51 protein-coding genes and 2 tRNA genes (1 of these 53 only partly in view) are annotated in these 57671 nt (G+C 44.8%); 25 read left to right on the top strand and 28 right to left on the bottom strand.

What is annotated here, in order from left to right:
• Window positions 1-209: 209 nt before the first annotated feature.
• The 5 genes from EZ315_RS10445 (at window position 210) to der (ending at window position 5471) form a co-directional block, all read left to right on the top strand.
• Window positions 210-1286 (top strand): thioredoxin family protein, encoded by a 1077-nt coding sequence (locus EZ315_RS10445; RefSeq protein WP_242452578.1) that lies wholly within the window; start codon window positions 210-212, stop codon window positions 1284-1286.
• 136 nt (window positions 1287-1422) lie between these two features.
• Window positions 1423-2136 carry a thioredoxin family protein gene (locus tag EZ315_RS10440; RefSeq protein WP_170957528.1) on the top strand — a complete coding sequence of 238 codons (714 nt, stop codon included), beginning with the start codon at window positions 1423-1425 and terminating at the stop codon, window positions 2134-2136.
• A complete protein-coding gene (locus EZ315_RS10435; RefSeq protein WP_135472021.1) occupies window positions 2133-3062 on the top strand; it encodes a S1 family peptidase in 930 nt (309 codons plus the stop codon). Before EZ315_RS10440 ends, EZ315_RS10435 begins: the two co-directional genes overlap by 4 nt.
• A 9-nt stretch (window positions 3063-3071) precedes the next feature.
• On the top strand, window positions 3072-3977 hold the full coding sequence (locus tag EZ315_RS10430) for a GLPGLI family protein (RefSeq protein WP_170957527.1): 906 nt from the start codon (window positions 3072-3074) through the stop codon (window positions 3975-3977).
• 174 nt (window positions 3978-4151) lie between these two features.
• Complete coding sequence (gene der / locus EZ315_RS10425; protein ID WP_135472019.1) at window positions 4152-5471, top strand: ribosome biogenesis GTPase Der; 1320 nt, start codon at window positions 4152-4154, stop codon at window positions 5469-5471.
• Window positions 5472-5647: 176 nt separating this feature from the next.
• On the opposite strand, the gene EZ315_RS10420 is transcribed toward der, so the two are convergent.
• Window positions 5648-6874 (bottom strand): transposase, encoded by a 1227-nt coding sequence (locus EZ315_RS10420; RefSeq protein ID WP_135470567.1) that lies wholly within the window; start codon window positions 6872-6874, stop codon window positions 5648-5650.
• Between the two features lie 138 nt (window positions 6875-7012).
• Here EZ315_RS10420 and EZ315_RS10415 point away from each other — a divergent pair, with 138 nt between their 5' ends.
• The 6 genes from EZ315_RS10415 (at window position 7013) to imm40 (ending at window position 12999) form a co-directional block, all read left to right on the top strand.
• Window positions 7013-7936, top strand: coding sequence for a hypothetical protein (locus EZ315_RS10415; RefSeq protein ID WP_135472018.1), 924 nt, complete (start codon window positions 7013-7015; stop codon window positions 7934-7936).
• Window positions 7937-8254: 318 nt separating this feature from the next.
• Window positions 8255-9028: an IS5 family transposase gene (locus tag EZ315_RS10410; protein WP_135471221.1), complete on the top strand. Its 774-nt coding sequence runs from the start codon at window positions 8255-8257 to the stop codon at window positions 9026-9028.
• A 155-nt stretch (window positions 9029-9183) separates the two neighbouring features.
• On the top strand, window positions 9184-9765 hold the full coding sequence (locus tag EZ315_RS10405) for a hypothetical protein (protein WP_135472017.1): 582 nt from the start codon (window positions 9184-9186) through the stop codon (window positions 9763-9765).
• A 411-nt stretch (window positions 9766-10176) separates the two neighbouring features.
• The gene (locus EZ315_RS10400; RefSeq protein WP_135472016.1) at window positions 10177-11250 is read left to right on the top strand and encodes a hypothetical protein; all 1074 of its coding nucleotides are present in this window, start codon (window positions 10177-10179) and stop codon (window positions 11248-11250) included.
• 4 nt (window positions 11251-11254) lie between these two features.
• Window positions 11255-12124 carry a hypothetical protein gene (locus EZ315_RS10395; protein WP_135472015.1) on the top strand — a complete coding sequence of 290 codons (870 nt, stop codon included), beginning with the start codon at window positions 11255-11257 and terminating at the stop codon, window positions 12122-12124.
• The gene (gene imm40, locus EZ315_RS10390) at window positions 12121-12999 is read left to right on the top strand and encodes an Imm40 family immunity protein (RefSeq protein ID WP_135472014.1); all 879 of its coding nucleotides are present in this window, start codon (window positions 12121-12123) and stop codon (window positions 12997-12999) included. The genes EZ315_RS10395 and imm40 overlap by 4 nt, the downstream gene beginning before the upstream one ends.
• A gap of 337 nt (window positions 13000-13336) precedes the next feature.
• On the opposite strand, the gene EZ315_RS10385 is transcribed toward imm40, so the two are convergent.
• Together EZ315_RS10385 and EZ315_RS10380 are read right to left on the bottom strand one after the other, a co-directional pair.
• Window positions 13337-14161 (bottom strand): class I SAM-dependent methyltransferase, encoded by an 825-nt coding sequence (locus EZ315_RS10385; protein WP_135472013.1) that lies wholly within the window; start codon window positions 14159-14161, stop codon window positions 13337-13339.
• 111 nt (window positions 14162-14272) lie between these two features.
• A complete protein-coding gene (locus tag EZ315_RS10380; protein ID WP_135472012.1) occupies window positions 14273-15847 on the bottom strand; it encodes a sigma-70 family RNA polymerase sigma factor in 1575 nt (524 codons plus the stop codon).
• A gap of 241 nt (window positions 15848-16088) precedes the next feature.
• Between EZ315_RS10380 and EZ315_RS10375 the strand changes: the two genes are divergently transcribed.
• Window positions 16089-16583, top strand: coding sequence for a hypothetical protein (locus tag EZ315_RS10375; protein ID WP_135472011.1), 495 nt, complete (start codon window positions 16089-16091; stop codon window positions 16581-16583).
• 352 nt (window positions 16584-16935) lie between these two features.
• Window positions 16936-17008, top strand: a tRNA-Phe gene (locus tag EZ315_RS10370).
• Between the two features lie 240 nt (window positions 17009-17248).
• Here the strand turns inward: EZ315_RS10370 and EZ315_RS10365 are convergent.
• From EZ315_RS10365 to EZ315_RS10255, 22 genes are all read right to left on the bottom strand, one after another.
• Window positions 17249-19006: a relaxase/mobilization nuclease domain-containing protein gene (locus EZ315_RS10365; RefSeq protein WP_135472010.1), complete on the bottom strand. Its 1758-nt coding sequence runs from the start codon at window positions 19004-19006 to the stop codon at window positions 17249-17251.
• Window positions 19003-19383: a hypothetical protein gene (locus EZ315_RS10360; RefSeq protein ID WP_135472009.1), complete on the bottom strand. Its 381-nt coding sequence runs from the start codon at window positions 19381-19383 to the stop codon at window positions 19003-19005. The genes EZ315_RS10365 and EZ315_RS10360 overlap by 4 nt, the downstream gene beginning before the upstream one ends.
• 560 nt (window positions 19384-19943) lie before the next feature.
• Entirely contained in the window at window positions 19944-21353 is a 1410-nt protein-coding gene (locus EZ315_RS10355; protein WP_135472008.1) for a DUF3987 domain-containing protein, read from the bottom strand.
• A gap of 5 nt (window positions 21354-21358) precedes the next feature.
• Complete coding sequence (locus tag EZ315_RS10350) at window positions 21359-21673, bottom strand: helix-turn-helix domain-containing protein (protein ID WP_024988675.1); 315 nt, start codon at window positions 21671-21673, stop codon at window positions 21359-21361.
• Between the two features lie 181 nt (window positions 21674-21854).
• A complete protein-coding gene (locus EZ315_RS10345) occupies window positions 21855-22802 on the bottom strand; it encodes a DUF6043 family protein (RefSeq protein ID WP_135472007.1) in 948 nt (315 codons plus the stop codon).
• Window positions 22799-23002, bottom strand: a complete 204-nt coding sequence (locus EZ315_RS10340) for a hypothetical protein (RefSeq protein ID WP_135472006.1) — start codon at window positions 23000-23002, stop codon at window positions 22799-22801. The genes EZ315_RS10345 and EZ315_RS10340 overlap by 4 nt, the downstream gene beginning before the upstream one ends.
• Window positions 22986-23639, bottom strand: coding sequence for a hypothetical protein (locus tag EZ315_RS10335; protein WP_135472005.1), 654 nt, complete (start codon window positions 23637-23639; stop codon window positions 22986-22988). Before EZ315_RS10335 ends, EZ315_RS10340 begins: the two co-directional genes overlap by 17 nt.
• Window positions 23640-23680: 41 nt before the next feature.
• Window positions 23681-23932, bottom strand: coding sequence for an Imm32 family immunity protein (locus EZ315_RS10330; protein ID WP_135472004.1), 252 nt, complete (start codon window positions 23930-23932; stop codon window positions 23681-23683).
• An 11-nt stretch (window positions 23933-23943) separates the two neighbouring features.
• Window positions 23944-24597, bottom strand: coding sequence for a hypothetical protein (locus EZ315_RS10325; protein ID WP_135472003.1), 654 nt, complete (start codon window positions 24595-24597; stop codon window positions 23944-23946).
• A complete protein-coding gene (locus EZ315_RS10320) occupies window positions 24594-25463 on the bottom strand; it encodes a hypothetical protein (RefSeq protein ID WP_135472002.1) in 870 nt (289 codons plus the stop codon). Before EZ315_RS10320 ends, EZ315_RS10325 begins: the two co-directional genes overlap by 4 nt.
• 6 nt (window positions 25464-25469) lie before the next feature.
• A complete protein-coding gene (locus EZ315_RS10315) occupies window positions 25470-25943 on the bottom strand; it encodes a hypothetical protein (RefSeq protein WP_135472001.1) in 474 nt (157 codons plus the stop codon).
• A gap of 431 nt (window positions 25944-26374) precedes the next feature.
• The gene (locus EZ315_RS10310; protein ID WP_135472000.1) at window positions 26375-27025 is read right to left on the bottom strand and encodes a hypothetical protein; all 651 of its coding nucleotides are present in this window, start codon (window positions 27023-27025) and stop codon (window positions 26375-26377) included.
• Between the two features lie 183 nt (window positions 27026-27208).
• Window positions 27209-28183, bottom strand: coding sequence for a virulence protein RhuM/Fic/DOC family protein (gene rhuM, locus EZ315_RS10305; RefSeq protein WP_135471999.1), 975 nt, complete (start codon window positions 28181-28183; stop codon window positions 27209-27211).
• Between the two features lie 53 nt (window positions 28184-28236).
• On the bottom strand, window positions 28237-29673 hold the full coding sequence (locus EZ315_RS10300) for a tyrosine-type recombinase/integrase (protein WP_025077241.1): 1437 nt from the start codon (window positions 29671-29673) through the stop codon (window positions 28237-28239).
• A gap of 624 nt (window positions 29674-30297) precedes the next feature.
• Window positions 30298-31254, bottom strand: coding sequence for a sensor histidine kinase (locus tag EZ315_RS10295; protein WP_135471998.1), 957 nt, complete (start codon window positions 31252-31254; stop codon window positions 30298-30300).
• Between the two features lie 4 nt (window positions 31255-31258).
• Window positions 31259-32014 (bottom strand): LytR/AlgR family response regulator transcription factor, encoded by a 756-nt coding sequence (locus EZ315_RS10290; RefSeq protein WP_135471997.1) that lies wholly within the window; start codon window positions 32012-32014, stop codon window positions 31259-31261.
• 47 nt (window positions 32015-32061) lie between these two features.
• Window positions 32062-32958 carry a DUF6268 family outer membrane beta-barrel protein gene (locus tag EZ315_RS10285; protein ID WP_135471996.1) on the bottom strand — a complete coding sequence of 299 codons (897 nt, stop codon included), beginning with the start codon at window positions 32956-32958 and terminating at the stop codon, window positions 32062-32064.
• A gap of 182 nt (window positions 32959-33140) precedes the next feature.
• Window positions 33141-34583: a relaxase/mobilization nuclease domain-containing protein gene (locus tag EZ315_RS10280; protein ID WP_135471995.1), complete on the bottom strand. Its 1443-nt coding sequence runs from the start codon at window positions 34581-34583 to the stop codon at window positions 33141-33143.
• Window positions 34584-34596: 13 nt separating this feature from the next.
• Window positions 34597-34980: a plasmid mobilization protein gene (locus EZ315_RS10275; RefSeq protein ID WP_135471994.1), complete on the bottom strand. Its 384-nt coding sequence runs from the start codon at window positions 34978-34980 to the stop codon at window positions 34597-34599.
• A gap of 203 nt (window positions 34981-35183) precedes the next feature.
• Window positions 35184-36038 (bottom strand): hypothetical protein, encoded by an 855-nt coding sequence (locus EZ315_RS10265; RefSeq protein WP_135471992.1) that lies wholly within the window; start codon window positions 36036-36038, stop codon window positions 35184-35186.
• A 324-nt stretch (window positions 36039-36362) separates the two neighbouring features.
• Window positions 36363-37589, bottom strand: a complete 1227-nt coding sequence (locus EZ315_RS10260) for a primase-helicase family protein (RefSeq protein WP_242452577.1) — start codon at window positions 37587-37589, stop codon at window positions 36363-36365.
• Window positions 37590-37593: 4 nt separating this feature from the next.
• Window positions 37594-37914 carry a helix-turn-helix transcriptional regulator gene (locus EZ315_RS10255; RefSeq protein ID WP_135471990.1) on the bottom strand — a complete coding sequence of 107 codons (321 nt, stop codon included), beginning with the start codon at window positions 37912-37914 and terminating at the stop codon, window positions 37594-37596.
• Between the two features lie 1406 nt (window positions 37915-39320).
• Between EZ315_RS10255 and EZ315_RS10250 the strand changes: the two genes are divergently transcribed.
• The 3 genes from EZ315_RS10250 to EZ315_RS10240 are packed head-to-tail and all read left to right on the top strand — an operon-like array spanning window position 39321 to window position 42280.
• The gene (locus EZ315_RS10250) at window positions 39321-40748 is read left to right on the top strand and encodes an AAA family ATPase (RefSeq protein ID WP_135471989.1); all 1428 of its coding nucleotides are present in this window, start codon (window positions 39321-39323) and stop codon (window positions 40746-40748) included.
• A 3-nt stretch (window positions 40749-40751) separates the two neighbouring features.
• Window positions 40752-41417, top strand: coding sequence for a hypothetical protein (locus tag EZ315_RS10245; RefSeq protein WP_135471988.1), 666 nt, complete (start codon window positions 40752-40754; stop codon window positions 41415-41417).
• An 11-nt stretch (window positions 41418-41428) separates the two neighbouring features.
• Window positions 41429-42280, top strand: a complete 852-nt coding sequence (locus tag EZ315_RS10240; protein WP_135471987.1) for a sensor histidine kinase — start codon at window positions 41429-41431, stop codon at window positions 42278-42280.
• Window positions 42281-42297: 17 nt separating this feature from the next.
• Here the strand turns inward: EZ315_RS10240 and EZ315_RS10235 are convergent, their stop codons facing one another.
• Window positions 42298-43761 (bottom strand): phage integrase SAM-like domain-containing protein, encoded by a 1464-nt coding sequence (locus tag EZ315_RS10235; protein ID WP_170957526.1) that lies wholly within the window; start codon window positions 43759-43761, stop codon window positions 42298-42300.
• A 547-nt stretch (window positions 43762-44308) separates the two neighbouring features.
• Here EZ315_RS10235 and EZ315_RS10230 point away from each other — a divergent pair.
• Window positions 44309-45490: an IS4 family transposase gene (locus EZ315_RS10230; RefSeq protein ID WP_135470498.1), complete on the top strand. Its 1182-nt coding sequence runs from the start codon at window positions 44309-44311 to the stop codon at window positions 45488-45490.
• 126 nt (window positions 45491-45616) lie between these two features.
• Here EZ315_RS10230 and EZ315_RS10225 read toward each other — a convergent pair whose 3' ends face one another.
• Entirely contained in the window at window positions 45617-46612 is a 996-nt protein-coding gene (locus tag EZ315_RS10225; protein ID WP_135471985.1) for a transposase, read from the bottom strand.
• A 485-nt stretch (window positions 46613-47097) separates the two neighbouring features.
• On the opposite strand from EZ315_RS10225, the gene EZ315_RS10220 reads away from it, so the two are divergent.
• The 7 genes from EZ315_RS10220 (at window position 47098) to EZ315_RS10190 (ending at window position 56402) form a co-directional block, all read left to right on the top strand.
• Window positions 47098-49932 carry a M16 family metallopeptidase gene (locus EZ315_RS10220; RefSeq protein ID WP_135471984.1) on the top strand — a complete coding sequence of 945 codons (2835 nt, stop codon included), beginning with the start codon at window positions 47098-47100 and terminating at the stop codon, window positions 49930-49932.
• 151 nt (window positions 49933-50083) lie between these two features.
• A tRNA-Met gene (locus EZ315_RS10215) sits at window positions 50084-50158 on the top strand.
• A gap of 190 nt (window positions 50159-50348) precedes the next feature.
• Window positions 50349-51113 carry a rhomboid family intramembrane serine protease gene (locus EZ315_RS10210; RefSeq protein ID WP_135471983.1) on the top strand — a complete coding sequence of 255 codons (765 nt, stop codon included), beginning with the start codon at window positions 50349-50351 and terminating at the stop codon, window positions 51111-51113.
• Entirely contained in the window at window positions 51100-52029 is a 930-nt protein-coding gene (locus tag EZ315_RS10205; RefSeq protein ID WP_135471982.1) for a rhomboid family intramembrane serine protease, read from the top strand. Before EZ315_RS10210 ends, EZ315_RS10205 begins: the two co-directional genes overlap by 14 nt.
• A 58-nt stretch (window positions 52030-52087) precedes the next feature.
• On the top strand, window positions 52088-53260 hold the full coding sequence (locus EZ315_RS10200; protein WP_135471981.1) for an endonuclease/exonuclease/phosphatase family protein: 1173 nt from the start codon (window positions 52088-52090) through the stop codon (window positions 53258-53260).
• A gap of 57 nt (window positions 53261-53317) precedes the next feature.
• The gene (locus tag EZ315_RS10195; protein ID WP_135471980.1) at window positions 53318-55456 is read left to right on the top strand and encodes a M3 family metallopeptidase; all 2139 of its coding nucleotides are present in this window, start codon (window positions 53318-53320) and stop codon (window positions 55454-55456) included.
• A 58-nt stretch (window positions 55457-55514) separates the two neighbouring features.
• A complete protein-coding gene (locus EZ315_RS10190) occupies window positions 55515-56402 on the top strand; it encodes a cation diffusion facilitator family transporter (RefSeq protein WP_135471979.1) in 888 nt (295 codons plus the stop codon).
• A 184-nt stretch (window positions 56403-56586) separates the two neighbouring features.
• Here EZ315_RS10190 and EZ315_RS10185 read toward each other — a convergent pair whose 3' ends face one another.
• Window positions 56587-57363, bottom strand: a complete 777-nt coding sequence (locus EZ315_RS10185) for a hypothetical protein (protein ID WP_135471978.1) — start codon at window positions 57361-57363, stop codon at window positions 56587-56589.
• A gap of 133 nt (window positions 57364-57496) precedes the next feature.
• On the opposite strand from EZ315_RS10185, the gene EZ315_RS10180 reads away from it, so the two are divergent.
• Window positions 57497-57671: the start of a hypothetical protein gene (locus tag EZ315_RS10180; RefSeq protein ID WP_135471977.1), read on the top strand. Its footprint extends 284 nt past the window's final position; the window shows 175 of its 459 coding nt (coding positions 1-175); it begins with the start codon at window positions 57497-57499; its stop codon lies beyond the right edge, outside the window.

Genomic DNA, 57671 nt, shown 5'->3' with positions numbered 1-57671 from the left:
GCCTGGGAAAACATCCGATTAATAATCTGTTTCCCGGGCAGTTTTTTCTGTTAAAGGCTAAACTTTCAGAAATTATTTAAGTCTTATATTTATAAGACAATATTTTTCGGACTTATTATTTGCAGTTCAATGAATAATTGCTAATTTTGAGTCGCCTTAATGACAAATAATACCCGATCATCACATATCATTTACTACCAATATCAAGTATGAAAAAATTTTTAGCATCTATGCTCATGGGAGCAGCCGTATTGTCTGCATCTGCGCAGACCGACTTCCGTCACATCTCTTTTGACGAGGCACTCACTGCTGCCAAGCAAGAGAACAAGCTCATCTTCATCGACTTCTACACCACCTGGTGCGGTCCATGCAAAATGATGTCCAACAAGGTGTTCCCCCAAAAGAACGTCGGTGACTTCATGAACGCAAAGTTCATTCCTCTAAAGATGGATGCCGAGAAAGAGGGTCTGGAACTTGCAAAAAAATATGCCGTAAAGGCCTACCCCACTTATATTATCCTCAATGCACAGGGTAAGGAAGAAGCTCGTTTCACAGGTGCCATGGAAGGCGATGTGTTCATAAACAAGGTGAATGCAAGCCTTGACCCCGAACAGAAGCCCGAACGCCTCAAAGCCCGCTACGAAGCTGGCGATCGAACTCCTGAGCTCGTAAACACATATGCCATGCAACACTTTGAGAAACGCGACGAAAAAGGCGGTTTCAAAGTCATCGACGACTATTACAACTCACTCTCCGACGCTGACCGCATAAAGGATGAAAACATCTTCATCTTCACAAGATACACATTCGATTTCGACAGCGAACGCACACGCTTCATGGTTGATCACATCAAAGACTTCAGCAAAGCTTCTGCATCATCTGTCGGCGAACGCTTAGCGGATATATACAAAACCGAGCTTGGCTCTTACTTCTCAGGCTACAAGCGTCAACAAGGGCTCTATGACGAGAACGCTTACAATAAACTGAAGAAAGAGATGAACGACCTCGGCTTCAATAATGATGGCAAGTTCACCCCTGCATTCGAGTTCATCGAACAGAGAGGCAAAATGAACGACACCGAATTCCTCGCATACTGTGAAAACAAGTATGACAATTTCTCGCAGAACTATAAAGAGCTCCTGGTGATGAATCTCCCTCGTCTTTTTGACATCGAGAACCCGACCACAGCAGCCAACATCTGCAAATTCATACGTAACCGTATCGCAAAAATGAGCCCGGTATGCATCCAGATGGCAGGTCGCACACTTGGCTCCATCGAGAAATAAATAATTCATAATGACATAGGGAACAGGAGGACATGAAGCATCTGCCCATAAACACAAAACGTATATGGTCAGGCAACAAAAACATCGTCCCCCTGTTCTCCTGTCTCAACCCAGAGACATCAGAACAAATTATTATATGCGACGTTTATTAGCCTCCATCCTTTTCTCATTCACAATCATTGGAGCCGTATGCCAGACTGACTTCCGCGACATAAGCTTCGACGAAGCCCGCAAAGCTGCAAGCCGGGAAGGCAAGCTCGTGTTTATGGATTTCTACACATCATGGTGCGGTCCATGCAAAAGAATGACTGACCAAGTATTCCCTCAAAAAAGTGTTGGCGACTATATGAACGCCACATTCATACCCCTCAAGCTCGATGCAGAGAAAGGGGGCAGTGAACTGGCAGCACGTTACAAGGTCAAAAGCTATCCCACATACATAGTCACCGATACCGCCGGGCATGAAATAGCAAGGCTGTCATGCGCTATGCCGGCAGAGGAATTCCTGGAAAAAGTACGACATGCGATCGACTACGGAATGACACCCGAACGCATAAAGGAACGTTTTGAAAGCGGCGAACGCACACCTCAGCTCGTTGAAGCTTACGCCATGCAGCTTGTCGACAAAGGCGAATACCGCAATATCAACAAAATCATAGACGAATACTACCATTCACTCACAGACTCCCAGAAACTCGACCCTGCGAACACGTTTGTGTTCACTACATTCACCATGGGCTTCGACAATGAGCGTACGCGCTACATGATAGAACATGAGGAGGAATTCAAGAAAAACAATATCAAAGCCATAAACGACCGCATAACCCAATATCACAGATTTCATAAATGAAAATAACAACATCTCTGCCACGTATCATTATTCCGTCTTGCATCGGCGTGATGATGTGCGCATCGGCATTAGCATCGGGGACGGCACCTGAATATTACACCGACTACCCCTCAAAAATAGAAAATGTCACAGCCCAGCTGCGCGGCTATATCAACGAGCATCCCGAAAGGACCACCGACTCGATGATGAACCATGTGCTCGACGACATAAATAATGGCAAAATAGCCAGTGTTAAGACTCTTGCATCCTTACGTAAAAAGAAACTCTCCACAGAAGATCTCTACGACCTGTGCCGCAAAAGCACACTCGTGTTCGGCAAAATGGAGCACGTAGGATATCTCGGCAAAGACTCGGCATATTCCAACGCCTCAGCTGTAGCTCTCACTCCCGACGGCATATGCGCCACCAATTTCCATGTGATAAGCGACATAGTGATATGCGGAGCCTTCGACTACAAAAAACAGGGTGACCGCTCCAGGTTCGTAATGGATTGTGACGGCTACGCATATCCCATGCTATCGGTCATAGCCATCGACCCTCTCAACGATCTTGCCTTGATCAAGGTCGACACCCGGGACAAAAAGCTCACCCCTGCCCCACTCAACACTGCAGCCAAGCAGGGCACCAAGGTATATTGCCTCTCCAATCCAAGCGGAGCATACTTCCATTTCACCGACGGCATGGTGAGCAACTGCACACGCACTACCGACAAGCGCAGCGGACACACCAAATACATCATGGAAGTCACCTCCGACTACGGTGTCGGGGCAAGCGGCGGTCCGATCTTTGACGAACACGGCAATCTCGTAGCCCTCGTCAGCTCCACCCTGTCACTGTATGCCAACCCTCAGCAATTCCGCAATTTCCAGATGTCATACAAGCAGACTGTACCTGCATTCCTCATCCGCGAACGTTTTTCCGATTAAACCATGATTATGAAAAAAACAATAATTTCCACTATACTGCTGCTATCACTCGGACTCTCGGCATCAGCTCAGAACCCCGGACATAACCGTCGTGGCGAAGGTGACCGCGAAGCTGCGGCAAAAGAGATGCAGGCAAAAATGAAAGAGGAGGCAAACGCCTACTACGCAAATGCCGACACAGCCGAATACGGCATAAGATACCGCCTGAAATACCTGTTCAACAAGGAAAAAAATCTCACATTCGAAGAGGACCGCATAGTACTCATCACCCCCAAAGTAACCCTCTACCAGAGCTATGAAGGCATAGGTGAGACTCGCTGGCGTCTCGCCAATCCTAACGGTCAGGGAGGCGACCTCGGGCTTGCCTATCATCTCACCCCCGACTACTACTTCTACTATCCGGCAACAGGACGCAAAGTCAACACCTATCGCATCATCTCAGAGGAATTCAAGCTCAAGGATTTCACCTGCGACAACAAATGGAATATCACCGATGAGGAAAAGACCATCGGAGAATACAAATGCAGGAAAGCCACAATCTCGAAAGGCGGACGCGACTGGTCCGCATGGTTCACCAACGATCTGCCACACGTAGGAGCACCCCGCGATTTCAACGGACTCCCAGGAGTAGTGCTCGAAGTCGCCGACAAGGACAACGAGGTAAGATGGATGTTCAACGGAATTGTCAACCATGTGGAAGGAGACACCCTGTTCATAAAATATCCCGACAAGTTCTCCGATATCCCGGTAGAACGTTTCCCGAAAATACTTCACATCTTCGCGACATGCGACCAAAGCAACTACCTGCAAAACTCAGGGATCTACGACAAGCATAAAGGCTCATACCCCTTGAAATACCGTCCATCCACCGGAATTGATGCTTGTATCATAGATAACCCCATCGAGAAAGAATAATCACACTAAAAAATTACAGGGCCATAGGTCAAAGAACGATAATTCATATCAGCTCTTTGACCTATGGTCTTAATTATTCACGGAAATTTTGTACCTTTGCACTCGAAACGCATTGAACCCTCACGCGTTATCACTTGTTTTTTCGCTAAACCGCAATAATCATCAACCCGAAATATGTCACAGTTAATCGCTATAGTAGGTCGGCCCAATGTCGGCAAATCAACCCTTTTTAACCGCCTCACACAGACCCGCACAGCCATCACCAACGATGAAGCTGGCACCACGCGTGACCGTCAGTACGGAAAAGTGGAATGGGTAGGCAAAGAATTCTCCATCGTCGACACCGGAGGCTGGGTAATCGGAAGCGAAGACGTGTTTGAAAGCGAAATCAACAAACAGGTACAGGTAGCCATCGAACAGGCCGATGAAATCCTTTTCGTTGTCGACGCCACCAACGGTGTCACCGATCTTGACGACCAGGTGGCAGAAATACTGCGACGGTCATCCAAACCGGTCATTCTTGTAGCCAACAAAGTAGACGCCGGAGAATCACTCTACAACATAGCTGAATTCTACTCGCTCGGACTCGGAGACCCCTACGGAGTATCTGCCGTCAGCGGATACGGCACCGGCGACCTGCTGGATGAAGTCGTAGCCAAAATGCCCGAAAAAGACAATGACGAATCCGACATACTCGACGACATCCCCAAGATATGCATCGTCGGCAGGCCCAACGCCGGAAAGTCATCGCTTGTCAACTCATTTATGGAACAAGAGCGTCACATAGTCACCGACATAGCCGGAACCACACGTGACTCCATATACACAAGATACAACAAATTCGGATTCGATTTCTACCTCGTCGACACCGCCGGCATACGCAAGAAAAACAAAGTCAACGAGGACATCGAATACTACTCCGTGATCCGCTCCATCAGGGCTATCGAAGCCTCCGATGTATGCCTGCTCATGATCGATGCCACACGCGGCATCGAAGCACAGGACGTCTCGATATTCTCACTCATACAACGTAACAAAAAAGGTTTCGTTGTAGTGGTCAACAAATGGGATCTCGTAGAGGACAAGAGCAAGGAAGCAATAAAGCACTACGAAGAAGCCATACGCGCACGCTTCGCGCCATTCATCGACTTCCCGATAATCTTCGCATCCGCACTGACAAAACAACGCATATTCAAAGTCCTTGAGACAGCTCTTGACGTATGCAAGAACCGTCAGCGCATCATCCCCACATCACAGCTCAACACTGTGATGCTCGAAGTAATCTCGGCATATCCCCCGCCAGCCAACAAAGGCAAATTTGTACGCATCAAATACGTGACCATGCTCAAAGGCTCGCCGATCCCCACATTCATATTCTTCTGTAACCTCCCGCAATGGGTCAAAGAACCATATCGGAGATACCTGGAGAACAAAATACGCGAAAACTGGGATTTCCACGGAACCCCGATCAACATATTCATGCGCGAAAAATAAAATATCCGCCACAACATATCACCTTATCTATCACGCAATGCCTCCTGAACCATCCACAGGGCATTGCGTGATATTTATATACCACCCAATAATCCCAAACTCCCCCACCCCACCCATTTTATTGCCCGATTATCATAAACAATGATTCGGTAAAATTTGAGGTTGTTCAGCCTTGGCTAAGCCGCTAACTGAGCCAACCGATGATTTATCTTCTTAATTATTTTGAGATGCGGAGATTTTCCGCAAGTCGAAATAATTGTTGAGGCGAGATAAGATTCAAACATAAGCCGTTTGAACTGCGCTACCGAAAGATCCGGATAATCCTTCCTTATGACCTCTTTGCAGACATTGAGGGCTGTGAAGGAAAGATTGAACGCAAAGTCAAGCCGCTCCCTGTCGCGGGTCTGCTGTGACTGAAGTCCGGTAAACTGCTTGGCATCGCGTATACCGAACTCAATCTGAAAGCGGGTGCGGTAGAAACCGATGATCTTTTCAGGCCTCATGTCGGTGTCGGTAGAGAAGTAAAGAAGAGTCTCTGCGTTTTCAACCGGACAGACCACGATACGGATGTCGCGTTTCAATGCCCTCGAATGTACGACCGCCGTGTGACATCGGGTTTTGTTTCCTTTGGAATCCTCATATATGAATGAAGTGAACACGGACATGTCAAGGTTGGAGAAATCCACTTTCTCTCCATACTTTTTCTTTCTGCCGCGTCTTCGCGGGGCGGAGGAATCCGGTATGGCCAGATACCTCAGATATGAGTTGGCACGTAATCTTCCGACAAATCGAAATCCCATGCCAATCACTTCATTTACAAACTCATATTTAGAGAAAAAGGCATCGGCAACCAGAATATCCGTCAGTGAGAGCAGCTCTGTCGCCTTTGACCTTACAAGTGCCACATACCAGTCAAGCATTGACATTTGTTTCTCAGATTCAAGAGTCCTGAAGTTCGGTGACTGGACAGCACCGAGCATCACGCATGTATGTTTACTCAGACTTATTGCCCCGATCGCCATTATCTCCAGACCGCGTTTGACACGTTGTGCCACCCCTGACCAGAAACGGCCTATGCCATACGTCAGTCTGCCTGCTTTTGAGATGAACGACGGATCGATTGCCACTGCCATGTCATCGGCCGGCCCAAAACAATCCTGCGCCATACCTATGTTGACTTTCATCCAGTCTACGGATGTCTTGAAATTGGAAGCAAAGGTCTTGGCTGTACGACCGCCATAGCGCGACAGCCGGGTAAAATTGACTTTGCCCGGAATCAACGCTACAGTGCGTATTGTTAAAATCAGCCAGTTGAGGAACCTTTTGCTCATCTTGGTTGTAGTATTTTCAAATACCGACTTACACCGAAAGGTGAAGTCTTTGAGAATCGCCAATACGTTCATACGCTAAGATTTTTATAATGAACGCTTTGGCGATTCATTTGTATTTGACAATTCGATATATTAACTTAAGTTTCAACTACTTCGGTAATTTTTACCGAATCATTGATAAAGTTACATGGATTTATTGTATCTTTGCGTATGGCAACACTCTATAAGATATTGATTCTGTGTGTTGGCTTTGCTCTCTCCTGCAACCTTTGGGCGCAAAGTCATCGGAATCCTATGCAAACAGACATAAGTCCGCTTAAAATTGAGCGCGATGCTCTTGGAGCAGTGTACTATTGGATAGACAATAATGCGCTTGACCTTGACCGAGTGGATTACAGTGACTTGTATGAAACTTATCTAACGCCTATTGATGGACAGTTGTTTGAGGACTGTACTCGGCTATTCATTGAGGGGAAACTTCGTTTGGAGCCTACCTTCCTAAAAACATATAGTTATTGGGGTAGTCACACTTATGATGCTCCTGTCAATGGGGTACTTGGCAATGATTTCAAGCGGATAGAGGTCTATTTCTATACTGATGCGTTAAAAACTGATTCCGTGACATACTCCGTAAGGGGGCGAACAAAGGTGAAGAAGAATATCTGCGATTTTTCGGGAGAAGTCAAAATCAAGAAAATCTACCATGTTTTTGAGCGCGACACCGATTCTCCTGACTACTATAAAATTATCGCTGATTATTCTCTTAGGGAAGATTCTGTGCAGAAAGGAAGCGGAGTATTTCGCGGTATATTAGGCGCATACGGATATGTCACGGATGATGCTCCAGAAGTTATTAAGGTAGACAACACAGATCAGGACGGCGACGGCTATATGAATCGCTCCTATGTCGGTACATGGCAGAGTTATAAGACCCCGGCGATAGTAAAACGCTGTATGTGGGGAGATAACCGTCTGCCATTCCGCTTTGATTTCGATATAGGTGCCGGAGAAATTCGCGTGAATTCAAAATATGCCTCACCCGAATGGGATAGATTCATGGAGGGTAAAGACCTTGATGTTGTAGAACCCGAAAGTGGCGATAGCCGTGCCACCTATAAAGATCCGTGGTGGTGATGAATCTGAACGATAAACGATTTTGGATAGCGTGGGCTATAGCCGAACTACTGCTGTTGGCATCCTGCATAGATTTCGTTGTCAGGTGTCAATCGCTTGGCATGATATATGTATTTGCTATAACCCAGCCGTTAATGATAGCTGTGGCATTATTCAAAACGACTAATCCAAATGCCGCATTGGTAAATTTGATAATCATCAGTTTATATACGGTTTATTCGATTTATCTTAGAAACTGTTTAAAATTAGAATTGAAAAAATGTTATAGGGCATAACAAACCCTCAGCCAAAGTGTTGAAGGAGAAAAACATTGTTCACATGCATAGAATCAATCTCTATCAGACACTTTTGACCGAGGGTCAATGGTCTTATATAAACAAAGTATTCTTCGAAAATGATTGTCGCAAACGTAAAAATTCACTACGGAGCCTATTCGAAGCGGTATTATACCTACTGGTCACAGGATGTCAGTGGAGGATGCTTCCGCACGATTATCCCAAGTGGCAACTGGTGTACTATTACTTCCGAAAGTGGTCCAAAGAAGGTAGAATCGAACATTTGCTCAACAAACTTGTACGAAAGGTGAGGAAGAAACGAAATCAATCAGAAAGTCCCTCTGTAGGAGCATTGGACGCACAAAGCGTTAAATGGGGCAACCGTAAGAGTGACAATGGATTTGACGCAAACAAGAAAGTCAAGGGCATCAAACGTAACATAGTGGTTGACCGCAATGGCTTTATTCTTGCCCGGACAGTATGCAGTGCATCGGTTCATGATTCCCATCAGGCTCACCCATTGTGTAATGCAGCAGACAGAGAGTGGGAACGGCTTGAAAAGGTTCTTGTTGACCGGGGTTACCGAGGGGAGATTGCTAAAGATATTGAAAAAGATTTTGCAATCAGCCTTGAGGTTTCCAATACTCCAAACGGGACTAAGGGATTCATACCGAAACCTCTCAGATGGGTGGTCGAGAGAACTTTCTCATGGCTTGACTGGTTCCGTCGCCTTTCACGCAATTATGAAGAATCAACCGAGGTCGCTGAAGAAATGATTGATTTGGCTGCCATAAAAATTTTATTGAATCAAATTTAAACAGTTTCTTAGATTGACGCATGAGGATACTGATGGCTGGGGCTGGTTTGCTTTCGCGGTTGTTCTTCCAACTGCACAGCTAATACTGCTATTACTATATTGGGGGCTTGAAAAACTCGCAGGAATTACCGAACATAATCAATGACGATATTACCATGGAAGATGCTTTAAGATACATAATTATCGCTGTTATCCTTTATGCCGTTTGCATGGGGATATATAAGGCTGTTCGCACTCGAAAAATTAATTATTGCTTTTGGGCGATTATTGGATTGTTTGGAATAGAGATATGGCTGTCGAGAGGTTTTCTCATTACTCTCCAGATTTATGATTGGGCTACATGGATTGTATGCTTTTTGACAATAAGCAGTTTCCTTGGTACTAAAAAATCGAAGTTAAGTCGATGTATAAGCGGCATTACTTTAACGAGCCTCACATTGTCATTGATAGGTTTTGTTATTCTAAATATTATTGCGGACCGAAAAGATAAAATTGTGATTGAAACACCATTAAGCGGATATTCAACAGCCCGAATTGACGAGATATATTTCAAATACAATGGTAAATCTTTTGAGCGTGCTTTCAATCTAAAGGATTATTCCAATATTGATGATTTGCGAAATGGCTATAATGTGGAACTGACCATTATCCCCGTTGCTAAAAACATAGCTAAGATTGAGTCTGTAGATCTTGTGCCAAAACTTGAATTGATGAAATTGAAAGGATGTAGGCAATGAAGTTCTTAAAGAAAATATTTGTCTGCTGTTGCCGTTTCCAAGAACGTATAGGAAATGGAGATATGCCTGTGGCTATGTCTATGGGCATGATATTGTTTACAATTTACATATACTTAACTGCCATCTCAATAGGCGTTTCATTCTATTGGGGAAACATAATTGGTAAGCACTTAATATTAGACTTCAAAAACTGATGCTTTACAATATCCTTATATGTTGTTTAATAGGAGGAATGTTTTATCTAAAACACCTTAAAGACAATCGACTAAATCAAATTCTGTCTATCGAGATTTCCAAATCTGATAAAATAAGTGCTGTTGTATTCATTATTGGAAGTATAGTCAGTCTATGTGGAGTATTTATGTTTATGTGGGCTGTAAATAATGGGTTTATATTGGAAGGAGGCAAGGAATGAAAAAATTACTTTTGATCATAATAGCATTATCGACTTTGTGTATATCGTGCAAGGGCAAAGGCACGACATCGGCATCAAATGACAATAAGCATGATTCTATTACAGAGATATACGATAGCAAATCATTTGAATTCCTAAGGAAACTCGGCATTGAAGAAGAATCACTAATTGCGAAAGATGATTCTTTGCCGGCTCCATCTGACAATGATTATCTCCTTACCACAAAAGAGCAAGGGGGGTTGCTCAAAGGTGTAATCACGTCAGACTTTAACCTGTCCGATACCGCATCGGTATATCTTGTATCAGTCAGGCAAATAAATGATAATGTAGTATTATGCCAATATAAATATCTGTTCAGCGATATTGAAGATGTGTATATTGCGACATACAATTTCGATGGAACTTTTATTGACGCAATGTATGCAGGAAACTGTTGGGATAAGTCGGATTTATTAGATAATCCGTCAGACTCAACAGAGTTAATATGTGCCGAGCATACTTTGATATATTTTATCACAGACCATGAATTTACATACAACTATGAATACAAAGAAATAGAACATAACATCAATAACGACGAGGACACAACCACATACTCAGAAACGGTTTCAATGTGTTGTAACATAGAGAGGAACGGCAAAATAGTAATAACTTCGCCTGAGGCTGAAACGTATGAGGAAGGCGTATTCAGACTATGGAGCGGCTCAGACAGCAAAGAGGAATGGGATCAGGTTAGAAAGATACAGACACTTACCCGCTATCCTTGTTCTGATGAAACCGTGCTTGAACAATGGGATAGTCTGGGAAATAGTGTTGATGCAGCTACGGCAGAATCATTCGTATTCAACTTTTTTAATTACGTATTCATGCCACAGCCGGAAAAGGTTTTGAGATATATTTACGAAAATCGTGACTATAAATCTCTGTCCCTGACGATGCCTCTTGGATTCTACTACACATATACCCCACAATCCCGCAAAAACATTGATGCAGCTATCGCCAAACTCGACAATCCGGCAATGCGGGCATACTATAAGAGAATGACGGAATTATGGTTGTCAAAAGATTGATGTTATGAAAAATTTGATTGGTATTACGTTCCTAACGATTATTGCATCTTCTTTAATTATTGCATGCAACGGAGGAAATAGATCCGGTGACATCACACAGCTGCAAACTATAGAAGATTCTGTAACTGAAAATATCGCTGATGTTATCAGAGGCCGGATAATCGAAGATACCGTTATCGGGCACTGGACTATCAAAGCGACTAAAGATTCCAATGATATTGTAGTTGGGCGACATGACTGGGAAGTGAAAGATTCCTCCGTCTTTCTGACCATATCCTATGACCGAAATATAGTGTACTCCGACAAGGAAATACGGACGAAAGATGTGGTCGGCACCGAAGGTGAATATATCATGCAGTGGGGAGGTGAAGTTTTTTGGGTATCGGATTCGGCCATCTACTTATCATTTGGCTGCTTCCTTCCCGACACGGACGACGGTTGGAACATGTTGTATCAGATTCTTAATGATGGCACATCAAATATTATAGTTCTTGAGTATGAGATGGGTGTTGATGGGAATTCATATATTGCCGACTTTATGGCTCTATATCTGAACGAAAGAGCGGCCGGCACATCATCATCAGACTTGAAAAGACTGTATGAACAGTATTGCTCCAAAGAGCTTGCAGAAGAGTTATACGCCGCACTACTCCCGATTGTTCCGGATGATGCCGACTTTCGGCACGCCTATAAAACAATTCAAATAGAACCTCAAGACGGTTTTACAGGACTTCCGTTGGAAAAGTATTCATTCGAGGTTAAATTCAAGCCTTACCACAACGATGATAACGTGACAGACATCCTGTATATGGAAGTTGACGGGACGACAAACAAGATTATAAAAATAGATAGCGGTGAAAGAAAAGTGATATGAAACTGACCGATAAACGATATAGAAATCAGATTTTTAAGAACACCTCATTCTGCAATGGTGGCATTGCCGTTTGGTGGACTAAAAAGATATTTGAACGATGCCAATTCCTGAGTTGTGACTTTTCCGATGTCCTTGCAAGAGGCTGTCGGTTTACTGATTGTGTTTTCAAACGCGGTAAGCTGCAACACTTTTCTATGGGTGGAAGGACTTTGATTTTGTTGCGAAAATCTATATATAAAGGTTGTACCTTTGAACGTATTAAATTAAGGAGTTTGGGAATTGCAGACTTCATCAGCTGCACTTTCATTGATTGTGACTTCAATACAGCATTTATTACATCTTCGTTTTCAGAGTGTAAATTCATAGGAAATGTGCGAGGATGTGTATTTTGTGGTCCTAAATATAATAGTTACTATTATAATGACAGACTGTCTTATTGGATTTCTAATAAAGGGCGTCTGAACAATGTCGATTTTTCAGAGGCTAACATTATTGATGTCGATTTTCGAGGAGGAATTGACTTGTCTACAACCCGATTACAACAATCAGATCTTTCAAATAGACTAAATGATAAATATTCCCTTGAATCCATTGGCATAGATGGATTTGCCTATTCAAAAAATGAGGCATTAAGAATAGTAGAAGAATATTATCACTCAAATGAGGCCATTCTTGGCGGTGATGTGTACAAGGTGAAAAATGGGAAGATTAAACTGACATATGACAGTTGGTATTGTGAACGGAATAGTGCGGAAACTATATCCGAGTATGTCAACCGAAGTTATAAGATTGCTCGTGATTATATCAGCAGATACCATAGCACAACAAACATCCTTTTCGGATTCGTTATAGAAGAAAAGCATGATGAAATCTGACAGCAAAATACATAGGTTCTTCTTAGGGCGGCGAGGTGAGACACGTATGCCTTTTGGTATTATGCTACTGATTCTCGTGCCGTTTCTTATTGCCGGCCTGTATTTCCAAAATCGCAAATACAACGCACTGTCGGCAAATCCGGAATTCACATCATCTACAATTTCAAATATCGACACTGAAAGCCACTACTGACCAGGACTCGACTGGGATTATAACCACATCCTGTCTTTTGACCTTGATGGCGCGTCATGGAAGGACATCATAAACTCAATCCGAAAACTACTTGATAAACGGCCACGAAGCTGACTAAGAAACGATTTTAATATTTGTTGTGGTTTATTGCACAGATCTGCCAGTGTGCGATGATGCAGAATCCATTGCAGATGATTTTTTAAGTATGTAAAAACAGCTTGTTGAGAAGAAATTACGTATATATGGCATTTCGGAGAGTGGTTTTAGCAGGCGTCGAGGTTTAAGGCCAAACTTTACTTCATAATGGGGATTTACAAAATAAAGCCTTCGATCTACTATATCAAATGATGTCTGAGCAACTATTTTTTCAAAAAGTTCTATTGTAATTTTTGTGCTCTTTATTGAAAGAAGCTCATTGATGCATTCTACGTTTTCCCCTCCCAATGACAATATATATTTGTAGAGACACTGAGGGAGCATATGAAAGAAGGGTGTGATCGAAAGAAGCTTGCTGTGGCAAATCTGCTGATGACCGCCGAAAGGCATTTGCCATGCTGGAAATCCAATAAACAGAAGCCCTTTGGGCTTTAAGAAGCATTCTATCCTTGAAAGCATCTCCTGTTTATTGCCTATATGTTCAATAACATCATGGCAAATAACCAAATCAAAATAGCTTTTGTATCCGTTGAGTTTTAATATATCGGAACAAATGAATTTTGCATTTGCATTCTCTTGTTCAAAGAATGATTTTGCGTCATTTATCCTGTTTGCAGAGATGTCAACTCCGACAACCTCATAGCCTCTTTTTGCGAAATGAAGCAGATTTCCGCCATCGCCACATCCGACCTCAAGTATGGATATGGGGCCCGCCATATCCAGGAAATCCTTGATATAGGGCATGAAGTACCGTTCACTCGTCTGCGCAAGTTCCCGGAAATATTGAAGTCTGTCGATATGTCTCTTCTGCATTATATTGGAGTTTAGTCATCTTATAGATGAATAAACTTACCCGATATTGCACGAAGAGGAAACAGAATTGTTATGACTTAATATAGAGCCTCTCTGATTATCAGATTTGTTTTACCACGTCATTCTGATACCGATCGGGAGTGTGAACTCAAACGGCTTGTCTTGTCGTATGGTGTTTATCTCTGGCTCTGTTCTGAAATAATAATTTATAGAGGGCTCTGCGTATATGCTTATTGACGGTGTGAACTGGCACTCGATACCTATTCCTCCTTCTACTGACCATTGCAGAGGCACCGAGAGGCGGGAGGTGTCAAAGATGGGTGAGTCAGCATTGTAGTTGTAATGACTGGTGTATGACTTTCCGTTGACAGGGATATCCAGAACAATGCCTGATTGACCATAGATCGACAGTCTATTAGCCTGGAATATATTGTAGTTGAATTTCAAAGGGACACCTAAATAATGGATTTTATTGGTTGATTCAGAATGGTGATATTTATTCTCCGTAAATATATCTGTCCTAAGATATGTGTATCTTAAACCGCTTTCAATACTCCATTTAGGAGAAAGCCGTCGGCCTACAGAGATACCGACACTAACCGGGACATAGTGCTTTACTTTCCGATTCTCCTCGATATCTTGATCAGTAACATCAGATGAGATGTCAGGGACTTTGTTTTTTGACCGGTTATTCTGTCCGGTAGTTCCTGAATATGCCAATGAGAATGTCCAACCATCATTGTCAGCCGGCTGGATCAACTGGCTTTGCCTGATTTTAGCTATAAGACGGTCATTATCCGGAATTACAATTGTCTTGGCAGTGGAGTCGGATGGTGTGTTGTTACCAAAATCAACAACATTTGTATCCACCTTCAACTCGATTGTGTCTTTTTCTTCAACAAGTTTATTATGCGTATGATTATGCAAGGATGAAACCGTGGAAGCAACAATCCTGTTGTCGTTCATAATCGCATTAGAATCGCTCTTTATAGATTCAGTGACAGAAGTATGCCCCAGCAATGTGTTGCCGGCAGATGATATGGCATCTTCTTGAATGTTGCGTCGGAACAACGAATTATATATGACAAGTGTTGTGAGGATCAGTATAGAAGTAACACCCATCTCCGCCCTGTACTGGGAAATCATCTTACGGAGCATCACTTTCGCATGATACAATTGTGAGGCGGATGTCAAATGAGATATGCCGAGCAATTCGGCAATCTCTTTATGGGACAATCCTTGTAGAACATTCAGCCTGAATACCGTTCTATATCCATCGGGCAATCTTTGTATTATAGATTCAAGCTGCGGCCATGATAAATCCGTTTCATAATTTTGTTCAGATAATCGCTCCGGTATGTCCGTATCTGATATTTGGATGGAGGCATGTTCTGATTCTTTTCTGAGATATTGGAGAGATAAATTCTTCATTATGGTTGTTAGCCATGATTCTATTTTGGTTGCGTCTTTAAGTGTCACAATCGAAGTGAATGCAACAATAAACCCATCATGAAGAATATCCTGTGCAATGTCTTTATTATGGACATAATAGCCTATCACCCCCATCATTGGAAGTGAGAAAATCTGATAAAGGGTTCCAAATGCGTCCCTGTTGCCATTCTGGCAATCCTTTACAATAGCCTCTATATCCATTTTATGCAATATATTATATATAGATATATCCATGCCTTAAATATTGCATCAATAAATATAAAAATTTCTGCCGACACATACTCAATGGTCTGATAAGCGATATTGACATATTTTTGTTATCAGCATACTTAAGGTACATTTATCAGCGTTATATATATATATTGACAGTCAAAAATTTATTTGACTACGATATTGTTCGATGATGAGATCTTGGCAGAAAATATTATTGACAGTTTTCCATGTAATAGGTTTGTTGCTGATTGTCTATATCACGATGAATGGATTACAGTTACGTTGGCGATTGGGCTATATCCTATTTGAGGGTGTTGCTTTATCTGGCATTTCTCTCTATTTCATGCATTTTCACGCATACATCCTTAATGTAATTACTAAACTATACGCTTTTTGTTGGGGATTATTCTCTGTGATTGGAGTGTTAGTTGCATGCCTGACTTTCGACTCTGTATATTGTGAGACCGACAGATATATAATGAAGAAGCCTGCATCGATAATCGGCTTTGACTCCGCTATCTTATATGAAAAGAACGGCTTACTGGAAACAGAGAAGCGACGATATAAGTTTGTGTCGCCTAAATCAATTGTACCCTTGGATTCTATCGGAGCGATCATTATATATGGTGATTATGACAATGGAGAGGGGAAAAGTGAATATGATGTAGCAATTCTGCCGTTGGACGATTCATATTTCGCCAATAAAGATAAAATCAGAGAGTATGCAAAGCTATATAATATGAAATTTGAGCCATAATCAGTATGTGTCTAAAATGGTTTTGAAACAACAAGATCTTCAGAAGTCTTTATATGTATGGCGGAGATAATGAAAACAACTCCATTTTTCATTGCGGATTATAACCCAATATTACAGACAGGATCAAGATTTCTTGAATGTGATATAATGCGAATCAGTTGTAGGCAAAACACTGCAATACCAATTCAGCCGAAAATATAGTCGAAAACGGCTAAGAACAAATATACCTGTATATCAATATATTAATGGTAGTACGAGAATAATTACACAAAATTTATCAAAAATAATCATCAAAAAATTTGCACAATCCAAAAAAACGCCCTACCTTTGCAGTGCAAAAAGAAAAAAACAAGGTGCCATAGCTCAGTTGGTAGAGCAAAGGACTGAAAATCCTTGTGTCCCCGGTTCGATTCCTGGTGGCACCACCCAAGCAAAGATTAAATCGCTAATTCTCACAGAGTTGGCGATTTTTCTTTTAGTCACTACAGGGCGTAGTCACTATAATAGTCACTATCTAAATCGCTATAAACCACGATAAATCGGCTTGATTAAACTGTATTAAAAAGTAGCGTTTAATTCTAAACCCAATTAAATTCTACATTAAATTCTCTGCAAAATAATAGTGACTATCGGCGTGGTGCGCTGAGATAGTCACTACTTCATTCTTACATTGTAAGTCGGGTGCCGGACTGACGGTCGTCGATGTCATCGTAGCGGGAACGGTTGCCGACTTCGTGCTCGCGCTTGTAGCCGGATGAGCCGGAACTGACATTGAGGGAAGATAGTGCGTTGGCAAGATTGAATGTGAACACTTGCGAGATTTCCGGGGAGTAGTCCTGTGGACGGGAAGGGAAAATACGGACTCCGGCTTTGGATTGGGTATTCTGTTTTATCCTGTCTTTAACCGCCTCGGCATCCCTTCGAGTAAGATGCAGCATGGCTATTGACATCAGGAAGTCTTGTCTTGCTTGTTCATCGGCATGTAGAGAGCGGAACTTGGCTTCCTCCTCCGAAGTTAATTCGATCAAAGGTATATAGCCGTCAGTCAAGGCAGCGCGGAGGCAATAGTTGCCGTTTCTATGTTTGACAACTGCCATGCCCTTTATCCTCTCTTGATGGTTGTGTATAGGATAGCGTATGAGATATTCGGTCAGTATCTCCTCGGAGAACATCGTGGCCGCTATTGTCAGGCCTACATCTTCGCGCTCGTCGTCTTTCACGCCGTTATACCATGCGTACTGCCTCGGTGAGATTGGTTTGCGGTACGTCGAGCCGTCTTTGACATTGATGAGCATATAGTTCCCTCTGCTGTCTTTGCCCACCTCGACAGTGAACAGGTCGCGGTACACGTCAAGCGGCGATGGTTTCCTTTGTGGTTTGATGGCGAAATCAATAAGCTCCGACAGTTTCATCACCTTGCTGCCGTCGAAGGCAATCTTTTCGGCATGGTCGATTATACTGTAGCCTCTCACCCTGCCGTCCTTGTCCTTCTGAAAACTGATGTCTATACCAAACTTTGTCTTGAGAACATCGATAAGAGTCTGTATGCGCTGGCAGTTCTCCTTGCTCAACGGTTTGCCGTGGTTGTCAAGTATTTTGCGGATGTCGGTATTCAGTTTTGCTTTTACTGGCTTTCGCTTCTTACCTTTTGACACTTTGACATTATCGACATTTTGACATTTTCCCTCGGCTATCTCGCCCTTGTATTTCCGGATTATAGCGCGAAGCTGCGTAGCGCGGTCTTTGCGCTTCGGGCTGTTTTTGGTGATTCGATTGAGAATGTCGCCGATGGCGATATTTCCGGCATTGCCGCCACACTTGAACAGACGGTATCCGTCGAGCGATTTCTCTATCTTGTAACCGTGAGTCTTTACAATATTGGCAAACTGCCCCTCCGTTTCGTAGTCGTAGCCGAGAATTCGGTCAATATCTTTCTTGATGTCAGGAGAAAGTATGCGGTTTGCGCACTCGTTAAGCCTGCGCCTGTCCTGATGGTCAGAAATGGCATAACCGTTAGGCTTTATTCTCGTCGAGAGAATATGCACATGATTATTGCCGGTATCATGGTGGGCGTAAACAAAATACGGCTGACGGGCATATCCCATACCCACCATTAGCTCACGCGCAAAGTCGGTAAGTTCTTCCGGCGACATGGCGCGTCCTTTCACGGAGGCCGACACGTGGAACTGGAAACGTGTTGTCTTTGTATTGCCGTAGGTCTTAGAGTTTTCTTTCATATACCTCTCGACTTCAGCCGAGGCATCAAGGCCGAAGCGGTGCAGCGTCTCTACATTGTGGCGCAACGCTTCGCTGACGTTCTCCATCGCCATAAGGGTTGCCACGCCATCAGCAATCTTTTTCTCGTTATATCGAGCGCCGGGGAAACCGCCGCCGGACACATCGTTGAGTTTCTTGACTATCATTTTCCTGATATTATCATGTTATAGAGGTATGTCAGCATCTGTCGGATTTTATCTGTACCCTCACAAAACTGACCGAAGGGAAGAAGATCTGCCGCCCGCAACGAGTAAGGATTCATTTTCTGCTGCTCGTTGATGTGCTTGGCGACCTGATTGGTGTTGGTGCCGGTTCTTTCGATGAGCTTGATAGCGGACTTGATCAAAGCAATCATACGGGGATTGTCGCGGTCAGTGACTGGCTCCTCGTTGTATTTGAGAGTAGCGCATCGGACAAACGCGCTGAGATTACCGTCGGTATATCTGTCGGCTCCTGACTGCATTTTTGTGTGGGTCTGCGAATCGACACGTATTTTTATAGTAATGGATTTTTTATCGGGCATAGAGATTAACTTTTTAAGATATTATGGTTTGATAGATTGGTTGATTGAATATCTGATACAATGAAGACTATATGACTTGGTATAATGATTGCTTGATGATTTGATGAACTGATACCTTGATGATATAATATCTTAGTGACTCGATTGTCTGATTATCCAATGCTCCATTACCCGATAACTTATTGTCCGATGACTCATTATCACATTATCAAATGTACCGATTATCCAATGTACCGATGACCGATAAACCGAAGTATCACGGTTCATGATAAATGCGATATTGAATAATCTATCAACCGAATATTTTTAGTTTATCATCATCCATTTTTCAGTTTATCATCGTTCACGGACAATGTATCATAAGACAAAAGACTGCGAGTTTCGAGCGGGATTGACCCTCACCTCGGGGGAGGCGGGATTGCCGTTGTGGACACAATCGGCATATCTTGCAAAGCAAGGTTTATACTCCAAATCAGGCGTGAGCAACCGGGGTATCTCAGTCAGTTCGACCTCGGTCGAAAATGTCATAATGTCAAAAGTTCATAGTGTCAGCTCAAGCGTCATATTTTGCGATAGCAACCGTGTGACTTTTTCTTCACGAATCCTCGGCCTCCGTCTCTCAGGAATCTTTTGACCGAGGATTCCGAGATTCCGAGTTGCAGGGCTTCCCTGACTGCCTCGGCTGTGGTGAACGAATCCCTGAGGTTTCCGAGTAACTCGGTGAACCGGTTGTCAAGGATACCGGTTTCAATCTCCGGTGCAATCCGGCTCTCCATGTTTCTGAAATATTCGGTGAGCCTGATGGCGAGTTCGGCAGTTCCCGGTTCAATTTTATCCATGCCCGATTCTCCACAGATACAGTGCATAATCTGTATGACCAGGCAGAAGCGGACGAGATAAGTTTCCAGTTTGCCGCACAACGCCCTGACAGCATCCGAATCCGTTTCAGCATAGACCTTGTTATTGACCTCGTCTTTCCACTGAATTATGCGGAGCTTCGACTCTTGGGAAAACAGTAGCTCTATTGAGGTTGCTTTTCCCTCTTGGTCTGTTGAAGGAGTAGCGGCTACCACCTTTCGGATAATTCGCTCCCATTCTTCAAGAACTCTGTCAGGCATGGCGGTGTCGTTCCACGACGGCATCTTGTCAATTTCGGGATAGACTTTCAGGAATCGAGATGAAAAGCCGTTCATCATTCGCTTGCCGCCGAACTGTTCGCCCAGACGACCGGGCTGTGTAGTGCCAATAATAGAACAATAGGGATTGGCGAGGAAGATATGCTCGTTGTTTGACTTTCGGCTGTACTTGAAAGGCGTACCGCTGAACAGACTGAGAAAGTAGCCCTCGTCCGAACCGTTGTAGCGGTTGAAATTGGAAAGAAGGCTGTCTATCTCATCCTTGTAAATCAGCACTCCGCGCGGATTGTCGCGCAAAGCTCCGATAAGAGCCTCTACGGTGGAATCAACCACTACAAGGCATTTTCGCTTAGGCATCTTCATTTCTTCAGGAAGAGAATGTCTCTCACGCTGCTTTGCCGACATGCGTTCCCATCGGCGGTAGGTTTCCATCTCCTTGCAGTAGATCATGTCATACTCTCCGTCGAGTTTAAGAAGCGGTGCGACCGCCTGTTGCAATGGCGGAGTCTTGCCGCAGCTCGGCGAGCCGACAAGCACCATGTAGATTATCGGTCGGCTTACCCATCCTGTCATGAAGCGGACTGACCAAGTGTTGCCCATAGCAGCCGCGAATACTGTAAGGAATGAAGCCGAAGTGAAATCGACATTATAGTTCTCATACTCCTCAAGAGCCTCTATTATGTCGCGGATTGCTTTCGGAAATATCTCCAGAGGGAAAGAAATTACGGCAGTTTTACCGGAATCGCTAGTAAAGGCAATGCTATCCTCCTCAATCAATCCGCATCCGGCTTCCATCGGAAAGCGTGGATGGTTGTAATAGCCATTCGCTTTCATGATGCTCAGATATTGATGTTACGTTGTCCGAGGGCTTTGCGTACCTCATATTCCGGGTACATAATCTTGTTGCCGGTCTTGACAGGTTTGAGGATACCTTTATTTGCCCAGTGCCAGAGTGTGGCATCGCATACGCCAAAGAGTTCCTTTACCTCGGCTTTGGTGAGCATACGTTCTTTCTTGGCTGCCTCGACCATCGAGCCGAGTTCATCTTTTGCGCGGCGGATCAAGTCCTCCGAAAATGCTTTGAGGTCTTCGGCGTTCATCTCTACCTTGACATGGGCCCGACCCTCATTGAGCATATCTAATAAATCTTGCATTTTTGTTTTGATTGCCGACATTGTTCGACGCTTCTACCGGCGGCATAAGACAGAAACGCCACCGCTCCGAAATGGAACGATGACGCAAAAGTATAGCGTAATTTCTTGGATTAAAAAGAATTGATGGTTCGTTAAGTTCGCGAACTATAAAACGAATCAAACGAATCGAAAAGAGGCTATTTCAGTCTACTCCATCTGGGTCAATTCGTAAAACATCGGTCTTTATAGAGTCAATAGCGAAGCGATGTTCTGGCTCGTCTTTGATAAATCGCTTACGATTGGGAGATAAATCTTGTAGCGTGTTTACGCTCTTCTGCACCTGACGCTCGCCGACGATTTTGCATTCAGGGAATGTGGCGGATAATATCTCGACAAATCGTTTGACAGGTGTTGACGGATCCAGCTCGCCAGACTCGACAAGTGCGACATATAAGTGCGCTATGTCAACGCCACGGATATGTGTTTCTATCCATTTGCCAATGCGCTTAACAATCTCACTGCCGTGAGATGCCAAAAGGGAAAGAAGGTCATGAGATAATTCTGCGTTTTCTGTAATTTTAGCAGTCGGTTTAGACTCATCAATACCCTCCAACGCCCAATCAGCCAAATTGCCGTTATCTACACTCATGCGATAATCAAGATACTCCTTCAAATCCTTGCGCGAGCGTCGTTTATCCTCTACCTCCCTCGCAAGAAATGTCTTCATGAACTTTGCAAGCTGCCACTGGTACTGTTTGTTGTCAATCGACTCTGCCGCTTCCTCAATATTATCTATCATCATTTCAGAAGAGCGTCCATATTTGAGCCATGCGGCAAAGGGCAACCGGTATTTAGCCCATTCGCTCCCTTCTGCCTGTTCGCCAAATATCTTCTCAGCAAAATCCGACTCTTGAAGAATCTTCAAAAGCTCATCCAAGTCCAGATTGTCAAGGTCAATCATATTCTCCAATAGCTTCTGAAACTCCGGCGACGAAAGAAATGCTGCTGCACCCAACAAAAACACCTCCAGCGAGTCCGCTTCGCCCATCGCCGCAGCAAACTCGCCATATTCCTGCGGATGCTCCTCCATCCACATCTTCAAATCAATCTTTCCATCCTGACTGCCTAAGTTATCTTGCTGATTTTTCATAGTGAAATTTCTAATTCATAAAGTAATAACGCGCAAAGGTCAAAAAAAGATAATAGTACTTTGAACGATAACAGCGACAGCGTATAAGCCGCACCAAGCAACGCTGTATCCTCGCTCCAGCCTCCTGCCATACAACTCACAATCGCCAAGATGAGAAGCACAAGCCATGCTATCCAAAATTGTTTATCGGTCAGTTTCATTATTCAATGTGCAAGTGATTATATTAGTCGGTTCTATTGACAAACCGGTATAATTAGACCTTATTAGTTCATCTGTCAACCTTTCAGAAATAAAGATTGTACTGTCGAATGGAAATGGGAAAAACAGATCCAAAATCGTGTTTTTATCGCGTAGCGCAAGTGAATCAAATGTTACACCAAAAGCCCCGGTCTTATCCTTTAATTTTAATTGCTGATATTGACTGAATGATTCCAATGATATAGGCTCTTGCGGGATAGTCCATTCTGTCCGAACAAAAGATGATTTATCATAATCTATCGAATCGACAAATGACGGCCCATATAAATGCACCCACAAATATTCCCTAACATCTTTATTGGTTTCTACTGTCACCGAAAAAATCTGATGTGGCATGACATTGAAATGCCTGATGCTTTCATATAATTCAGGAGATATAAGCATATCACAACCCGGTCCGGCTGTTGTTGAGAGAAAGTCAGATATTACTGCACCTCTCCTTAATTTGAACCTCAAATCAGGATTACATGGTAAATTATTCCACGGACTTATTTGAGACGCAGCGAAAGACCTTAGGCATTCCACCTGTGGATATTTCTTGCCTGTTTCTAAATCGTGTGATAGCTTATAGAATTTCATTGAAGTACTATAAAATAAAAAAGGCTTTTATATGGGGCGCTTCATACTTTCTCAATGATCATACTTTGTGAACCGTCTTCCAATGAATTGTATTCATCCAAATGTATATGTGTGCCGGGAAGCACATCTGCCTGCGCTAAATTGAGGAGATGACTTGCCATTGATAACAATCCTTCCCGATTAGCGGATATAGTTACTTCGCTATTATCGCTTGAAACCTTTATCGAAAACCCCGGATGCCAACAGAGTTGCAACCCAATGTTTCTATCATATTTCGGCACATCTATTTCCATGACGTCTGCAATTATTTTGTTGGAAAAGTCTGCTCCATAACGCTGATTATTTCGTACAGTCGAGGGAAATAGTCCATTATATTTGGCTCATGCCGTTCAGCCATTTTGTGGACTTGCGCCAAGACCAATTCTTTGACTGCCGGATAATCTTCAGGCGATTCAATACGTGTTAGTGTAAGATACTTGAACGCCCAGTCTGCACCGACATCGGGTAATGCTCGCTTACCCTCCAATCTGGGTATAATCTCGTGTTCAAACATATCATGCAATGACGTGTATGATTGAAATACTATGCCGGAACAGTCGGCAAGTGTGCCACAGAGCTTTGAGTATTCACACTCCAGATTGGCTTCTGAAATCGTAAACTTATCCTGTCTGCCAAGCATATTTCCAGTAAATCCGACAGAAGGATTATCCTGTTGGTCTTGCGGTGATTTTACATTATACGGCTCAAACCATTTCAATAGAACATCAAAACGAACCATATAGATAGGATAGATGATAAGCACTCCCTCCTTACTCCAATGGTCTAATTCGATATGCCGTCGCAAACCACCTTCTTGTTTGATGAAAGAGGAATCACGTTTACGGAACTTAAAGCCTTTGAGAAAAGGCTCTGTCTTTAGCCGCTCAACTATGGTTAAAAATAATTCTTTGTTTGTCATATCACTTTCCTTTCACCGCTGTCAATCTTTATAATCTTATTTGTGGAGCCGTCTACTTCCATATACAGGATGTCGGTCACGTTATCATCGTTAGGGTTAGGTTTGAACTTTACCTCGAATGAATACTTTTCCAGCGGAAGTCCTGTAAAGCCGTCTTTAGGTTCTATATGAATTGTCTTATAAGCGTGCCGAAAATCGGTGTCATCCGAAACAATCGGGAAAGTCGCCGCAGATAGTTCTTCGGCAAGCTCTTTGGTGCAATACTGTCCATACAGTCTTTTCAAGTCTGCCGGTGACGCGCCTACTGCTCTTTCGTTCAGATACAGAGCCATGAAGTCAGCCACTACATAAAAGCCATCAACGCCCATATATACATCAATGACAATGATATTTGATGTACCGTCGGGTAGAATCTGATATAGCATATTCCAGCCATCGTCCGTGTCGGGAAGAACGCAACCAAACGACAAGTAAACAGCAGAGTCAGAGTCCCAAAATACTTCGCCACCCCACTGCATCATATATTCACCCTCGTTGCCGACCAAATCTTTCGTGCGAATTTCCTTGTCGGAGTACACGATATTTCTGTCATACGACAGGGTAAGAAATACGGATGAATCTCTTACAGCCCAGTCATGTCTTCCAACGATTACATCATTGGAGTCTTTTAATGCTTTTATTGTCCAGTGGCCTATAACGGTATCTTCTACAACCTTGCCTCTGACAATCTGAGGGACGGTTGCAATTACGGTGTCCTCTGCCGTTTGCCGTGGCGCGACACTTTCGGATTTACGACCTCCGCCACATCCAACGACCACGACAGACAGAATGGATGCAAGAAAAGTTACACGAATTAGATTTTCCATAGCCGGTTATTGTTGTTCGTCAGTTATTAAATAAAAAGGAACATCATCAATAACAAGAGTCTTGGGCTCTATCTTTATTGGCAAAACAAACAGCTGTGGAGCAGGCAAAGTGTCTGTTACTAATGTGCCCTCGTCAAGTATTGACCATTGGTTGCTTGCCGGCAAAAACTGATCCCGGCAGATAGCGGTATATGAAACCCGTTTTATATACTGTATCCGTATACTAATTGAATCTCGGTTTATCGTATATGTTCCACCAAAAGACCTTATGGGATTTAATCCGTCGTATTCATTCACTGAATACCAGATTGAATCTGCATTTATGGTGTATCTTGCCAAAAATGCTGAATTAACTATATCTGTTTTTTCTTGCCAGACTCCATCAACATTACGACACCCGAATTCGCGGCTTTGCGCCCATAGGTTACAGGAAAGAGCAAAGCCAACACACAGAATCAATATCCTATAGAGTGCTGCCATACGCAAAGTTACAAAGAATAATTGACATTGGATGTGACAAATGTCCCATACAGCCATAAAAATCAGGCATAAAAGGCGATTATCTTATAATCTTTTTAGATTTCGGGGGTGTCGGCTGCACTTTCAGCCTCGCGGATGCGGTGCAACTGACGGCGGGAAACGCCTAAATATGATGCAATCTCCTGTATGGGAAGATTGTGCGTAACGTCCGGTTACACGCAAAGAGGAGCATTCATAAAATCAATAATTAACCAAACATATAAAGCTATTAAGAGTACTAACAGGCTTCCGCAAATTGCAATTGGCAACCACCACATCCGGCGGTTATTATGCTTTAGTTTTGCGCTTACAAGTCCGCTAATGGCAACCAATGTGAGACCAAGTATCAGTACTATTTCAAATTTCGACATAGCAATGAAGTGTAAATTGAACTACCAAATTATGGTTCCATCCCACTCATGAACATCGCTTGAATATGTAAAATCGTAATTCATGTCACTACCTTGTGGACTACGAAATCGCAAATCAAAAGCCTTATCGTTGGCATCCAATAGAAACCACATACCTTTATATTCGTAATAATTATCGCCAACAGGCTTCAAACCCAACTCTGACAGGGACTGACACGGCCTTTTGTGGGATTTATTGTATTTATATATAAGCCTTACCACATCATTGCCTGCCTGCAATTTATCATCGTCCAATTTTCCTACTCCACTACATTTTGAAAGGCAGACAATTCCGATTATCAACATCGCGGCATAGATAACTCCCTCATATTTCACTATCTGCTTTTTATTATGATATTTCACAAACAACAGAGACAACTGGGATATTGCGAAAATTACTGCAACGCAAACTACGGCAGCAACGACACGATAGAGCAGATAATTCCTCCACGGATGGAGATTGATGTTGAGCGCGGAAATATCTGCATTACCTCCCAGATAAAAAAAGAGGGCTACGAATAATACGATTAGCATAATAATGAAAATCGCTCCCTTATATACCCATACACCATATTTCGGACTTTTGACCATAAGCCCGAAAGAAAGAATTATAGCAACAGCTAATATTGACATTATCAATGAAACCATATCGCAAATTTACAAAGAATAATCGACATCGTATGTGATAAATGTCCCAAACGAGTATGAAAATCAGCGCAGAGATTAGCCGTTAAATAATCATTCAGCACCGACAGGTCAATCCTCGGCATGAAGTCGTTAAGCCGTGCATATTTTGGGTGTTGTTTCGTCTTATCCTCAGTTGTTCTTGTTGATTAGGTTGACGATGACTTTTACCATTGTGTCCTTTTCCTCAGTGCGGCTTTCTGCTATCATAAGGGTAATGGCGACGAGGGTGTTGTCGGCAATGCGTTTGGTGCCATCCTCATTGTAGAGAATGCCGTTACCGTTGAGGAACCACAGGAACAGTGTGGCGGCAATGCGTTTGTTACCGTCGCTGAACGAGTGATTCTTTGTAACTAGATACAGGAGCATGGCTGCTTTTTCCTCGACTGAGGGATATAGGTCAACGCCACCGAAGGTCTGGTAAATCTGACCGATGGAGCTTTTGAAGGAATCGTCCTTTTCGTTGCCGAACAATGTGCTGCCACCGAATTTCTCATGTAACTCGCGGATGACTTCCATGGCGTTTTCGTAAGTGGCATGAAACGACTCTTTACCGGTGGTGTCCTCGATCTTCAGTTCCTGATAGTCGTAGCGGTCAAGAGTGTCGAGGGCGTATGTGTAATCGACAACAACATCGAGCAATGAACGGCTGTCCTCCGTAAGCCTTTCCTGATTTTGGATTGTGCGGCCGAGCACTTTTATCAACTGACTAAGCTCGTCATATTTCTGTGCAGCTATCCGCTCGTTTATGACATAGCCTTGAAGAAGATACTGCTTCAATATCTTATTTGCCCAGATGCGGAATTGAGTACCACGTTTGGATTTAACGCGATAGCCAACAGAGATAATAACATCAAGGCTGTAAACCTGAGTCGGTTTGTACTTCGACAGAGTATTATGCAAAATTTGCATATTACTCTCTTTCTCCAGCTCGCCTTCCTTGAAAACATTAGAGATGTGGCGGGCAATAACTGACTGATCTTTGTCAAAGAGTTCGGCCATCTGCCCTTGACTCAGCCATACGGTATCATTCTGAACTGTCACATCAATCGACATATTTCCGTCCGGCGCCTGATAGATTACGAGCTGTGAATTATTTGTTTCCATATTCAAAATTACAATTTATATTTTGATTTGTAGCTGTTTCCGAGTAATAATAGTCAAAATACTTCGGATTTTGCGCCATTAGCGATAGCGTCTATCTCGTCGGCGATTTCGTCCGAGGAGAGTTTGATATAGTCCATAAAGGTCTTTTGTGTCTTGTGGCCGCTGACGTGCATCATCTGTACGATGGAGTATTTGTGGGTTAGGTACATGTTGGTGATTCCGCTACGGCGGGCTGTGTGGGTTGTCACGCACTTGTAGCGAGGCATTATCACCTCTCCCTTTTCGTTGTGCTCGACAACGAGCTTGCCGTCCTCCACCAGTTTCTTCTGCTTTTGAGTAAGTTTGGTTACTACCATCTTGGCTAAGTCGGGCACTTTATCGGACAACTCCTTCAGAATCTCCTTTATGTAGCGGTTGAGTATCACGTCAACAACATAAGGGAGATTGTAGTTGTATTTTTCGCATATAGCCTTTAGGTTGGGATTCATTATAGGAATCTTTACCTCGTTGCGGGTTTTCTTCTGAATGAGGCGTATTACCGGTGTTCCTTTGGCAGTAGTGGTGAAACAATCCTTGTCAATGTCGTTGTAATCGCTCACGCGCTGACAGGTGTAGCACCCGACAAGAAATATATCGCGCACCTCTTCCTGCTTGCCTGACAGTGGCATTTCATACAATGCCTGAAGCTCTGCTTCGGTAAGGTATATTTCAATAGCCTTGTCTTTCTCTTCAATTTTCTTTTTTGCGAAATATTGCAGGGCGCGGTCATTGTTGTGTATTCCGTCGGCATAGGCATAGCTGATGATTGCTCGTAGATCGACCAGGTATTTATTCTGCGCAGTCACCATATAATCTTTCTTCTCCATAAAATTCAGGAATTTGGTGACGAATGCACGGTCTACATCATGCCATGTGTAGCGATGCTTTCTGTCAAACAAGTCATACAGCTTCCTAAAGCTATTCCATGCCTTCACAGTGCCGGGCGCATATCTATCATGACCATTAAGCCTGGCACCGCTCTTGATTTCATTGCAAAATCGGTCTATGAAGTTCCATATTTTGGCGCGTTCAGCATCGATGCCCTCCTTTATCAGACGCTCCTGCTCTTCCTTTATGCGTTCTTCCTCGCGTTGCCGTTCCTCCTCTTCACGCTTAGCTTTCATTATGGCTTCTGCTTTCTTCGGATTGGCGATAGAGAGGATTTCGGCCTCAACATGTGACTTATCGAAAGACATGCCCTCGACTTCCGACTTCACTACCAGTTCAATCCTATTGAGTGAGTCGTGTAGATTGAAGTTCGCCCTTTGATGTCGCATCCATTTTTCAGGACACGACAAAGCCTCTTTCCACTCCGCAACATTCACACGTATCTGAGAGGAAAAGAGCGTATCGACTTTGTGTTTCTTGTTCTGCACCCTAAAGAAAAGAGTTGCGATTTCGTTCTTCTCGTCCTGCTTGCGGATGAAGAACCGGGAAAGAGATTTTGCCATAGAATCCAAGGTTCGATTCCCTTATGAATCGGACATTGCAAAGTTAGTGACTTCTCCTGAATAGTCACTACAATAGTCACTATAATTTCTAAAACAGCCGCTATCCGCCTAAATTGAAAATTATTTAATTCGGCTCAATATCAGTATATTAGTATATAATTAAATTTAATCCGATTGATAATAATTTAACATTTATATTACTGGTGGCACCACAGAAGACCGCTAATTCTCAATGAGTTAGCGGTCTTTCTTTCACCCATCCCCCTCCGAGTCACCACAAAAGTCACCACGCCCATCGTAAATTGCTGAAATATTGTTGGTTATGTGTGTCGTGGCGTGTGTATATCTATTTCAGTAGATATGTAAGACATTGATTATCAATGCAAATTAGTGTATAATTCGTAGTCGTTCACCATCATTCAACCCCACGTCACAGCCTCGCAACCCCAAACTTTAACAGAGTTTAACTATAATCGCACGATAAAAATGTGGTGACCTCAACCGAAAATCAGCCGGGTCACCACGATAAAGGCTCTAAATTTGCCAAATCTTGTTCCGACCCCAATAAGATAAAATCAATCGCAGCCTCCATTCACTACTGTCCAAAAGTGCGATAGATATATCTTAATGGATTATGGGCAGGGAAACTGTGAATGTAGTATCGGATACACTTACCGTAATATGGTGATTATGCAGAGCATATTGTCGTCTTATATTATCCAGGCCTACGCCCGTACCATATGATGTTTTGCGTAATTGCACATTGTTGACTACCTTAATATCAATATCATCGATCAATACCTCTATTTTTAATGGAAACTCTTTTGAGCAGATGTTATGTTTGATTGCGTTTTCCACAAGTTGCTGTACACTTACGGGGATTATATGTCCTTTTTTTGTCGTTCTGACATCTTCAATTATTACTGATAGGTAGTCGCCAAATCTAACCTGTTCAAGGTAAATATACTTGTTGACATAAGCAATTTCATCTTCAATGTCAACAATTTGACTTTCATTAGTGGACAAAATATAGCGATATACGGAAGCGAGCCTTTTGGCAAAAGTATTGGCTTTTTCAGCATCTGAATACGCAAGAGACGAAAGTACGTTGAGGCAATTGAAAAGGAAGTGTGGATTTATCTGATTACGGAGTGCGATAAACTGATAATGTGATTTTTCTCGCTCTATTTTCTGCTGTCGCTCATTGTAGAAAAAAAGTTCGATAATCAGAGTTACTATCCAGTTCCATGGTATAGCCGGCACTGCGGATTTTAAGAGAACTTGTGATGTTGCATCCATCAGCATGAGATTTAGGCCGCATATAATCACTATAGTTATTATTGTTGTAACCATTAGATCTGTGATTACTCGGATAACATTGCGTTTTACCATCTGTTGCGTTTTCTTGACTAAAAGAAAATCACAAATACCTAACAGCAGACACGCGGGAATGTTGACAAGTATAGTCCACCAGAGATTCTCGGGCCTGCCAGTCATGATGCTATATATTCCTATAAACGGTATGAATGATATGGAAATCACGAATATAAATAGGAATACGTATCTTGTTTGTGTATCCATTTTCTTATATTATACCATCGAACCACTCCAAAAATGTCTTAACTCTACCTCGGCTTACTAGATTCTCTATGGGCAACTGTGGTGTGCAATGTAGTTTTAATCTTCCGCCAAAGTATCGGCAGCACTTCTCAATAGCACGGATATTTACAATGCATCCGCGAGAGATGCGATAGAATAGTTTTCTGTCAAGCATTCCTTCTATGGTGTCAAGAGAATAATCCATGACAAATCTTTTACTTGAAAACAGGTGGAGATAAGTGTATTTATCTTCGCTGTAAAAGAATGCAATATCGAAGGCTTCGACATGAAAAAAAGAGTCTCCAGTTTTTACCATGAAACGTGTTCTTGGACAATTGCTGTATTGAATATCCATTGCTGAAAGGACTTCCGCTGCAGCTGTTTTAACATTATTACGCTCAAATCGCAGTATAGCATGCTCCAGTTCTTCCTGCTCAATTGGCTTCAGAAGATAATCAATTCCATTGACTTTGAAAGCCTTTATAGCGTATTCATCGTAGGCTGTGGTGAATATTACAGGGACATTCACGGGTATTTCGTTGAAAATATCAAAGCACAAACCGTCAGCCAATGAGATGTCTGCAAATATTAAGTCGAATGACTGAGATTTCAGCAAGGATATACTTTGAGCCACACTTTGCGACCATCCCGACATCTGAAATTCCGGGCGCAATTTCTCAACCATCCTTTTTAGTTCCTCAAAGGCTAATGGCTCATCCTCTATTATCAGATATTTTATCATTGGGGGTTGTTATTTTGGTTTTATAATTCAAATTTACTAATTTTTTTTTAGAAACTGAATCTGATGCCTGCTGACAATCTAAGGGAAACATTAAAATAGGGGGCTTCATTATTATTGCTCCTGAAACCATCAAAGAATGATTTCAGACTCCGCTCTTTTGCACTTATACCTCGTATCCAATTCCCTCCGATTTTAGCAAATAAGCTGAATTTCTTGCTGAATAGGAATGATGGAGAAAAATAGGACTGTAACATAACCATAGAGTAAATCTGATCTCCGTCGTCGGTATGTCTGACAGCCATCAGTCCATCTACTTCCATCGGAGCTAATTCGAGTTTGAGTTTATCCCATAGAATGGTTGAGGTGGAAATTTTGATGGTATTAGACATATCTATGCTAAACATAAATTTTCCATTGCGCTGCCAACTTAGATATATCATAGGCATCGCCATGGGTACACCGTATGAATTGGAAACGCCACCTCCAATACCAAGACTTAGATTGTTGTTTAGACGGAAAATGAAAATTACCCCTCCGTTTCCCAAAACAGAGTTCATTTTGATTTCATCCGCAGGAGCATAAATTCCGGCTCCTCCAGCTACCAGTATGCTCCATTTCTTAGAGATGGGATGAATATAAGAAAGGCTAAGGCCGGTATTGATGATTTTATCCGGATTGAAAGAGGACGCTTCTCCCGTGTTTGACAAATCAGCATATGTGGCATACGTACTGATTGACAGGGCGGTCAATTGATTTCGCTCGTTTGTTTTAGTATAAAGAGGAATATTGTATCCTCCCGAAATCATCTGCATACTTCCCGAACCGAAATATTCTCCGGCATCATTACGTAACCGGCTCGTAGAGAAGTTGTCAAATGTGATGTAACCTTGAGCTGATATTAGCAGCGTTTGAAAAAATATAATCAATAAAATAATTTGTCTCATATGTTTTTAGTGCAAAAATAGCATTTGCACGACCATGTATCAAGATAATTCCGATGAAGCGGTTATGTTTGTGGATGAGTTGTTTAATAAGCCTGCTGAATTGCAATGTGGTGCGTTTTCATATCAAAAGAGTCGGCTCCCGGCGTGAAGTCGGGGGCCGGCTCAGTCTGTTGCAAAGGCGATTATGACGGGCTGAGCTTTGTACCTTGACGGGATTTTTGCTTGGCTTTTTGCTCTTCCTTGAACTTACGCTTGGCATCGTAGAAGTCCATGTCGGGGTGGTTTTCAAGGAATTGCTTGAAATCACCCGAGACTGGTTCGCCATGGGCGATGCAAACTTCATCATTGGGAGCATTGCTCAGTGATACATGCGACATTCGGAAGTCAGATGATTCAGACTGATGAGAAGATGTCTTGCCGGATGATACCACTTGTTGCAGGAATACAGGAGGGATGTCTCGGCTCTTGGGCGGGTCGAAGCTGCATTGTGGCTTTCCGGTCTTGAAGTCATACCATATCCAGTAGTATGCCTTATACCTATCAGCCGGTTTGCGTGCAAATGTGTAAACCGTCTCGCCTCTACGGTATGCCGCCTCATCACTCTTAGGTACATTCCACAAGAATTCAAAAGGCAATGGTGGTATGACAATCGGCTTGTGCGATTGAATGGGGCTCTGCGATTGGGCAGATACTCTCGGCTGCGAAGTTGCTTTTTTCTCGAGCTTTGGTTCTTCGACCGCATGGCGTTCTGCTCGCTTAATAACGGATTCAGACTCCTTGAGTCGCCGTTCAATTCTCTCCCTAAAAACTCTTTCAAGATTCTCCCGAGTGAGAAATGGGTCAAGTTTCATAGACCAAAACGACTGCTTGCCCACGCAGTAATAAAGATTCGTCCTACCGCTTTTACCGACTTTCTCTTTTGTAGTAATGCCGTTCCGCAAAAGGACAATGAGAAAAGAATTCCAATCTTTTACATCGGGCGAGACAAACAGTCGGGCAAGATCATGGGTCAGTTTGTATCTTACCTTCTCCTTTCCGCGCAGTTTGCTGACATCGGTATCAAGTTTGCTTCTGCCTTGCATGAGCCGGTGTTTGAGGTTGAGGGCTTTGCAGACGCGCTCGTTCTTTTTGAAGTTGGTGGTCTGCGTGAGAATCTTGCCGTCGTAATCAACGCGGCTGAACACAAGGTGGCAATGCGGATGAGCCTTGTCGAAGTGCCGGACGATGATATAGGGAGTGTTGTCCAAACCCATTCGCTTCATATAATCGCAAGCAATGTCGGCCATTCTTTCGTTGGTCATTTTGGGTGCGTCCTTCGGGTGGAAGTCGAGTGAGATATGACCCACCGGATCTTTAATAGGCTTCCTTGTCCTCGTAGGGCGTGCTATGTCATCAGCGATAGCCTTGCGGCCTTCATAGAGCCGAATATCGGAAGATGCGCCTATCAGTTCCCAGTCTTTGGAAAGGTGGTAAACTATGCCTTCACCGTTGTTGGACTCATACTTTTTCTCATCGGCTCTCTGCTTCTGAGCGGCTTCCGCGCTCAGTTTCTCTTCAAGTGTCCGGCGCGTCACATAGTCAACGCAGTTGCCGAAACTCTTGCCGTTAATGATGTATGCAATCATAAAAATTAAGGGCTTAATCGTTATTGAATTTTCCAAAGAGGCATCGGAACTTGCCGAGGTAAAACTCAGCCTCTGCTGCCATCGCTTCGAGTCCGTGGATATGGCAGAGCCTCACGAACTGGTTGAAGTTGTTGCTGAAGCCGGATAGAGTACGGGCTATCCGCAGTTCTTCCTCGGTCAGCCGTGGAACAATCTTGGGATTGAGTGACACGGCCCGGATATATTCGCTTACGCAGGAGAGTCCGCTGCTATGAAAGTTCTCCATCAGCACGGCATCCTGCTCCTGGTTGAATTTGGTGGGTCTGATTATCGACTGCTTCTCATTTTCGGGAAGAGCCGGGCGACCGTTGCGGTTGCCGTTCTTCAGATTTGACTTGGCGGTTGTCTTGGGCTTCATAGGACGTATAGGATTAAAGGGTGGATAATTGGAGGGGGTAAATCGCGGTTGGTACACTGGTGTACCGTTGCACCGGGTGCAATGGTGGGGTGCGAGGTCGGAGCGTTTACGCGACCGTTTTCGGTATCACCGAAAACTAACCTCGCTAACCCCCTCCATTTACATTCTGGGGTGCAGTACCGCTTGGACTGCTGACTTCTCATTTAGATGCTTAATTTCTGACTTGACAGCATACGGTTGAGCAAATCGCGGTTCTCATCGAGCCATGCCCTGATGATATGGATTGCGATATGCGAGGGGGACACCTTGCCGCCGGGTATGAGTCGGGCAACCAATTTTAGTGACTCACGTATGTCCGTCGGGAAAAACAGTGGCTTTTTCTCTGCGAGGTCTGTCGGGTAGATGAACTGGCTCGCCAAGATGTCGAAGTCTGCCTCGTCCATCCGTGCGCTTCGTCGCGTCTTCTTCGATTGTTCCACGGCTTCGGGCTGTGGCTCAACTGTCGGCTTTGACACTTCAATGGGAACAATCGGCTCCGGAATGGATATGGGTTCAACAGGAGGGGCAATATCAACAATTCTCGACCTTGATGTTGTACGGGCGGACTTGGGAATGGCCGTGGCTTTCTCTTCCTTTATCGACACATGGTTTGATGCAATAGGTGTACCAGTGTCGCAGTGTACCTGCTGTACCTCTCTCGCCGGATTTTCGTCAATATTTTTTCTGGCATTCATCCGTTCAGTGACTACAGACACGTAGGGGACAAGTTTCTTGCCGTTGACAGAGTATCCTTCCCTTTCTTCATCAGGAGTCGTGTCTATGATACGCTGTGTGTCCTCCTCGATAATTTCCATTTTCTCCAATTTGAACGATTCCGGACACCACATATTGATGTCGGTGTCGTAGTACATTCCGGGAGCTGGTGCATCATCCCAAAAGTTGCCTTTTACAGCTCCAATCGGGATATATTGACGGATATTACATCTTGCCTTTTCTTTGGCGTTCATTTGAGCCGTAAAAAGTCGGGCATCTATTTTGGGTGTGATTGTTCTTGCCATACATTTATTGGGTTTATGGTCACTGAGAAAATTGCAGCAACCGGGGTGAGTGTTGAATTTGATGGATTGATGAAAGATGAGAATATAGCTCTGATTTGTAGATATTTATTCTTTCATCGGTGTTTCATCATAAGTTTTAGCAACGAAAAGAAACGTATCGGGCGATGAGAGAAGATGTTTTTCTCTCGTTGCGTTATTCTTTTGTTGCCTTTTCTTTTTGTTGAATATCTGATGAAAGGGCGATGAAAAGAAAAGTCGCTGATTACTACTCTATTGTCGCTTCATTCATCAAATCATCAATCTATCAAATCCAACAAGAAAAAATTAAAGGTTCTCTAACATCTGCCGTGTTACGGTATAGAAGCGTCCGACCTTCTTGCTCTCGACGTATGCTGGTTCGTTGAGGAACACTCCCATCTGATAGGTGGTGTAGCATAGCGAGTTCTGGGCTGGTCGCAACTTCCAACAATCCTGCACCACTTTTCTCAGTGCCGAGCGGTCGGCCTTTACCCGCTGATAGTCGAAAAGGTTGAGAATGTCGTTGAGGCAGAAGTCAACGGCATCAATCTTCCGGCTGTCCATTATATCGGTAAGCAGTTCCGCGAGTTCTACCTCGACACGGTTGCGGTTGGCGCGTATTATCTTCTGCAACGCCTCGGTGTCAATCAGCTTAGGGTCAAACCACATCCGACTTTCCTCGGTTGTGGACAGCTGACGGTTGCTCATGGCATGGAGAAATGCCGGGATTTCATCGCGGATCTTCTCCAAGAAACAGGTGTCGTCAGATGCCAACTGCGGTATCTTCCTCACCCAATAACGGGTTTCACCTGGGTCTATGACTACGGGCAGATACTCGTTGTTGGAGCATAGCACGAACTTGGCGAAGAAACTCACCTCCTCGCGGTCGCGTCCTTTGGCTTCCATCTTGTAGTTGTAGGTGGTGCTGAGATTCTTCAGACGCTCCGAATCCTCGCGCTTGTTGAGCAGCACCTCGTCAACCACGATTATCAGCTTGCCGTTCCAATCATCGTTGAACTGACTGCGGAAATTCTCGTTGGTGTTGAACGTGAGATTTGCCTCAAATACAAGTTTGAGGAAATTGAGGAATGTGGATTTACCTGTGTTGCGTTCCTCGGATACCAGCAGGAGTATCGGTAGTTTCTGCAACGGCATGGTGTAGAGGATTTGCAGGTAGTCAAGACCGAGTTCGTATTGGTCGCCGAATATATGGCGCACGAGTGCCTCGATGTGAGGCCACACGCCTTCTTCCGGCAGATGTGTCAGCGGCGAATACTTGTTCTTGAAATTGCCGATTACGGGCTGATAGTCAATATGGGCAGGGACACAGCAGAATCCATCATACTTCGGAATGTTGGCGAGGAAGTCCTTGCCATAGTCCTGACGGATAGCCTCGATAGTCCACGGTATGCTGCGTTCCACAAGCTGTCCGGCGGCATTGGGCTGTCGGACGAGCTTGTAGTAGGTCGTGCCGATGCGCTCAAAGCGGTCTTCGGGCAGTTCGGCGGTGGTGTGAGTGTCATTTTCTTTCATTGGCTCAATCGTTTTTAGCATCAAGAATCGCGGTCACCTCGCTCAGTTTGTAGCGGCTGCTGCGGCCAACCTTGATTGCGGTGAGTTTACCCTTTTGCACAAGGTTCCATACCGATGTCGGCTTGATACCGAGTTTGGCACAAACTTCGGCTTTGGTAAGAAGTCGGTCTTCATCCGCCTTCATGAATAGGGGCAGAAGACGGTCGCGGGTGGCGTCGATGGTGTCAACCACAAGCTGATGGAGATCACTGAGGCTGACGGTAAGGAGAATGTTGGGAGAGTTGGGGTCGGAGAGAGAGGCTTGGAGAAGGTTATATAAATTCATATTGGGGGGATTTGAATTTATGAGAATACCGCCGACTTTATACGTTGGCACAGCCCCGGCGCAATGGGCGGTGACAACGGTCCGAAAAGGACATAGTGGGTGCTGTCGGCTCTTTTCGTTGAAGCCAACAAACAGTGTGTTTCCGACAAATCTTCGGTCAGAAACGGACGCAGTTCTCCCTATCCCATGCCGCCTTCAGAATGAAGACAACAAGGGGGCTATCCGCTATGTTTGAGCGAACATACGTCGGGTGCAAACGCCATCATAAGGCGAATGCCATCATTTTAATTTGGTAAATTTCGCGCGGGTCGCGCTTTCTAAGATCTTTTTCCCAATCTGTCAGTCAGACGCTTCCGATATTTCAAATTAACGCTGCCACTATATCCACAAAATCCAGCGTGTTGACAATCGGGTGCAATCTTCCCTTATAATTGGAAAACCGTCTTTCTCTGAGCCATTTAACAGCAGCCATTCCATTTGTTTGCAAACCGTTGGGTCATCGCTTCCTCAGTGCGTGTTGTTAGCGGTTCGCGTCTGCCGTCCTTTTAAGGCTCTCATCTTCATAGTGTTCCGGACGACTTCATCCGGGATTAGGTGTAGGTATGAACACAAAAAAGCGTAGCACAGTCAGGAGCATCATTCCAATCCGATATATAAAAGTTGAATGTGTCGGACGGTGGCTCTGCCATCTTGTGTTACATAAAGATACGAAATAATTTTCGCGTTTCCAAATCATCACAGCTCCAAAGGTGCTTTTTGGGGCAAAAATAGCCCTGTAACTACATCATCTTGCGTGTATTACAAGAAAATGCAGTTATAGGCCATCCGGGCAGGAAACATAGGTGCATAACAATGGCTATACCATTCGCCTCAATGCCTCCGCATTCTTCCCATGCGCAGATGGCGGCACGCTTCTTTGGCTGTGCGTTGATAATCGTTCCCCTTGCAAGGGGATATATGTCTTTTCGCCCACGAATGGACTTTGACGGACAAAATCATGCCTGGCGACCGTCACGGCAGAGCTATGTGTGTGATTTGCCCATGAGATAGGCTGTGTGTTGATGCTCCGCTATGGTCACATGAAAATGCCATCACGTTTTCGATGTAGTCTTGTCTCTTGTCGCAACTCGGCATGACGCTGTCACGAAGTGCTGGGGCACATTCGTCAAAACTCCTTGTCGCGGTCAATGAAAGACCATCAGTACAATTCTAACGAAGGTAGGTTGAAAAAGGTTCAGACACCGATGATATTTTTTCGCTTTAATGCCGTCTTTACGAGTTCGATGTCGTCATAATATGCTTATAATCCTCCAAAAGTAGGTCAAAAATCATAGATTTGGAGGATTATAACGATGTTTTCTCAAAAATAATTATTAACTTTGCAGTGAAAAATAGATTCTCAAGCGATGATAATAGGAAGGAAACCAGAACAAAAGGAACTGTTAGATGCCGCGAACTCTGAATATTCAAAGTTCGTGGCAGTGTATGGTCGTAGGCGTGTAGGAAAAACATTCCTTATAAGAGAGACGTTCAACTACTCGTTTACATTCCAGCATACCGGACTTGCACGAGGAAAAATGAAGGATCAGTTGCTGAGTTTCCGAGCATCACTTCAAAATGCGTCAGGGAGGAAATATACTCAGTTCAAAAGTTGGTATGAGGCATTCTTTGCGTTGGAAGAATGGCTGGGCACTCTCCCGGAGGGGAAGAAGATTGTTTTTTTTGATGAGTTACCGTGGATGGATACTCCCCGTTCAAATTTCATATCCGGGTTGGAACATTTCTGGAATAGTTGGGCTTCTGCAAGGAAAGATATTCTTTTGATAGCCTGCGGTTCTGCAACCTCATGGATTGTTAATAAACTCATAAATAATCATGGTGGGCTTCACAATCGACTAACGAATAAGATACTACTCCATCCATTTACACTTTCAGAATGTGAGGAATATTCGGAAAAGAATAAATTAGGACTTAGCCGCTATCAGTTGGTGGAGAACTACATGATTATGGGTGGTATTCCTTTTTATTGGAGCCTTATCAAACGAGAACTAAGTATGGCTCAAAATATTGATGCCCTGTTTTTTAATCAAGAGGTAGAAGGGCTATCCCACGAATATGAACAACTTTACGCTTCATTGTTCAATAATCCAGAGCCATATATGCAAGTGGTATCCGCTTTAGCGACCAAGCGAAGCGGACTAAACCGTGACGAGATTGTTAATCAGAGCGGAATCCCTACAGGTGGTGATTTATCGAGGTATCTAAACGAGCTTGAATGGTGTGGATTTATCCGTAAGTATAATTGCATGGGTAAGCAATCTAAAGATGCGCTCTATCAGCTGATTGACAACTTCACCATTTTCTATTTCCAGTATTTGAAAAGTAACAAGAACAACGATGCTCATTTCTGGACCAATAACATTGGATCGGCCTTGCATCGCGCATGGAGCGGCATTGCCTTTGAACGAGTGTGCCTTCAACACATCAGGCAAATCAAAGAAGCCCTTGGAATATCCGGCGTACTATCGAATGTCTATAGTTGGAGAACCGAGGCCGATGAAGAAAAAGGAATTGACAAGACTCAGATAGACTTGTTGATTGACCGCAATGATGGTGTCATAAATCTTTGCGAGATGAAATTCTCGGCTCAGGAATATGTCGTTTCAGAAGATGAGGAAATGAAACTACGTCGCCGCCGAGGCAACTTCATCGAAGCCACCCAAACAAAAAAGGCGGTACATATCACGCTTGTGACACCTTATGGACTGAGACAAAATGCTCATTCCGGGATTGCTCAAAATATAATTACAATTAATAATATCTTCACAAAATAAGACATGAGATTCTTAATTCCATTCAAAAAATATACACTGGATGATCTTCCAACGCATCCGGTCAATGTAAGTCAATTAAGACATACTACCCGCATCCTTATTGTGGACGATGAGCCTTTTTATAACGAGGCTCCTCTTCGAGCTATCGGATTTAATCTTACTGTAAAGAATAAATGGGATAATATCACGGATGCGGAACCCTTCCATATTATTGTAAGTGATAATAGAGGGGTCGCTTCATCTTTTAGTTCTGCTGCAGAGGGTGCCTTTGTTCTGAATCAGATTCATAAAAATTATCCCCAGAAGGGATGTATTATATACTCTCGTTCTGCAATAGACTTTAGTCATACCCCTCTTTTACGAGGTATAAAACAAATGAAAAAGAACGATGATTCATCTGAATGGGAAGAAGTCTTATCAGAAACTATAAATGAGATTTATGATCCTAAATCCATATGGCTCAAGATAGAATCATATTTGGAGGAGCAAAATATTTCTCGGAAGATTCTACGTAATATTGAAAATACATACGTCAGAGCACTATTAAAAGGAAATGGGGCCAATATTGAATGGAGTCGTCAAGACTGGGATTTATCGTCCGAAGCAATTAATTTAGTAACTGAGTTCTTTAAATTGGCTACTACAGCACTTGGTGTTTTAGGTGCATAAATCTCTACAATATGGGAAGAAAAATAAATCAAAGTTTCAGAAAACTACTTAGACATCAGGGACAGGCTAAAAGTTCTATTGTGGAAAAAAGCAAAGAAGACAAACCTGATGTAGAAAATCTTCTGAAACAAGACCGAGAAGTTACTCGTGATCTCATTCATGAGCTTAAGGCTTTTAATGAACGAATGGACAGTTCACTTAATGTATTACTTAAAGCGTTGGAATACAAGGATTATGAGACAATCCATAATACAGCTTTGAGTATAAAGGCATTAGAGGAGTTGGGTACATGTCGTATGGAATTGTACGAATATCTTATTAGCCCGCAGTCATATGAATCTATGGCATCTCAAGGCGTATCAATCTATAAAGAAGTTGAGAAATTATATAAAAGTATAAATGGAGGATGGTCAGATCAAGCACGAATTTTTAAACTTACTGGAAATTCTTATTCTCGATTCAAAACAAAAAGAATTATATCAGTAGGACTCTTTATCATTATAGAAAATGCATGGAAATATTCCCATCCTGAAGAACCAATTGTGATAGATTTTAAAGAAGCTAACTCAACTCTTGAACTTACCATTACCAATTGGGGGCCAATAATTGAAGATTCAGAAATTCAGCAGATATATCAAAGAGGATATCGAGGTTCTGAGGCTCGTAAATGTGATGAAATAAAAGGTAAAGGCCTTGGACTGGATATTGCAAAAAGGATTTTTGCCACTTGTGACGTGAAATTTGAGATTATCCCACCAAACAATAAAAACATAAAGATGAATGGAGTGATTCGATACACTCCATTCACTGTTAAATTGATCTTTACGCCTATGACGCAAAGTTTCGTAGTTCCATTAAATTGATAAGAGTTTTTATATGATCACCACATCTCACTATCTTTCTTGGTTCGGGCGGCGATTTCGTCGGCTATCTCCTCGGAGGAGAGTTTGATGTAGTCCATGAAGGTCTTTTGGGTTTTGTGGCCGCTGACGTGCATCATCTGCACGATGTCGTATTTGTGGCTGAGATACATGTTGGTGATTCCGGTGCGTCGGGCGGTGTGGCTCGTCACACATTTGAAGCGCGGTAGTAGTACGTTGCCGTTCAGGTCGGTCTCCGGCTCCTTGCCTTCTTTTTTCAATGCGTCCTTCTGCTTCATAGTCAGATTGGTCGGCACTTTCTCTTTCAGTGTCGATACACGTTCAGACAAATCTTCAAGTATGTCCTTTATGTAACGATTCAGCACCTGCTCGTTGGCTTTCGGAATATTGTAACCATATTTCTCACAGATGGCAATAAGGTTCTCGTTCATCACCGGGATTGTCACCTCGGTCTTAGTTTTCTGCTGTACCAACCTAATGATGCGTGTGCCTTTCCGCGTCGTTTCAAAATGGTCTTTGTTGAGATTGTTATAATCGCTCACTCGCTGACAAGTATAGCAACCGATGAGAAAAACATCGCGCACATGCTCTTTCTTCCCGGTCAACGGCATTTCATAGAGTGCTTGTAACTCTTCCTCGGTGAGATAAATCTCGACTGCCTTATCGCGGTCTTCAATCTTATTCTTGACTATGAGCGAAGCGGCGCGTTGATTGTCATGAACACCGTCAATGAACGCGGCGTTGATAAGTGCTTTCAGATTTGTCATGTGCTTGTTGACTACCTTGGGCATATAGCCGTGCCGCCTGAGATAGTTGATATAGCGACTTACAAAGGCGCGGTTAATGTCAGCCCAACCGAACTGATGCAAGGGGTCGAAGCCTTCATAAACGCCTATATAGCTTTTCCAAGTCTTGCAGGATCCAGCTGAATAGTCCTTGCTGCCAATCTTCCGTGCGCCGCTCTTGATGTCTTCGACAAACTGAACGAGGAATGACCAGATAAGACGGTTCTTCTCATCCTCAATGCGTTTCTTCTCCTCGGCTTTCTTACGGGCTTTTTCTCTTGCCGCCTCTTTCTTTGCCAAAGCCTTTCGCTCTGCTTCTGCCGCTTCCTCTTTCGCCTTTCGTTCAGCCTCGACTTTCTCCGGCTCGGAAATGTAGCGCACATCCATGTCAAGAGCCTCGCGGTCGAAATTTAGTTTGGCGAGGTGCGCTTTCACAATGCCTTCAATCTGCGTCAGTTTGGCGTGAAGTTGATAATTCTTTTTCTGATGTGCCAGCCACGCACGGGGCGAAGCGGTTGCTTTGAGCCACTCGCTTACCTCCACTTGCAGGAGCGTCGAAACAAGCACGTCAATCTTGCGGGTATGTACACGGATAAACAGTGTCGCTGTTTCCTTTTTCAAATCCTTGTTGCGGACATGAAACGGGGTCAATTTTTTCGGAGAGGGTGTTGTTGCCATCTTATTTTGTGTTGCTAAATTCATTCGCCACGATTCACAGTCGTTCACTATCAATCGTTTTGGTTCTGCAAATATAACAACTCAAACCACGTTTTGTCAAGTCGGGTCACCACGCAGGTCACCACGTTTTTTGAATTTCCGTGAAAGCTCAAAATTCAGCCAAAATTCATATTACGTTATTATTCAGCATTTTGCATCAACTCAATATTCACCTACATTCGCCACAATTCACAAACTCAGGTTCTGGTGGCACCACCTTCAAAATCGCCAAGTAGTTGACATTCAACTATTTGGCGATTTTACTTTCACTCTAATTTTGCCGAGTTCCCTATAAAGTTACCTATGAGAGAGGCGTTTGGACGGTGCTGAACCAGCCTTGACGCAACTGAATGAACGGAACACTGGCGTCTTTTAAAATCTGTTAATGCGAAATTGTTAAACTCTGTATTCATGTTGGTTACGCGATTTTCAGGCCTGCAAACCTTGTCGCACTTTTCAAATGATTACATTGGGGTTGGAGCCTTAAAACTCGGTTCCCCAATTTTTCATGAATGCAGGACGATACATTTTCAGCCAGATTGTTGACTTTTTGCCAAAACGCAAATTTGAAAGAATCATGGAGCATCGTACCAAAAATAAGGTTGAGGACAGAACCCTCGGATGGCAGTTGTCTTATTGGGGACAGTTGCTTGTCCTTATATTCGGTCAACTGCTCGGATGTCGAAGTCTCCGTGAACTCTCGGATATCACTACAGCACATCGCAAGAAATCCTTTCATCTCGGATTTGGCAAAGAAGCGGTAGACCGTAATATTCTCTCCAGATGCAATACCAATCGTGATTGGCATGTGTTCGAGGAGTTCGCCAACCATATGATTGTGCTGGCTCAGGAAGCCCGTATAGACCGGGAATTTTGTATCGGCGGCAAGTTCTATGCGTTCGATTCCTCCACGATTGACCTTTGCATGAGTGTTTATGACTGGGCAAAGTTCAGAAGCACCAAGTCCGGCATTAAACTGCATACCCAACTTGATATAGTGACGCAGATTCCAGTTATGATAAACATCACCAATGCCTCGGTTCATGATGTAAATGCGATGGATATCATTGATTATGAACCGTTGGCCGGTTATATCTTCGACCGTGGATACTGGGACTTGGATAGGCTTCATAAGATTGAGGAACTTGGAGCCTTCTTTGTCATAAGAGAGAAGGCTAAGCCGAAGTTCATTGTCGAGGATGGTCTGGACATGCCCGAGAATGGAAACATTCTTCAAGATTATACCGTAAGGTTTACCGGTAGACGCAATGCATCCAATTACCCTTCCCGGATTAGACGTATTGTAGCGTATATCCCTGACCTGAAGAGAAGTTTTGTTTTTTACACAAATAATTTCTTCCTGTCTGCCGAACAGATTGTGTTCCTTTACAAGAACCGATGGCAGGTGGAGCTTTTCTTCAAATGGATCAAACAGCACCTTAGAGTCACCACATTCTGGGGTAATTCCGAGACATCCGTCAGAATACAAATTTATGCGGCTATATGCACTTACTGCGTTGTCGCAATAATCGAACATAAAATGAAACTTGAAAGAAACATCTACGAAGTCATGAGAATCCTCGGCAGCTCCCTGCTTGTCAAGGAGCATATCAAGGACTTGTTGACTCCAGAACCGGTGCCAGCACAAATAGCAAATTGCCATCCAACTCTTGACCTCGAATTTGATTAACACTTTTTAAGAGACACTAGTGTGAACGGAAAATAAATCTTTTTACATTTTTTAATAAAGCACGGCGAGTGAACCATTCAATCGGGTTGTCGGTTTGTAGATTGAGGGATAATGAAGTTCCGCCGTTTATGACTGAAGTCCGGTAAACTGCTTGGAATCGCGTATACCGAACTCAATCTGAAAGCGGGTGCGGTAGAAACCGATGATCTTTTCAGGCCTCATATAGGTGTCGGTAGAGAAGTAAAGAAGAGGCTCTGCGTTTTCAAACGGACAGACCACGATACGGATGTCGCGTTTCAATGCCCTCGAATGTACGACCGCCGTGTGACATCGGGTTTTGTTTCCTTTGGAATCCTCATATATGAATGAAGTGAACACGGACATGTCAAGGTTGGAGAAATCCACTTTCTCTCCATACTTTTTCTTTCTGCCGCGTCTTCGCGGGGCGGAGGAATCCGGTATGGCCAGATACCTCAGATATGAGTTGGCACGTAATCTCCCGACAAATCGAAATCCCATGCCAATCACTTCATTTACAAACTCATATTTGGAGAAAAAGGCATCGGCAACCAGAATATCCGTCAGTGAGAGCAGCTCTGCCGCCTTTGACCTGACAAGTGCCACATACCAGTCAAGCATTGACATTTGTTTCTCAGATTCAAGAGTCCTGAAGTCCGGTGACTGGACAGCACCGAGCATCACGTATGTATGTTTACTCAGACTTATTGCCCCAATTGCCATTATCTCCAGACCGCGTTTCACACGTTGTGCCACCCCTGACCAGAAACGGCCTATGCCATACGTCAGTCTGCCTGCTTTTGAAATGAACGACGGATCGATTGCCACTGCCATGTCATCGGCCGGCCCAAAACAATCCTGCGCCATACCTATGTTGACTTTCATCCAGTCTACGGATGTTTTGAAATTGGAAGCAAAGGTCTTGGCTGTACGACCGCCATAGCGCGACAGCCGGGTAAAATTGACTTTGCCCGGAATCAACGCTACAGTGCGTATTGTTAAAATCAGCCAGTTGAGGAACCTTTTGCTCATCTTGGTTGTAGTATTTTCAAATACCGACTTACACCGAAAGGTGAAGTCTTTGAGAATCGCCAATACGTTCATACGCTAAGATTTTTATAATGAACGCTTTGGCGATTCATTTGTATTTGATAATTCGACATATTAACTTAAGTTTCAACTACTTCGGTAATTTTTACCGAATCATTGGAAAATCTCCGCATCTCAAAATAATTAAGAAAATAAATCATCGGTTGGCTCAGTTAGCGGCTTAGCCAAGGCTGAACAACCTCAAATTTTACCGAATCATTGAATACCATAATACGATTAAAAATTATCTACACATCACAATGTTTTTTCATTCCGGTCAAAACCTTTTTATTCCCCTCGCCAATACCGGTCACATCAGCCATTGACAAAGCCAACTCCATTATTATATCATCCATGATATCCCAGAATCGCCCATTCAAACGTTAAATTTATTTAATTAGAACGGTTATCTGAAACGTTTCGTGTATCTTCACGTCTAAATTATAAAAATAACTGTGAAACACTTTGTTAATCTATACAAAACCAAATATTCATCACTCATGAAAAATCTGTTAAGAACGGCTCTGTTCGCTCTCATGGCTCTTGCCATGCTACCCTCTGTGGCATATGCTCAGGGACAGAACCCAATGACCCAACCACTCCCAGTAGACCCGGATGTGCGCATCGGTCATCTCCCCAATGGGCTCACCTACTACATCCGTCACAATGAGTACCCAAAAGGACAGGCTGACTTCTATATAGCTCAAAAAGTCGGGTCAGCTCTTGAAGAAGAGAACCAGCGCGGACTCGCACACTTCCTGGAACACATGTGCTTCAACGGCACCACCAATTTCCCCGACAACCTCCTTCGTGACTGGCTTGAATCAATCGGAGTCAAATTCGGCCAGAACCTCAATGCGTACACCTCTATCGATGAGACTGTGTACAACATCTCCAATGTGCCCATCGCTCGTGAAAGCGTTCAGGACTCCTGCCTCCTCATCCTCCACGACTGGGCTAACGACCTTACACTTGACCCCAAGGAGATTGACAAAGAGCGCGGCGTGATCCATCAGGAATGGCGTCGCTCCATGCAGGGACAGATGCGTATTTTCGAGCGCATTCTTCCCGAACTCCTCCCCACTACTAAATACGGACGCCGCCTGCCTATAGGAACTATGGAAGTCGTTGACAACTTCCCCCCGCAGGCCCTCCGCGACTATTATGAGACATGGTATCGTCCTGACCAGCAAGCCGTAGTTGTTGTAGGCGACATAGATGTAGATCGTATCGAGAACAAGATCAAAGAGATGTTCACATCCATCGAAATGCCAGCCAATGCCAAGCCCCGCACCTACGAGGCAGTCCCCGACCATAAAGGCACCCTCTTCGGCATAGGATCAGACCCTGAGCAGAAACAGCTCGTAGGTCAGATCATGTTCCTCGCCGATCCGACCCCCGCAGAACTGAAGAACACCATGACATATTATATCAACGACTATGTCAGAGGTATGGCTCTCAGCATGCTCAACAACCGTCTTAACGACATCTCTTCCCATCCCGACGCCCCCTTCGGCGGAGCAAGCGTAGGCTATGGCGACTACATCGTAACAAAGACCAAAGATGCTCTCTCAGGAACAGCTGTAGCCAAAGGCAACGATATCGTCGTTCCTCTACAGGCTGTATACCGTGAGATGCTTCGTGCTGCAAGAGGAGGGTTCACCCAAAGCGAATACGACCGTGCCCGCAACAGCCTCATATCATCATATGAAAGCTTATACAACAACCGTGCCACGCGCGAAAACGGAACTTTCGTCAACGAATATGTACGCAACTTTATCGATGGCTCTCCTATCCCCGGTCTCGATATCGAATGGCCATTGATACAGCAACTGGCAAATATCACACCGCTTGCGTTGATCAACGAGACTTTCGCCTCCATGATCAAGCCTGACAATCGTGCAATCATGGTACTCGCGCCCGAAAAGGAGGGCACAAAAATCCCTACAAAGGAAGAACTCACCTCAGCTCTTGCCGCGGTTGACGCAGAAGAGATCGCACCTTTCGTCGACAACTTCAAGATGGAGCCACTCATCACAGTGGCACCCAGGCCCGGTAAAATTGTATCCACCAAGGAGGACAAGGTATGGGGCACCACAGAGTGGACACTCTCAAACGGAGCCAAAGTCATCATCAAGCCTACCAAATTCAAGGAAGATGAAATCAGCATGGTGGCACAGGCTTTCGGAGGCACTGCCGGATACTCAAAAGAATACATACCCACACTTCTCATGCTCTCCAATATAATGGGCAATATGGGTCTCGGTTCCTACAATTCAAGCGACCTCAGCAAATATCTTTCAGGCAAGGTTGCGAGCATAGGTGTATCGTTCAGCTCATACAGCCGCTCAATCTCCGGAGGCTCTACCCCCAAGGATCTCCCCACAATGATGGAACTGCTGTACATGGTATTCACAGACATCAACCTTGATGCAAACGAGTTTGCCGCTATGCAGAAAGCAGTCTCAGCGGCTCTTGCCAACCAGGAAAAGAATCCTCAGCATGTGTTCTCCGACAAAATGGTCCGCACATGGTATAACTCCCCCTACATAAAGTCAGTGACACCTGCCGACGTAGAGGCTGCTTCTCGCGAACAGGCTCTCAAGATAGCCAAGGATCTGACAGCCAATGCAGCCGACTACACATTTGTTTTTGTAGGCAATGTAGACCTGAATGCACTCAAGCCTCTTGTCGAGACCTATATAGCATCTCTCCCCGGCAATCCCAAGACCGCAATCAAGAAAGTCGACAAGTACAACCCCGAGCTGTTCATTATCCCCGGGTCATCCATCGACAGCTTCACTACAGAGATGACCACACCCCAGACATTTGCAGCCATAGCTGAAATCGGCGATATGGAGTACACCACCAAGAATGCCCAGCTCGCATCCATAGCAGGACAGATCCTCACCAACCGTCTCATTAAGACAGTCCGTGAAGAGATGGGCGCAGTCTACTCCATCGGAGCATCCGGTTCTGCCTCCCGCATGGGTCTCAACCCCATCACCCTCTCGTCCTCATTCCCCATGAAGCCTGAGATGAAAAATGAGGTTCTCGACTTCATCAAGAGCCAGTACAAAGCCATGGAAAAGGATATAACCCCTGAAGAACTTAACCCCATAAAAGAATATATGGTGAAAAGTTTCACAGAGTCAAAAGAAAAGAACGGAGCTTGGCTCGGTGCAATCCTCGGATACCAGACTAACGGCGTTGACACATTCAACAACAATATTGAGACCATGAACTCAATAACCGTTCAGGATGTGATGAACTTCATGAAGGCACTCAACGCTCAGGGCAACTACCGTGTCCTCACTCTCGATCCAGCAAAGTAACTCATCCTCAATACTATTCAAAGCCGGATGCATGTGTGCATCCGGCTTTGTTCTATCTCAGCGACAACCTATTAACAAATTTTAAGACAAAATAAAACCTGAATATTTTGCAAATTAAAATATAGTTCCTACCTTTGCACTGTCAAAACATCGCGGGTTGGAGCAGTGGTAGCTCGTTGGGCTCATAACCCAAAGGTCGCAGGTTCGAGTCCTGCACCCGCCACCAAGATCAAGTGTCCTCGGAAATATTTTCGAGGACACTTTTTTTATCACCTTACAATAAAAAATATGTGCTCCGCATGAACATTTCGCTATTAAAAAGTATTAATCAAGAGTGCAATCTTACAAGGTTTTTGTATCTTTGTCCGTAAAAGTCATCACATACAACTTTTAACATTAACACTCACATCGGATCTATGAACTCGCGAGGCTCAATATTCGGGGATATGCCCCCGGTTACCAAAAACCTCATAATCATCAATCTCATAGTATGGCTGGCAATGTTCGTGTTGCCGGGACGCATAGGCGGAGGACTTGAAGAGCTCGGAGGGCTGCATTATTTCAAAGCCGCCGACTTCAATCCTGTTCAGCTGGTCACATACATGTTCATGCACTCCACAGGGAGTTTCGCCCACATATTCTTCAATATGTTCACCCTATGGATGTTCGGAATGACACTTGAGCGCACCTTCGGCAGCGCAAGATTCCTGTTCTACTATATGTCGTGCGGAATCGGAGCCGGAATCATACAGGAGCTCGCATGGATGCTCACATGGGAGAGCACTCTCACCCCTATCCTCGCAAATGCCATGCACATCGACTTTCCGGAAGCCCGCGAAATGCTCCAGTCGCCAGTGATGCAGGGACAGGTGTCACAATGGCTCAACATATTCGTCACTATCGGGGCGTCAGGAGCCATATACGGCATACTGCTTGCTTTCGGAATGATGTACCCCAACGCTCCCATCTATCTGTTCTTTGTCCCGGTGCCAATAAAAGCAAAATGGATGGTGACAGGCATGATCGCCATAGAGCTGCTGATCGGACTCAGCGAAGCTGCCGGAAAGAGCGATGGAATAGCTCATTTCGCCCATCTTGGAGGAATGATATTCGGATTCATCATCATATATTACTGGAAGAAAAAAGGCACCTTCGGAGGGGGCGGATATGGCGGTTATTGATGACATGCGCTCCGGTTTTGCCCGCTCATCCACACTCATGAGAATCGTGTGGACCAACATAGGCGTTTTCGTGCTTCTGCGCATAGCTGCGATAGTATGTGTGTTTTCGGGTACTCCCGATTTCATCAACAGCATCCTGTCACAGATAGAGCTGCCATCCACCATAGGGGCACTACTCACCCGTCCCTGGACTCTTATCACATACATGTTCGCCCAGTATGACCTGCTGCACATCGTATTCAATATGCTATGGCTCTACTGGTTCGGGACCATGTTCCGTATGGTGTGCACATCACGTCAGCTGTTTGTCCTGTACATCTATGGCGGACTTGCAGGAGCTGTGCTCTTCCTTGCAGGGTATAACACACTCCCACTTTTCCATGGCAATCACTACGGCTCGCTCATAGGCTCGTCAGCGGCTGTGATAGCCATCGTCACAGCTGTGGCAATACTGATGCCACACTTCAAGATGCATATGCTGTTCATAGGGGCTGTATCCGTAAAATGGATAGCTCTTGCCACAATAGTGCTGGTGCTCATAGGTGTCACAGGGAGCAATGCAGGCGGCGAGATAGCCCATCTCGGAGGAATTCTCACCGGCTTGCTTTTCGCCCTGCGCCTGAAAAAAGGGAGCGACATAACCGCACCGGCAGCCAGGATAGTCGACAGGACTGCAAGACAACGAAAGACAACGCCGCCAAACAGCCCCAGCAGCCACAACAATCCTAACGGACCCAGCAACCAGGCATCAGCCACGTCAACCAAATCAGCCACATCTTCAACGACATCAGGGCTCACTCCTGATGAACGCCGGGAACTCGATACTATACTTGACAAAATCAAGAAATCGGGCTATTCGGCACTCACTCCGGCTGAACGAGACCGACTGTTCAACGTAAGCCGCAAAATAAAATAAACAGAAACAACTTCCCTATCATCCCGTACCGGACAGCCACTCACACATACCCACCGGAATGCACGATTCACTATTTCACCGCCTAATAAGCCGTCCTGCACGCGCTACGCTCATCACCATGCTTCTGGTGGTGAATATCATAGTGGCTGTGATCACACTGATATCAGCTTACGGAGGAACTGTCAATCCGGCCCACACAGTGATACCTGCACTTATGAGCATGATGCTACCGATAGTCCTTATAGCCGGGATCGCGGTAGCAGGCTTAGACATACTTGTGCAGAAACCGCGCATGGCAATAATCATCGCCCTGTCATGGATCGCATCAGCACCGTCACTGCTATCGTACTCACCACTGCATCCAGGCACCCGAAGCATCACGCCTGAAGAGCAATCCCGATCATTCACAATGCTCACATGGAACGCGCTTCATTTCTGGGATTTCCGCGGGAATGTGCCCGATATCACCACCAATGCTTCGATCGACTACATCCTCGATACCGACGCGGATATCGTTAACCTTCAAGAGGTGGAGGCGGTTCAGGATTCACCCATGTGGCATATCACCTCAGAGCAGGTAAGGACGCTTAAAGAGCGTTACCCTTACCGCATGATCAATGTGAACAACGAGCTGTCGATACTGTCGAAATACCCCTTCCAGTACGTAAGTCTCGACATGCCCGACCCGATGGGAATACGCATGGCACTGTTCAGGTTTGAAATAATGGGTGAGACGGTAAACCTGTTCAATGTGCATCTCGAATCCATCGGTCTGAACATGGCGGACAAAGAGCTATACCAAGGTCTTTTTGACAAGGCTCCTGGGAGTGAACGAGCCATACGCAAGGAGCTTTCCGATGTGAAGCATCAACTGGTGAGCAAGCTTGCTGTGGCATTCAAGAAACGTGCCGACCAGGCAAGATTCATCCGGCATACGATCGACTCCATAGGAGGGAACTTCATAGTGGCGGGCGACTTCAACGACATCCAGGGGAGCTATGCCCTGCGGACCATACTTGGAGACGGAGACATGCATGACGCATACGCCGAAAACGCGTTCGGCCCGACAATAACATATCACGGCAACCGCTTCTACTTCCGCATCGACCATGTGCTCTACCGTGGGGACATGGAGGCTGTGGATATCGAGAGGGGTGACACCCCATCAAGTGACCATTATCCGCTATTGACCACATTTGTCATGAACGGAGAAAATGAAACATCCGAGTAAACCTTAATCCATAACCATAAATCAACACGTCCGATTTAATCAAAAAAACCAAACATCATGAAACCTGTAAAACTGGCAGCCCGCATCGCGCTATCCTTAGGGATCGCTGCCTCTGCCACAGCAATCACCATGACATCATGTACAGAGCAACGTGCCAATCCATTCATGGAGCCTTACGGCACAAAGTATGACATCCCGCCCTTCGAAAGCATCCTCTATTCCGACTATCTACCCGCCGTGGAGAAAGGCATAGCTGAAAAGAAGGCTGAGATCAAGGCCATAGCCGAGAATCCGGAAGAGCCGACCTTCGAGAACACCATCATGGCGATGGAGAAGTCAGGACAGCTTCTGAGCCGTGTGACACGCGTGTTCGGAGCACTCAACGAGTCGGACGGCACTCCTGAGATCCAGGAGCTGTCAGAGACCATATTCCCGATGGTGTCCTCAGCGTCGGACGAGATCCTTATGGACCCCAAACTGTTCGCTCGCGTGAAGTCGCTCTATGACCGTCGTGACAGCCTCAACCTGGAGCCTAATCAGGTACGAGCCATCGAGCTTTCCTACAAGAGCTTCGTGCGCAACGGCGCGCTCCTCTCCGATGCTGACAAGTCACAGCTGATGGACATCAACAAGCAGCTCACGGACCTTTACCTCAAATTCAACAAGAATCTGCTTTCAGCCACCAATGAATTCGAGCTTGTGGTTGAAAATGAAGCAGACCTCGCAGGGATACCTGCCGGAATCGTAGCCACAGCAGCAGAGGAAGCCAAGGCCCGCGGCAAGGAGGGCAAATGGGTGTTCACACTCCACGCACCCTCACGCCTGCCGGTGCTCAAGTATGCCGACTCACGCGACATCCGCGAGAAGATGTACAACGGTTACATCAACCTCGCTTCAGCCGCACCCTACGACAACCGCCCCATCATCGGTGAAATAGTCAAACTCCGTGCCCGCAAGGCCGACATACTCGGATTCAAGGATTTCGCATCCTATATGACCGACAATGTGATGGCAAAGACACCTGAGGCCGCCAACGAACTTCTCATGAAGATATGGGCTCCGGCTGTGAAGCGCGCCAACGAGGAGGTAGCCGAGATGACCGAGTACGCCAAGGCTGAGGGCAAGGATATCACCATCAAGCCATGGGACTACTACTACTATGCCGAGAAGGTAAGGACCAAGAAATACAATCTTGACGAGAACGAGGTAAGCGCGTACTTCTCGCTTGACAATGTGCGCAAGGGTATATTCACACTTGCAGAGAAACTTTACGGCGTGAAGTTCACTGAAATGCCTGACGCTCCCAAGTATAATCCAGAGGTTACCGTTTACGATGTCACCGATATCAAGAGCGGCGAACATGTGGCAGTGTTCATGACCGATTACTTCCCCCGCGCAACCAAGCGTCAGGGCGCATGGATGGATGAGCTTAAGGGATCGTCGGTTGATCCTGACGGAACAGTGGAGCGTCCCATCATCTTTAATGTAGGCAACTTCACACGTCCGACAAGCGACACTCCCGCCCTTCTGACTCTGGATGAGGTCGAGACCATGTTCCATGAATTCGGCCATGGTCTGCATGGAATGCTGAGCCGCGCCAAGCTCCGTTCGCAGTCGGGCACTAACGTTGACCGTGACTTTGTGGAGCTCCCCTCACAGATCACCGAGCACTGGGCCATGGAACCCGAACTGCTGAAGGATTTCGCTTTCCATTACAAGACAGGCGAAGTGATCCCGAACGAACTTGTAGAAAAACTACAGGCAGCATCGACCCACAATCAGGGCTTCACCACTACCGAGCTTGCCGGGGCCTCGCTCCTGGACCTTGCCTGGGGCGCATACAAGCCAGCCGATGGTGAGACCGTAGATGTTGACGCATTCGAAAAGCAGGTTGCCGAGAAGCTGGGTATGCCATCGGAAATCGCTTACCGTTACCGTTCGCCCTATTTCAAGCATGTGTTCGGAAGCGACGGCTATGCATCGGGCTACTACACCTATCTGTGGGCCGAGGTACTTGATGCGGACGGCTTTGAGCTCTTTGCGGAAAAGGGTATTTTCGATCCCGAGACAGCCCGCTCGTTCAAGGAGAACATCCTTGAAATGGGTGGCAGCGAGGATCCTATGAAACTCTTTGTACGCTTCCGCGGACATGAGCCATCGGTTGACGCTCTCCTCCGCAACCGCGGACTAATTTAATACATAGCAGGGAGGGGCAAGCCCCTCCCTGCTTTTTTTATTTAAAACAGGATAGAAAATGTCAGTCTCGATAATCCGTCATGTGACCTGGGTGGGATTCTGGGTCAATGCCGTGCTAATGGTGATAAAGATAGCCATAGGACACTATGGCCACAGCGATGCGCTCGTAGCTGACGGCGTGCACTCCTTGAGTGACTTTGCCACGGACCTTATAGTGCTTGCTTTCGTAGGGATTGCCTACAAGGGGGCTGACTCAAGGCATCCGTACGGGCATGGGAAATTCGAGACGTTCGCGTCACTGCTCATATCGGTCACTCTTCTGCTCGTAGCCATAGGTCTCGGATGGGCCGGTGTGCGTGCAATCACAGGTTCTCTTAACGGAAATCCCCTACCACGACCGGACATATGGACCATAGCGGTGGCTATCATAGCCATATTATCCAAGGAGTGGCTATACCGGTACACTATCGCGACAGGAAGGAGGATAGACTCGTCGTCACTTATAGCCAACGCATGGCACCACAGAAGCGATGCTATATCCTCGATAGCCACACTCATCGGTGTGTCGTTAGGATATTTCCTCGGTGAAGAATGGAGGATAGCCGACCCGATAGTTTCAATAATCATCGCTTTCTTCATTGCCTGGTCAGCTATCGAGATAGGGAGGCCTTCGGTGGATGAACTACTCGAACGTTCGCTTCCGAATGAAAAAATCAATGAGATAGAGCAGGCGGTTGCCTCTGTGGAGGGTGTCAAGGCTTATCACCGACTCCGGACACGCCGCAACGGCCATTCATATCTTGCAGAGCTGCACATAAAAGTTGATCCAGACATAACCGTCACACAGGGGCATGACATAGCTACGGCGGTGGAGTATGCTCTCCGGGAACTTTTAGGTCAGGATTCCATAATCACGGTTCATGTTGAGCCGTACAGGAATGGATGACCGCCTTCCCGCAGGCGGCGAAGTTACCGTGGCGAGAGGATTCAAAGTTACCGTGGCGGGAAGCGGCGGGGGCACGCAACCAAGGAGGGGCAACAAAGTTACCGTAGCGGGAAGGCGGCGGGGGCACGCCCCCGCCCTACCGGAATGATTTTATATTGAATTTTGTTTTTTGTGTACCAATATGTCAATGGGCTCTTGCCGTGCGGTTCAGTTTTGGACTGCGGAGCACGGCGTACCGCCCGGCTTGATGGGGAGGAGGATAGTATACTTCTGCCAGGATTGCCGATATCTCTTCTGTAAGAGGCGTATCAGGCATTGACGGAAGAGCCACTACCACCGGGAGGTGGTGCTGACGCTTCACAGCGGATACTGACCTGAATGGTATGAGGCGTGTTATGGCTGCCGATATTGCTATGTGGCGACTGCCGCTCGGAGACTCTGCCTTTGCTGCGGAGGCGTGGATGATGATGAAACCTCTTGAATTATGGGTGGGGAGGATGGAGGATAGGAGCCGACGCCACCTGTCGGTGCAGGAATGAAAGGGGGAGGATGTGCAGTAACGCTCGACATTGAGAAGCAATGTGCAATAAGGGGATGTGCCACGGACAGCATCGACACAACGGTGGGTGATAAGCCTGATATTAGACGGCAACAGCTTTGCCTGCGGGTATCTGTGACGGTCTTTGCCCGGGATAAAGAGTGCACCTTGTGCATCAGGAAGCCCCTGGAGGCGGTATTCCTGATAGCGGAGAAGTATCCAGGAGGAATCTATGCCGGGAGGGTCGAGAATGAATACCGGGGACGAATTACGGTTGACGCGGGCTTTTTCGAGTGGGGATATGACGGAAATCTCGACAGGAGTGAGAGGTCTGCCGAGATAACGAGAGAAATGGATATGCCATGGGGTATAAACCGGCATACGCATGCGCTGTGGCTGAAGAATGGTAATTTGTTTCGCCATATCACAGGCAAAGGTAGCATGCAGAACCGGGGATAAAGTGTGATAATGACGCCACGGCTTGCGATAATAGGAAGATTATGCTTAACTTTGCATACCGAAAAACAAACCACAGAATATTCATATTGAAAAAGACATGAAGAAGTTTTTATTTTCCATCGCTACTGTATTAATGTGTGCAGGATTACCTATTCTTACATCATGCGGCAACAACAAAACAGCAACAGAGCAGACTGACGGCACAGATGACGCCGTGGCAGAGGGTCGTGAACGTGTCCAGAAAACTCTTGAACAGTTCTCCAGCCAGCTCC

The organism is Duncaniella freteri (genome assembly GCF_004766125.1).
GTDB classification, from domain to species: domain Bacteria; phylum Bacteroidota; class Bacteroidia; order Bacteroidales; family Muribaculaceae; genus Duncaniella; species Duncaniella freteri.
This window is presented reverse-complemented; position numbering and strand designations above follow the sequence as displayed.

Coding starts and splice junctions, on each gene's coding strand:
- EZ315_RS10335 (WP_135472005.1), bottom strand. CDS start 23,639: ATGAAATTCTATAAGCTATCACACGATTTAGAAACAGGCAAGAAATAT.
- EZ315_RS10395 (WP_135472015.1), top strand. CDS start 11,255: ATGAAAAATTTGATTGGTATTACGTTCCTAACGATTATTGCATCTTCT.
- EZ315_RS10225 (WP_135471985.1), bottom strand. CDS start 46,612: ATGAACGTATTGGCGATTCTCAAAGACTTCACCTTTCGGTGTAAGTCG.
- EZ315_RS10440 (WP_170957528.1), top strand. CDS start 1,423: ATGCGACGTTTATTAGCCTCCATCCTTTTCTCATTCACAATCATTGGA.
- EZ315_RS10385 (WP_135472013.1), bottom strand. CDS start 14,161: ATGCAGAAGAGACATATCGACAGACTTCAATATTTCCGGGAACTTGCG.
- EZ315_RS10365 (WP_135472010.1), bottom strand. CDS start 19,006: ATGATAGTCAAGAAACTCAACGATGTGTCCGGCGGCGGTTTCCCCGGC.
- EZ315_RS10445 (WP_242452578.1), top strand. CDS start 210: ATGAAAAAATTTTTAGCATCTATGCTCATGGGAGCAGCCGTATTGTCT.
- EZ315_RS10415 (WP_135472018.1), top strand. CDS start 7,013: ATGGCAACACTCTATAAGATATTGATTCTGTGTGTTGGCTTTGCTCTC.
- EZ315_RS10300 (WP_025077241.1), bottom strand. CDS start 29,673: ATGGCAAAATCTCTTTCCCGGTTCTTCATCCGCAAGCAGGACGAGAAG.
- EZ315_RS10190 (WP_135471979.1), top strand. CDS start 55,515: ATGTCAGTCTCGATAATCCGTCATGTGACCTGGGTGGGATTCTGGGTC.
- EZ315_RS10220 (WP_135471984.1), top strand. CDS start 47,098: ATGAAAAATCTGTTAAGAACGGCTCTGTTCGCTCTCATGGCTCTTGCC.
- EZ315_RS10280 (WP_135471995.1), bottom strand. CDS start 34,583: ATGATTGCATACATCATTAACGGCAAGAGTTTCGGCAACTGCGTTGAC.
- EZ315_RS10325 (WP_135472003.1), bottom strand. CDS start 24,597: ATGACAAACAAAGAATTATTTTTAACCATAGTTGAGCGGCTAAAGACA.
- EZ315_RS10375 (WP_135472011.1), top strand. CDS start 16,089: ATGAATGGATTACAGTTACGTTGGCGATTGGGCTATATCCTATTTGAG.
- EZ315_RS10285 (WP_135471996.1), bottom strand. CDS start 32,958: ATGAGACAAATTATTTTATTGATTATATTTTTTCAAACGCTGCTAATA.
- EZ315_RS10235 (WP_170957526.1), bottom strand. CDS start 43,761: ATGGCAACAACACCCTCTCCGAAAAAATTGACCCCGTTTCATGTCCGC.
- EZ315_RS10400 (WP_135472016.1), top strand. CDS start 10,177: ATGAAAAAATTACTTTTGATCATAATAGCATTATCGACTTTGTGTATA.
- EZ315_RS10250 (WP_135471989.1), top strand. CDS start 39,321: ATGATAATAGGAAGGAAACCAGAACAAAAGGAACTGTTAGATGCCGCG.
- EZ315_RS10345 (WP_135472007.1), bottom strand. CDS start 22,802: ATGAAAAATCAGCAAGATAACTTAGGCAGTCAGGATGGAAAGATTGAT.
- EZ315_RS10330 (WP_135472004.1), bottom strand. CDS start 23,932: ATGGAAATAGATGTGCCGAAATATGATAGAAACATTGGGTTGCAACTC.
- EZ315_RS10240 (WP_135471987.1), top strand. CDS start 41,429: ATGGGAAGAAAAATAAATCAAAGTTTCAGAAAACTACTTAGACATCAG.
- EZ315_RS10230 (WP_135470498.1), top strand. CDS start 44,309: ATGAATGCAGGACGATACATTTTCAGCCAGATTGTTGACTTTTTGCCA.
- EZ315_RS10260 (WP_242452577.1), bottom strand. CDS start 37,589: ATGAAAGAAAATGACACTCACACCACCGCCGAACTGCCCGAAGACCGC.
- EZ315_RS10430 (WP_170957527.1), top strand. CDS start 3,072: ATGAAAAAAACAATAATTTCCACTATACTGCTGCTATCACTCGGACTC.
- EZ315_RS10315 (WP_135472001.1), bottom strand. CDS start 25,943: ATGGCAGCACTCTATAGGATATTGATTCTGTGTGTTGGCTTTGCTCTT.
- EZ315_RS10205 (WP_135471982.1), top strand. CDS start 51,100: ATGGCGGTTATTGATGACATGCGCTCCGGTTTTGCCCGCTCATCCACA.
- EZ315_RS10360 (WP_135472009.1), bottom strand. CDS start 19,383: ATGCCCGATAAAAAATCCATTACTATAAAAATACGTGTCGATTCGCAG.
- EZ315_RS10185 (WP_135471978.1), bottom strand. CDS start 57,363: ATGGCGAAACAAATTACCATTCTTCAGCCACAGCGCATGCGTATGCCG.
- imm40 (WP_135472014.1), top strand. CDS start 12,121: ATGAAACTGACCGATAAACGATATAGAAATCAGATTTTTAAGAACACC.
- EZ315_RS10420 (WP_135470567.1), bottom strand. CDS start 6,874: ATGAACGTATTGGCGATTCTCAAAGACTTCACCTTTCGGTGTAAGTCG.
- EZ315_RS10200 (WP_135471981.1), top strand. CDS start 52,088: ATGCACGATTCACTATTTCACCGCCTAATAAGCCGTCCTGCACGCGCT.
- EZ315_RS10265 (WP_135471992.1), bottom strand. CDS start 36,038: ATGGCAAGAACAATCACACCCAAAATAGATGCCCGACTTTTTACGGCT.
- EZ315_RS10320 (WP_135472002.1), bottom strand. CDS start 25,463: ATGGAAAATCTAATTCGTGTAACTTTTCTTGCATCCATTCTGTCTGTC.
- EZ315_RS10340 (WP_135472006.1), bottom strand. CDS start 23,002: ATGAAACTGACCGATAAACAATTTTGGATAGCATGGCTTGTGCTTCTC.
- EZ315_RS10255 (WP_135471990.1), bottom strand. CDS start 37,914: ATGAATTTATATAACCTTCTCCAAGCCTCTCTCTCCGACCCCAACTCT.
- EZ315_RS10245 (WP_135471988.1), top strand. CDS start 40,752: ATGAGATTCTTAATTCCATTCAAAAAATATACACTGGATGATCTTCCA.
- der (WP_135472019.1), top strand. CDS start 4,152: ATGTCACAGTTAATCGCTATAGTAGGTCGGCCCAATGTCGGCAAATCA.
- EZ315_RS10310 (WP_135472000.1), bottom strand. CDS start 27,025: ATGTCAATATTAGCTGTTGCTATAATTCTTTCTTTCGGGCTTATGGTC.
- EZ315_RS10295 (WP_135471998.1), bottom strand. CDS start 31,254: ATGGATACACAAACAAGATACGTATTCCTATTTATATTCGTGATTTCC.
- EZ315_RS10380 (WP_135472012.1), bottom strand. CDS start 15,847: ATGGATATATCTATATATAATATATTGCATAAAATGGATATAGAGGCT.
- EZ315_RS10195 (WP_135471980.1), top strand. CDS start 53,318: ATGAAACCTGTAAAACTGGCAGCCCGCATCGCGCTATCCTTAGGGATC.
- EZ315_RS10275 (WP_135471994.1), bottom strand. CDS start 34,980: ATGAAGCCCAAGACAACCGCCAAGTCAAATCTGAAGAACGGCAACCGC.
- EZ315_RS10435 (WP_135472021.1), top strand. CDS start 2,133: ATGAAAATAACAACATCTCTGCCACGTATCATTATTCCGTCTTGCATC.
- EZ315_RS10350 (WP_024988675.1), bottom strand. CDS start 21,673: ATGCAAGATTTATTAGATATGCTCAATGAGGGTCGGGCCCATGTCAAG.
- EZ315_RS10410 (WP_135471221.1), top strand. CDS start 8,255: ATGCATAGAATCAATCTCTATCAGACACTTTTGACCGAGGGTCAATGG.
- EZ315_RS10210 (WP_135471983.1), top strand. CDS start 50,349: ATGAACTCGCGAGGCTCAATATTCGGGGATATGCCCCCGGTTACCAAA.
- EZ315_RS10290 (WP_135471997.1), bottom strand. CDS start 32,014: ATGATAAAATATCTGATAATAGAGGATGAGCCATTAGCCTTTGAGGAA.
- rhuM (WP_135471999.1), bottom strand. CDS start 28,183: ATGGAAACAAATAATTCACAGCTCGTAATCTATCAGGCGCCGGACGGA.
- EZ315_RS10405 (WP_135472017.1), top strand. CDS start 9,184: ATGGAAGATGCTTTAAGATACATAATTATCGCTGTTATCCTTTATGCC.
- EZ315_RS10355 (WP_135472008.1), bottom strand. CDS start 21,353: ATGAAAGCGAATGGCTATTACAACCATCCACGCTTTCCGATGGAAGCC.